At 66.2% G+C, this 54632-nt stretch carries 57 protein-coding genes and 1 pseudogene (1 of these 58 only partly in view); 22 read left to right on the top strand and 36 right to left on the bottom strand.

Annotation, left to right across the window (positions count from 1 at the left end; all coding sequences use genetic code 11):
• The first annotated feature begins 257 nt into the window (after window positions 1–257).
• Window positions 258–683 carry a hypothetical protein gene (locus tag N0A20_RS13005; protein ID WP_260580782.1) on the top strand — a complete coding sequence of 142 codons (426 nt, stop codon included), beginning with the start codon at window positions 258–260 and terminating at the stop codon, window positions 681–683.
• A gap of 76 nt (window positions 684–759) precedes the next feature.
• A complete protein-coding gene (locus tag N0A20_RS13000; protein WP_260580781.1) occupies window positions 760–885 on the top strand; it encodes a hypothetical protein in 126 nt (41 codons plus the stop codon).
• A gap of 105 nt (window positions 886–990) precedes the next feature.
• Here the strand turns inward: N0A20_RS13000 and N0A20_RS12995 are convergent, their stop codons facing one another.
• Window positions 991–1233 (bottom strand): hypothetical protein, encoded by a 243-nt coding sequence (locus N0A20_RS12995; RefSeq protein ID WP_260580780.1) that lies wholly within the window; start codon window positions 1231–1233, stop codon window positions 991–993.
• A gap of 257 nt (window positions 1234–1490) precedes the next feature.
• Here N0A20_RS12995 and N0A20_RS12990 point away from each other — a divergent pair, with 257 nt between their 5' ends.
• The 3 genes from N0A20_RS12990 (at window position 1491) to N0A20_RS12980 (ending at window position 3427) form a co-directional block, all read left to right on the top strand.
• A complete protein-coding gene (locus tag N0A20_RS12990; protein ID WP_260580779.1) occupies window positions 1491–2183 on the top strand; it encodes a DsbA family oxidoreductase in 693 nt (230 codons plus the stop codon).
• 327 nt (window positions 2184–2510) lie between these two features.
• Window positions 2511–3050 (top strand): thermonuclease family protein, encoded by a 540-nt coding sequence (locus tag N0A20_RS12985; RefSeq protein ID WP_260580778.1) that lies wholly within the window; start codon window positions 2511–2513, stop codon window positions 3048–3050.
• Between the two features lie 119 nt (window positions 3051–3169).
• Window positions 3170–3427 carry a DUF2171 domain-containing protein gene (locus N0A20_RS12980; RefSeq protein ID WP_260580777.1) on the top strand — a complete coding sequence of 86 codons (258 nt, stop codon included), beginning with the start codon at window positions 3170–3172 and terminating at the stop codon, window positions 3425–3427.
• 16 nt (window positions 3428–3443) lie between these two features.
• On the opposite strand, the gene N0A20_RS12975 is transcribed toward N0A20_RS12980, so the two are convergent.
• Window positions 3444–3593, bottom strand: a complete 150-nt coding sequence (locus N0A20_RS12975; RefSeq protein ID WP_260580776.1) for a hypothetical protein — start codon at window positions 3591–3593, stop codon at window positions 3444–3446.
• 149 nt (window positions 3594–3742) lie between these two features.
• On the opposite strand from N0A20_RS12975, the gene N0A20_RS12970 reads away from it, so the two are divergent.
• Window positions 3743–4276, top strand: coding sequence for a hypothetical protein (locus N0A20_RS12970; RefSeq protein ID WP_260580775.1), 534 nt, complete (start codon window positions 3743–3745; stop codon window positions 4274–4276).
• Window positions 4277–4546: 270 nt separating this feature from the next.
• Here the strand turns inward: N0A20_RS12970 and N0A20_RS12965 are convergent, their stop codons facing one another.
• The 11 genes from N0A20_RS12965 to N0A20_RS12915 form a co-directional block, all read right to left on the bottom strand.
• Window positions 4547–5257 (bottom strand): hypothetical protein, encoded by a 711-nt coding sequence (locus tag N0A20_RS12965; protein ID WP_260580774.1) that lies wholly within the window; start codon window positions 5255–5257, stop codon window positions 4547–4549.
• A gap of 145 nt (window positions 5258–5402) precedes the next feature.
• Window positions 5403–5750, bottom strand: coding sequence for a very short patch repair endonuclease (locus tag N0A20_RS12960; RefSeq protein ID WP_409574794.1), 348 nt, complete (start codon window positions 5748–5750; stop codon window positions 5403–5405).
• A gap of 69 nt (window positions 5751–5819) precedes the next feature.
• Window positions 5820–6713, bottom strand: a complete 894-nt coding sequence (locus N0A20_RS12955; RefSeq protein WP_260580772.1) for a NaeI family type II restriction endonuclease — start codon at window positions 6711–6713, stop codon at window positions 5820–5822.
• Window positions 6710–7666 carry a DNA cytosine methyltransferase gene (locus tag N0A20_RS12950; protein ID WP_260580771.1) on the bottom strand — a complete coding sequence of 319 codons (957 nt, stop codon included), beginning with the start codon at window positions 7664–7666 and terminating at the stop codon, window positions 6710–6712. The genes N0A20_RS12955 and N0A20_RS12950 overlap by 4 nt, the downstream gene beginning before the upstream one ends.
• A gap of 130 nt (window positions 7667–7796) precedes the next feature.
• Window positions 7797–8108 (bottom strand): hypothetical protein, encoded by a 312-nt coding sequence (locus N0A20_RS12945; RefSeq protein WP_260580769.1) that lies wholly within the window; start codon window positions 8106–8108, stop codon window positions 7797–7799.
• 318 nt (window positions 8109–8426) lie between these two features.
• Entirely contained in the window at window positions 8427–9485 is a 1059-nt protein-coding gene (locus N0A20_RS12940; RefSeq protein WP_260580768.1) for a ribonucleotide-diphosphate reductase subunit beta, read from the bottom strand.
• Window positions 9486–9547: 62 nt separating this feature from the next.
• A complete protein-coding gene (locus tag N0A20_RS12935; protein WP_260580767.1) occupies window positions 9548–9985 on the bottom strand; it encodes an endonuclease domain-containing protein in 438 nt (145 codons plus the stop codon).
• Between the two features lie 65 nt (window positions 9986–10050).
• A complete protein-coding gene (locus N0A20_RS12930) occupies window positions 10051–11988 on the bottom strand; it encodes a ribonucleoside-diphosphate reductase subunit alpha (protein ID WP_260580766.1) in 1938 nt (645 codons plus the stop codon).
• Between the two features lie 1136 nt (window positions 11989–13124).
• Window positions 13125–14093 carry an EAL domain-containing protein gene (locus tag N0A20_RS12925; RefSeq protein ID WP_260580765.1) on the bottom strand — a complete coding sequence of 323 codons (969 nt, stop codon included), beginning with the start codon at window positions 14091–14093 and terminating at the stop codon, window positions 13125–13127.
• Window positions 14017–15417: a CHASE2 domain-containing protein gene (locus N0A20_RS12920; protein WP_260580764.1), complete on the bottom strand. Its 1401-nt coding sequence runs from the start codon at window positions 15415–15417 to the stop codon at window positions 14017–14019. Before N0A20_RS12920 ends, N0A20_RS12925 begins: the two co-directional genes overlap by 77 nt.
• A 32-nt stretch (window positions 15418–15449) precedes the next feature.
• Window positions 15450–17267: an acyl-CoA dehydrogenase gene (locus tag N0A20_RS12915; RefSeq protein ID WP_260580763.1), complete on the bottom strand. Its 1818-nt coding sequence runs from the start codon at window positions 17265–17267 to the stop codon at window positions 15450–15452.
• A gap of 74 nt (window positions 17268–17341) precedes the next feature.
• Here N0A20_RS12915 and N0A20_RS12910 point away from each other — a divergent pair, with 74 nt between their 5' ends.
• A complete protein-coding gene (locus N0A20_RS12910) occupies window positions 17342–18274 on the top strand; it encodes an L-threonylcarbamoyladenylate synthase (RefSeq protein WP_260580762.1) in 933 nt (310 codons plus the stop codon).
• A gap of 156 nt (window positions 18275–18430) precedes the next feature.
• Here N0A20_RS12910 and N0A20_RS12905 read toward each other — a convergent pair whose 3' ends face one another.
• The 4 genes from N0A20_RS12905 to N0A20_RS12890 all read right to left on the bottom strand — a co-directional run bounded on the left by N0A20_RS12905 (window position 18431) and on the right by N0A20_RS12890 (window position 21544).
• The gene (locus tag N0A20_RS12905) at window positions 18431–19264 is read right to left on the bottom strand and encodes a DMT family transporter (protein ID WP_312846541.1); all 834 of its coding nucleotides are present in this window, start codon (window positions 19262–19264) and stop codon (window positions 18431–18433) included.
• Between the two features lie 216 nt (window positions 19265–19480).
• Window positions 19481–20185, bottom strand: a complete 705-nt coding sequence (locus N0A20_RS12900) for a hypothetical protein (RefSeq protein WP_260580761.1) — start codon at window positions 20183–20185, stop codon at window positions 19481–19483.
• Window positions 20186–20209: 24 nt separating this feature from the next.
• Window positions 20210–20989, bottom strand: coding sequence for an SDR family NAD(P)-dependent oxidoreductase (locus N0A20_RS12895; RefSeq protein ID WP_260580760.1), 780 nt, complete (start codon window positions 20987–20989; stop codon window positions 20210–20212).
• 12 nt (window positions 20990–21001) lie between these two features.
• Entirely contained in the window at window positions 21002–21544 is a 543-nt protein-coding gene (locus N0A20_RS12890) for a thioredoxin family protein (RefSeq protein WP_260580759.1), read from the bottom strand.
• A gap of 20 nt (window positions 21545–21564) precedes the next feature.
• Here N0A20_RS12890 and N0A20_RS12885 point away from each other — a divergent pair, with 20 nt between their 5' ends.
• The 5 genes from N0A20_RS12885 (at window position 21565) to N0A20_RS12865 (ending at window position 26744) form a co-directional block, all read left to right on the top strand.
• Entirely contained in the window at window positions 21565–23082 is a 1518-nt protein-coding gene (locus tag N0A20_RS12885) for an acyl-CoA carboxylase subunit beta (protein WP_260580758.1), read from the top strand.
• Window positions 23083–23272: 190 nt separating this feature from the next.
• Entirely contained in the window at window positions 23273–24406 is a 1134-nt protein-coding gene (locus N0A20_RS12880) for an acyltransferase family protein (protein WP_260580757.1), read from the top strand.
• Between the two features lie 11 nt (window positions 24407–24417).
• On the top strand, window positions 24418–24618 hold the full coding sequence (locus N0A20_RS12875; protein WP_260580756.1) for a hypothetical protein: 201 nt from the start codon (window positions 24418–24420) through the stop codon (window positions 24616–24618).
• A gap of 80 nt (window positions 24619–24698) precedes the next feature.
• Window positions 24699–25832 carry a S41 family peptidase gene (locus N0A20_RS12870; RefSeq protein ID WP_260580755.1) on the top strand — a complete coding sequence of 378 codons (1134 nt, stop codon included), beginning with the start codon at window positions 24699–24701 and terminating at the stop codon, window positions 25830–25832.
• Between the two features lie 159 nt (window positions 25833–25991).
• A complete protein-coding gene (locus N0A20_RS12865) occupies window positions 25992–26744 on the top strand; it encodes a class I SAM-dependent methyltransferase (protein WP_260580754.1) in 753 nt (250 codons plus the stop codon).
• An 81-nt stretch (window positions 26745–26825) separates the two neighbouring features.
• Here the strand turns inward: N0A20_RS12865 and N0A20_RS12860 are convergent, their stop codons facing one another.
• The 4 genes from N0A20_RS12860 to N0A20_RS12845 form a co-directional block, all read right to left on the bottom strand.
• Window positions 26826–27545, bottom strand: a complete 720-nt coding sequence (locus tag N0A20_RS12860; RefSeq protein WP_260580753.1) for an esterase/lipase family protein — start codon at window positions 27543–27545, stop codon at window positions 26826–26828.
• Between the two features lie 127 nt (window positions 27546–27672).
• Window positions 27673–28839: a PQQ-dependent sugar dehydrogenase gene (locus tag N0A20_RS12855; RefSeq protein ID WP_260580752.1), complete on the bottom strand. Its 1167-nt coding sequence runs from the start codon at window positions 28837–28839 to the stop codon at window positions 27673–27675.
• A 70-nt stretch (window positions 28840–28909) separates the two neighbouring features.
• Window positions 28910–29545 (bottom strand): sigma-70 family RNA polymerase sigma factor, encoded by a 636-nt coding sequence (locus N0A20_RS12850; protein ID WP_260580751.1) that lies wholly within the window; start codon window positions 29543–29545, stop codon window positions 28910–28912.
• Window positions 29542–29775, bottom strand: a complete 234-nt coding sequence (locus N0A20_RS12845) for a NepR family anti-sigma factor (protein ID WP_260580750.1) — start codon at window positions 29773–29775, stop codon at window positions 29542–29544. Before N0A20_RS12845 ends, N0A20_RS12850 begins: the two co-directional genes overlap by 4 nt.
• 199 nt (window positions 29776–29974) lie before the next feature.
• Here N0A20_RS12845 and N0A20_RS12840 point away from each other — a divergent pair, with 199 nt between their 5' ends.
• Both N0A20_RS12840 and N0A20_RS12835 read left to right on the top strand, forming a co-directional pair.
• Window positions 29975–30379: a BLUF domain-containing protein gene (locus tag N0A20_RS12840; RefSeq protein WP_260580749.1), complete on the top strand. Its 405-nt coding sequence runs from the start codon at window positions 29975–29977 to the stop codon at window positions 30377–30379.
• 179 nt (window positions 30380–30558) lie between these two features.
• Window positions 30559–31113 (top strand): sigma-70 family RNA polymerase sigma factor, encoded by a 555-nt coding sequence (locus N0A20_RS12835; RefSeq protein ID WP_409574793.1) that lies wholly within the window; start codon window positions 30559–30561, stop codon window positions 31111–31113.
• Between the two features lie 125 nt (window positions 31114–31238).
• On the opposite strand, the gene N0A20_RS12830 is transcribed toward N0A20_RS12835, so the two are convergent.
• The 7 genes from N0A20_RS12830 to ispG all read right to left on the bottom strand — a co-directional run bounded on the left by N0A20_RS12830 (window position 31239) and on the right by ispG (window position 35052).
• The gene (locus N0A20_RS12830; RefSeq protein WP_260580747.1) at window positions 31239–31718 is read right to left on the bottom strand and encodes a GNAT family N-acetyltransferase; all 480 of its coding nucleotides are present in this window, start codon (window positions 31716–31718) and stop codon (window positions 31239–31241) included.
• A 31-nt stretch (window positions 31719–31749) separates the two neighbouring features.
• Window positions 31750–32169, bottom strand: a complete 420-nt coding sequence (locus tag N0A20_RS12825) for a hypothetical protein (RefSeq protein WP_260580746.1) — start codon at window positions 32167–32169, stop codon at window positions 31750–31752.
• The gene (locus N0A20_RS12820) at window positions 32150–32932 is read right to left on the bottom strand and encodes a hypothetical protein (RefSeq protein WP_260580745.1); all 783 of its coding nucleotides are present in this window, start codon (window positions 32930–32932) and stop codon (window positions 32150–32152) included. The genes N0A20_RS12825 and N0A20_RS12820 overlap by 20 nt, the downstream gene beginning before the upstream one ends.
• A 2-nt stretch (window positions 32933–32934) precedes the next feature.
• Complete coding sequence (locus N0A20_RS12815; protein WP_260580744.1) at window positions 32935–33321, bottom strand: type II toxin-antitoxin system VapC family toxin; 387 nt, start codon at window positions 33319–33321, stop codon at window positions 32935–32937.
• On the bottom strand, window positions 33318–33578 hold the full coding sequence (locus N0A20_RS12810) for an AbrB/MazE/SpoVT family DNA-binding domain-containing protein (protein WP_260580743.1): 261 nt from the start codon (window positions 33576–33578) through the stop codon (window positions 33318–33320). The genes N0A20_RS12815 and N0A20_RS12810 overlap by 4 nt, the downstream gene beginning before the upstream one ends.
• A gap of 65 nt (window positions 33579–33643) precedes the next feature.
• Window positions 33644–33904 (bottom strand): hypothetical protein, encoded by a 261-nt coding sequence (locus N0A20_RS12805; RefSeq protein ID WP_260580742.1) that lies wholly within the window; start codon window positions 33902–33904, stop codon window positions 33644–33646.
• Window positions 33901–35052 carry a flavodoxin-dependent (E)-4-hydroxy-3-methylbut-2-enyl-diphosphate synthase gene (gene ispG / locus N0A20_RS12800; RefSeq protein WP_260580741.1) on the bottom strand — a complete coding sequence of 384 codons (1152 nt, stop codon included), beginning with the start codon at window positions 35050–35052 and terminating at the stop codon, window positions 33901–33903. The genes N0A20_RS12805 and ispG overlap by 4 nt, the downstream gene beginning before the upstream one ends.
• A 175-nt stretch (window positions 35053–35227) precedes the next feature.
• Here ispG and N0A20_RS12795 point away from each other — a divergent pair, with 175 nt between their 5' ends.
• Window positions 35228–35956 (top strand): TorF family putative porin, encoded by a 729-nt coding sequence (locus tag N0A20_RS12795; RefSeq protein ID WP_260580740.1) that lies wholly within the window; start codon window positions 35228–35230, stop codon window positions 35954–35956.
• A gap of 219 nt (window positions 35957–36175) precedes the next feature.
• Window positions 36176–36907 (top strand): TorF family putative porin, encoded by a 732-nt coding sequence (locus tag N0A20_RS12790; RefSeq protein WP_260580739.1) that lies wholly within the window; start codon window positions 36176–36178, stop codon window positions 36905–36907.
• Window positions 36908–37306: 399 nt separating this feature from the next.
• On the opposite strand, the gene N0A20_RS12785 is transcribed toward N0A20_RS12790, so the two are convergent.
• Window positions 37307–38878: a toll/interleukin-1 receptor domain-containing protein gene (locus N0A20_RS12785; protein ID WP_260580738.1), complete on the bottom strand. Its 1572-nt coding sequence runs from the start codon at window positions 38876–38878 to the stop codon at window positions 37307–37309.
• 135 nt (window positions 38879–39013) lie between these two features.
• Here N0A20_RS12785 and creD point away from each other — a divergent pair, with 135 nt between their 5' ends.
• A complete protein-coding gene (gene creD / locus N0A20_RS12780; RefSeq protein ID WP_260580737.1) occupies window positions 39014–40495 on the top strand; it encodes a cell envelope integrity protein CreD in 1482 nt (493 codons plus the stop codon).
• Between the two features lie 100 nt (window positions 40496–40595).
• On the opposite strand, the gene N0A20_RS12775 is transcribed toward creD, so the two are convergent.
• From N0A20_RS12775 to N0A20_RS12760, 4 genes are all read right to left on the bottom strand, one after another.
• On the bottom strand, window positions 40596–41744 hold the full coding sequence (locus N0A20_RS12775) for an alpha-hydroxy acid oxidase (RefSeq protein ID WP_260580736.1): 1149 nt from the start codon (window positions 41742–41744) through the stop codon (window positions 40596–40598).
• Between the two features lie 116 nt (window positions 41745–41860).
• Window positions 41861–43933 (bottom strand): FAD-dependent oxidoreductase, encoded by a 2073-nt coding sequence (locus tag N0A20_RS12770; protein ID WP_260580735.1) that lies wholly within the window; start codon window positions 43931–43933, stop codon window positions 41861–41863.
• Window positions 43934–43937: 4 nt separating this feature from the next.
• Entirely contained in the window at window positions 43938–45617 is a 1680-nt protein-coding gene (locus N0A20_RS12765; RefSeq protein ID WP_260580734.1) for an amidohydrolase, read from the bottom strand.
• A gap of 104 nt (window positions 45618–45721) precedes the next feature.
• Window positions 45722–46600, bottom strand: coding sequence for an NAD(P)-dependent oxidoreductase (locus tag N0A20_RS12760; RefSeq protein ID WP_260580733.1), 879 nt, complete (start codon window positions 46598–46600; stop codon window positions 45722–45724).
• 227 nt (window positions 46601–46827) lie between these two features.
• On the opposite strand from N0A20_RS12760, the gene N0A20_RS12755 reads away from it, so the two are divergent.
• Window positions 46828–48078 carry a threonine ammonia-lyase gene (locus N0A20_RS12755; protein ID WP_260580732.1) on the top strand — a complete coding sequence of 417 codons (1251 nt, stop codon included), beginning with the start codon at window positions 46828–46830 and terminating at the stop codon, window positions 48076–48078.
• 137 nt (window positions 48079–48215) lie between these two features.
• Window positions 48216–48563 (top strand): acyl-CoA thioesterase, encoded by a 348-nt coding sequence (locus N0A20_RS12750; protein ID WP_260580731.1) that lies wholly within the window; start codon window positions 48216–48218, stop codon window positions 48561–48563.
• Window positions 48564–48968: 405 nt separating this feature from the next.
• On the opposite strand, the gene N0A20_RS12745 is transcribed toward N0A20_RS12750, so the two are convergent.
• Window positions 48969–50138 carry an N-acetyltransferase gene (locus tag N0A20_RS12745; RefSeq protein ID WP_260580730.1) on the bottom strand — a complete coding sequence of 390 codons (1170 nt, stop codon included), beginning with the start codon at window positions 50136–50138 and terminating at the stop codon, window positions 48969–48971.
• A gap of 118 nt (window positions 50139–50256) precedes the next feature.
• Between N0A20_RS12745 and N0A20_RS12740 the strand changes: the two genes are divergently transcribed.
• The gene (locus N0A20_RS12740) at window positions 50257–51420 is read left to right on the top strand and encodes a fatty acid desaturase family protein (RefSeq protein ID WP_260580729.1); all 1164 of its coding nucleotides are present in this window, start codon (window positions 50257–50259) and stop codon (window positions 51418–51420) included.
• 124 nt (window positions 51421–51544) lie between these two features.
• Here N0A20_RS12740 and lptG read toward each other — a convergent pair.
• A pseudogene (gene lptG, locus N0A20_RS12735) lies at window positions 51545–52642 on the bottom strand (LPS export ABC transporter permease LptG).
• Complete coding sequence (gene lptF, locus N0A20_RS12730; RefSeq protein WP_409574792.1) at window positions 52642–53811, bottom strand: LPS export ABC transporter permease LptF; 1170 nt, start codon at window positions 53809–53811, stop codon at window positions 52642–52644. The pseudogene lptG and the gene lptF overlap by 1 nt, the downstream one beginning before the upstream one ends.
• A gap of 226 nt (window positions 53812–54037) precedes the next feature.
• Between lptF and N0A20_RS12725 the strand changes: the two genes are divergently transcribed.
• Together N0A20_RS12725 and N0A20_RS12720 are read left to right on the top strand one after the other, a co-directional pair.
• Complete coding sequence (locus N0A20_RS12725; RefSeq protein ID WP_260580727.1) at window positions 54038–54460, top strand: DUF2141 domain-containing protein; 423 nt, start codon at window positions 54038–54040, stop codon at window positions 54458–54460.
• 4 nt (window positions 54461–54464) lie between these two features.
• Window positions 54465–54632: the 5' end (the start) of a diacylglycerol/lipid kinase family protein gene (locus N0A20_RS12720; protein WP_260580726.1), read on the top strand. It continues 807 nt past the right edge of the window; 168 of the gene's 975 nt are visible here — the first part of the coding sequence; its start codon is at window positions 54465–54467; its stop codon lies beyond the right edge, outside the window.

Here is a 54632-nt window from a genome sequence, read left to right as displayed (position 1 = left end):
GTCGAGACACCCGTCGGGCTGGGCGCGATGCCGATGGGTGTCTCGACTTCGCTCGACACGAACGGGATTTATAAGGCGGTTTAACCCAATAGCCTGATTTCGGTGCTTCCCGGTCCCCGGCGAAAGCCGGGGCTCGATGCCAGACACAGCCCGCTCCTCATGCACCCCGGGAACGGCAGGTACCGCCCGATTCGGTCGTCGATATTGCCTTTTCCTCCCCGATGCCGCAGCCTGAGGCGCAAACAGGGGAGACGATCATGGTCAATTGGGTCTTGCGCGGCGCCGTCCTGCTGTGGGCGCTGTTCTTCTTCCTGATCGGCGCGCGCGGGGTGATCGACCCGGCCAGCTATACCGATACTTTCGGCTTCACGATCAGCGGCGTCGCGATCAATACGCTGCGCGCCGATCTGTCGTCCTTCTTCCTCGTGTCGGCGGGCGCCGCGGCGCTCGGCGCGCTCGTACCTTCCTGGGTGCGCGCCCTGCTCGTGCCCGCGGCACTGTACGGCACCGCGCTCGCCGGGCGGCTGATCGGGGTGGCGATGGGCGATCCGACCAATTTCGGGATCGTGCAGGGGATGATCGTCGAGGCGCTGTCGGTCCTGTTGATGATCGGCAGCTGGTGGGTGCTGTCGCGGCCTGGGCCGGTCGCCGATGCACCTGCGCCGGAAGGCTCGGCTGGCTAATCGCTCGTTAACGCTTTCGCATTGCCCTCGTGCGATAAGTGTCCTTCCGCCGGTGGGGCGGGGCAGGAGAGATGGGATGAAACCCGAGAAAGACCAGCGCGACGACGCAGGCCGCCGAAGCGAAGATCGTCGCAAGACGGACAATCCGAATTACAAGGGGCCCGAACGCCGCTCGGGGACCGACCGCCGTATCGCGACGTGAACCCCGGCGTTTCGAGAGCCGGAGGTCGGGCTGCTTGCGGCCGGTTTACTGTCCAGAAAAGGCCCCGCATGAGCGGGGCCAGTTCAGTGGATGGGAATTTCGCGTTTACGGGCTGGTCGGCCCGTCGTCGTCGTCGAGGATGAAATAGAGGCCAACCCCGGCGGCGATCGCCAGCAGGATGAAGATCCAGCTCCGGCCTTCCAGTTCGCTCTGGCCTTCGACGGTCGAGACGGCGGCGACGTCGTCGAAGGACACCGCCGCGATAGCTGGCGCGGCCGAAGCCGCTACGGGAGCCACGACCATGGACGTGGCCGTGAGAGAGAGCGCAATCTTCTTGAACAGGTTCATCTTCTGTCCCCTTTTTTTCAATGGTGCAACGCAGCATAACATGAAATTCTTTTTTTTGCAAAGGTCTAGGATATTCGCCCTATCGGACGGCTGGCTCGGTCTGGCGTGCTTTCGTACGCAGGGGTGCGGGGCCGGCATGAATCGCGTGCCGCGCGTTGCAGGGGCAGCGAGCGACGATGCCGGGTGGCGCGGCGGGCGCTTCCGGGTTAGGATCGCAGTGGCGGCCAGGACCGGGCTGCTCCGGAAAAGGCGGTGCCATGTCCCGATCGAACCTTCCGCGCCTCGGTGTCGATATCGTTTCCGACGTGATGTGCCCTTGGTGCATCATCGGCTGGAAGAAGTTCGAGCAGGTGATGCTGCATTTCGCCGGGCGGCTCGATTTCCGGGTGCAATGGCATCCCTTCGAACTCAACCCCGATATGCCGCCTGGCGGCGAGGATGCCGCCGCGCATGTGATGCGCAAATATGGCATCAGCGCCGAACAGAGCCGCGCCAACAGCGGCAAGATGGCGGGGATCGCCGCCGATCTGGGCTTCACGTTCAACCGCGGGCCGGGGTTCCGGATGCGCAACAGTTTCGACGCGCACCGGCTGCTGAGTTGGGCCGGAGCGCTGGAGGAGCCCGACCAAACGGCGGCGACCGGCGTGCAGACAGCGCTGAAACTCGCGCTGTTCCGGGCGCATTTCACCGACAATCGCGACGTCGGCGATCCCGACATACTCGCCGACGTCGCGGCGTCGGTGGGACTCGACCGCGCCCGCGCCGCCGCGATCCTCGCCTCCGGCGAGTTCGGCGAGATGGTGCGGACCGAGGAGGCTTATTGGGCCGACCAGAATATCACCGGCGTTCCCGCCTTCATCCTTGGCGGGCGGATGCTGGTGCCCGGCGCGCAAGAGGCCGAGGTGTTCATCCGGGTGATCGAACGCAAGATACTGGCCGACGCGGCCTGAAGAACGCCGGCGCCTCGGCGCCCTGACCATCCGTCCTTGCGAATCAGCGCCGCCGCGAGCGGATCAGGTCGGCGGCGGCGATCGGGCCGAGCGTGAACATGAACGCCCCCATCATGAAGACGAAGACGAGGACGGGGGTCTGAAGAAGGGCGTCGGTCATGAGAGGGGCTCCATGGCTTGGTGATGTCCCCTTGTCGGTCGCCCCGCGCCGCGCTGCATTGACATCGGTCAAACCGGCGCCGCGGCGGAGGCATTTCCTCGTCGACCGCTGCCGTACCGGACCGGTACGTTAGGATTTTGCCAAGCCTGCGATGGCAGGATCGGGACATGGCCGGTCCCGATCTTCTGTCCACGCATCGCCGTCAGCGGCGGCATCGCAGACCCCTGCGGCCGCGGCGCGGCGTCGGTCCGATCCGCTTCGTCACGCCGGTGATGGCGCTGGGGTTTCTCGCGACATTGGCGGCGCTGCAAGGGTCGCCGGCACCTCCCGCCGATGGCCCGGCCCCCTCCGCCGACCGCCTGTCGGCGCGCTTCGGCTTTTGCCCCAGCGGCGGCGGGCGCGATTGTGTGGTCGACGGCGACACCTTCCGGTTCGCGGGCGAGAAATACCGCATCGCCGATATCGACACGCCCGAGACGCACCCGGCGCGCTGTGCCGAGGAAGCGGCGCTGGGCGCGGCCGCGGCGCGGCGCTTGCAGGCGTGGATGAACGCAGGGCCGTTCAGCCTCGGAGGAGCCGGGCGCGACACCGACCGTTACGGCCGCAAGCTGCGCATCGTGACCCGCGGCGGGGCCAGCGTCGGCGCGATGCTGGTCGGCGAAGGACTGGCGCGGCCGTGGGAAGGGCGGCGGCGACCCTGGTGCTGAGCGGCTCGACCGTCGCGGCGGCGGCGGTCCGCCGATGGCCGTGGATCGAATGGCGCCGCCGGGCGTATGAAGCGCGGAACTCGCCGGCGACGGTCCGGCGAGCGGCAAGGAGCATCCCCATGGCAGAGCATGACCACAGCGCGATCAAGGAAAATATGCAGGTCGTCGGCGCCGACGGCGTCCATATCGGCACGGTCGACCATCTCGACGGCGAGCGGATCAAGCTGACCAGAGCCGACAGCCCGCAGACCGGGGACGGCCAGGGCGGCAAGCATCATTATCTGCCCGCCGGGCTGGTCGCCGCGGTCGAGGGCGACACGGTGCGGCTATCGGCGACCGCCGCCAACGCGGCCGACCTGTTCGAGGAAGCCGAATAACGGCGGACAGGCCGGGTCAGCGTCCCCTGGCGGCCACGGCGACGAGCCTGGTCAGCGTCGCGAGGCGGCGGCGCGCGGCGCTCCAGTCGCGTTCGGGGTGGGTCTGAATCCGGTGCAGCAGCACGCGGATTTCCTTGCGGCGGTTGCCCTCTGTCACGGCTTGCATCGTTCGTCTCCTTTCGCGTCCTCTTATAGCAGCCTTTGCGGCGGCGTGGGGACGGCTGGTCGCGTTTAACCCATAAATCGGCTGTTTGTTTTGGGGGGCTAGGCTTCGCAGCGGGCGGATGGGCGGCGCCCCGATTTCGCCCGCCACGGGTGGCATCGCGGCGCGGGCGTGCCTATCTGGGCGCGATGAGCAACGGGGACCGCAGGACCATCACCATCGCGCGGCTGAAGCCGAAGCCGCTGGCGGCGGGGCAAATGCTGTGCCTGTTGGCGTTCGGCGTGCTGGTGGCGATGCAGGCGCGCGGCGACACGGCGGGCGAGGTAGTGCGGCACATCCTGTTCGGCGACGTGGTGATGACCGCGCTGATGGCGGCCGCGGTGCTGGGCTTCGTCTGGTTCCGGCGGCTGTGGCGCTGGCGCGCCGCCTATGTGCGGCATGACGGCGTGACGCTCTACCGCGGCGGCAGCGCGCGCTGGCCGCTGGCGCTGGTCCGCGACGTGGTGCTGGCGAAGAACGGCATGGGCATCCAGACGCTGCGGCTGGTGGTCGACGACGACAGCGAAGTGACGCGCGAGCTGGTGAAGCTGGCGATGCTGGACGGCTCGGCGGAGGCGGTGAAGGGCGGCGTGATGTTCGCGGCCGCGGGCATGCGCGGGGTGCCGAGCGGGGTGACGGTGAATTAGATCAAATTGCGTGAAATCTGAGTCCCTCCGTATCCCCGAGCCCTTCGACTGCCTTGCAGGCGCTCAGGATAAACTTCGGCCTTCGGACCGAAGACGAGGGGCTCGTTCGAGCGAAGCGAGAAGCTTCGACGTTGCTGCCTCGACTTCGCTCGGCATAGCCCCTCGTCTTCGCTCGGGGAGGCGGTTCAGGTTTAACGCACCATCGCCCGTCCCGCTGCGGGCCAAAGTTCAGTGAAGTTCAGCCCATTGGCACGGCCGTTCGGTCAAAGTTCAGGAAAGTTCAGCCTCGTCGCGGTCCCAGGGGGCCGACGGGCCTGCGGGCACGGGCTCGCCTTCGGCCGGAGGGTCGCGATACCAATGCGGCAATTCCCCGTCGCCAAGATCGGCAACCTCCAGCGCCACCGCGAGATCGTCGGGGGCCATCAACGCCTCGGGCGCGGCGGGCGGTGCGGGGTGCAGATGGACCAGGGCCTCGGCCACCGGGGTGGCGGGCGCCGACGCGGGGGCGCGGTCGCTTCGGCGGGCGGCGGCGTCGCGGAAACAGTCGGGGCCATAAGCGCGCAGCAGGAACATCAGCAAGCGGTCGCTCTGGCGCAGGCGGCGGCCGACGCGGTTGCCCTCGCGGTCGAACACCGGCTCGTCGGTGCCGACCAGCGCGCGTTCGAAGGCGGCGTCGAGCAATTTCTTCGACGCCGTGTCGATCGCCGCCGACCAGGCGCGGTCGAACGCTTCGGCGCCGGGGGAGCGGCGCAGGCGATAGGCGGAGGATTCGGACATGCCGACATGTTGCGCCGCGGTGACGACCGATCCGCTGTCGGCCAGCGCCTCGATAAAGGCGCGCTGCTTGTCGGGCGACCAGCCGTCCTTGCGCCGCTTTTTCAGCACCGGCACCCAGTCATAGGCGGCGGGGTCGTGGCCGTGCGCGTCGAGCGCGGTTCCGGCGGCGGGATCGGGCGAGGGGATCGAGGCGATGTGGCTCATCTGCCAGTTTGGAGCATGGCGAAATAATTTAGGAAAGCGTTTTTTTGCGTGGGATGTGCGAAATAGGATTTGGTGGGGCGTGGGGCGGGGTGGGACTCGGGCTAATTAGGGGTTGTTGCACCTGTCACCGTAATCACCACCGTAATCACGTGTTCAGGAAAGATGTTATACGTCTGACTAGGTCCTCGTGACGCTCGGTTTCACATTCCCATATGGTGAGGACAGTCCAACCCAACTCCCTTAGGCGACGGACATTTTCAGCATCGCGTTCGATGTTTCGAGCCAGTTTAGGCCCCCAATAGCCGCTGTTTGATTTTGGCGGCCGTCCTTCGCGACAGTCAGGATGTTGATGCCAAAAACATCCGTGGACAAAAATGACCTTTCTGCGGCCGATGAAGGCCAAGTCAGGCTTTCCAGGCAGGTCTTTGCGGTGAAGCCGATATCTATAGCCTAAGGCGTAGACGACCCGTCTGACCACCATCTCCGGCTTCATACCGGCGCTTCGAATTGCTCGCATGTTAGCGCTGCGCCGCTCGGGAGTAAGCTTGTCCATGACGTGCGGCTAGTCGATTTTGCCCGCCTCACGAAGCCAGCCTTCTTGTTCCTCCGTTTTTGGACGGTAGGAGACAAATTCTCGATGACCTACTTTCAGGCCCAGCCGCTGCATGAGTTCTCGGTCATAACCCGAATAAAGAATGGCGATCCCCATTTTTGCCAGAGAATCTCGCGCTCCGCCGTTTCTGCGAAGCCGTTTCATATAGTCATCTTGTGCCGCAATTGCTGCGACCTGCACACGGGAAACCGGCATGCCCAGACAGGTTTGGAAAAGGGTCGCTAAGCGCTTCGTCCCCTTGCCGCTACTCATTATCTTTTTCCGGTGCTCTTCGTCTATCAGCGACCAAAAGTTTGGTGTGTAGTCGAAGTTTGAAACCAGCCACCAGATATGCTCGGTCCCGGCGGCAGAGAACGATGTTTTCGCATCTCTGTTCTTCCCTTGACGCAGATATGCAGGACGAGCACGAACCAGCCCAACAGCGCATTTCGCCAATGTTTCGTTTACGCGCAGCAATATGCAGTATTGATCGATAGCTTCTGGCGGAATCATCCAACCTGAACCGCCGCCTGTCGTCGATTTAACGTCTACCTCTCGGTCCCCGATAAGCAGGTCCAGAAGGACGCCTCGAGGCACTTGCAGCCAATCACGAAGCAGTATCTCGAATTTCGTACCTAGATAGGTCTTTTCTGTTTTTTCTAGCTCCGAGAGAAAAAATCGACCAGTTCTAGCCGTATCAATTACTTCATCGATAGCGGAGCGAAAGAAAGACCGTAGCTTCTCTTCAAAAACTTCCTTTCCGCCAATCGCGGTAAGCAGTTCAGATTCGAGAGCCGCAAGGTCTTCACAGTCAGGATGGCTAGCGGGAAGCGATCGGTATCCTGAATTGGGAAATAGGTTCACCCAACGGCATGTACCAAAAAGTTCTGCTGTACGGCAAGCGCGATACGCAGATTATTAGCTACGGCCTTCGCGACCGGCGGAGGAAACGCGTTGCCAACCTGCCGATAAGCCATAGTTTTTCGGCCATAAAATTGCCAATGATCGGGGAAGCCCTGAAGTCGCGCCACCATGCGGGTGGTAAGGCGGGGCATTCCGACAAAATCTTTGTCAGGCGCACTATCAGCGATAGTTCGTCCCTCGACCCCGAGCGAAGCCCACGCCCTTTTTGCGCGCGTCGGTCCGAGGTCGGGGCCGCCGTGCTTCTTCGAGCCTCCAACAATGGTCGGCGCGATATCGTTTGCCCGTGATGCCCATGTATCCGCGCCGTGCCAGCCGTTGGCTGCCATAAGGTCACGCAGCGTTTCCCCCACCGTTGGAGGGTTGTGTGGGCTGACGCTTGGCCAGTCGAATGCGTCGGTGAGGTCCTGTCTTATCGCCACGATTACAACGCGAGGCCTTAGTTGGGGCACGCCGAAATCGGATGCGTTAAGTAAGCGCCAATCCGTCTCATATCCCAGATTGGAAAGTTGTTTTTTAAGATGGGTCCGATAGTCATCGAATACGGCTGATAGAAAGCCACGCACGTTTTCGATCATGACGGCTTTGGGCTTGATCTCGTCAATCAAGCGCAAAGCGGCGGGGAATAGATTGCGTTCGTCCTTGTCGCCGAGTTGTTTGCCGGCGACCGAAAATGGCGGGCACGGCAAGCCAGCCGTGAGCAAATCCACCCCGCGATACGGCGTTCCGTCGAACGTATTCATGTCCTGCGAAATGACGTTCCAAGTCGGCCGATTCAGTTCAAGTGTTTTGGCGAAATCTCGCTCTATTTCGACGAGCGCCGCATGACGAAAACCGGCTTGTTCTAAACCGAGCGCCTGTCCTCCGGCTCCCGCGCAAAATTCAATCGATTGCATGTGACCTCCCGGGAGCAGTATCTGCGTTCTTTATATGTTCCATCAGGCTTGGCAAGGCCTATACCCTCAAAATTTAAGCAGTCGCATCCGTAATGGACCTGTCAGAATCGACTTTGTCGGGCTCTCAAAGCTAAACGGAAAACCCGCCCGCGTTCCGCCGATTCGACCCCGCCGCGAGCACCTTCTTGCCCGTCGGGGTCAGCGTCCACTTCGCGCCTTGCTGCGCGACGAGGCCGAGGGCGGCGAGTTCGTCGCGGATCGGGTCGCTGGGGAGCTGGGGGCGGCGGTTCGATATGCCTTCGAGGGTCGCGCGCTGGGGCTGGCTGAGGGCCAGCAGTTTGAGCTTGGGTTTCTTGTCGGTCATGCCCGCAGGATAGTCGAGATCGGCGGCGGGGTGAAGGGCGAAGGATGGGGGCGGCCCGACACGCGATAAGGTCTCCAACTTCGTCATCCCCGCGAAGGCGGGGATCCAGTTTACTTCTTTTGTCCTTTTCTTCGTGCCTTTGCGCCTTTGCGTGAAACCAGAAAAATCTCACGCAAAGGCGCAAAGGCACGAAGAAGGAAAAAGCTGGATTGTGCCTGGAGTCACGTGCCTCCCGTCACCCTTCACGGGGATGACGGCGGGTTTTGGGCGTTGTCGGCGTGACGCCTCGCGATGCGGACTTCCGGCGCGGCGAAGCCTGCCCACCCCGCTGCAACTAGCCAGCAAGCTGGCAAGTTTCGCTGCCCCTCCCGCTTGCGGGAGGGGTTTTGAAGGGGCTTATTCGGCGGCGATGCCCGCCTTGGCGAACATGTCCTCGCCGTCGGTTTCGGGCGCGGGGGCGCTGTCGTCGTTCGCCTTGGCCTTCTTGCGGTTGTCGAAGCTCGACCATACCGTGTTCCAGTCGCCGCGGGTCGCGCCCTTGCTGTATTCGGTCGCGCGGGTTTCGAAGAAGTTGGCGTGCTCGACGCCGTTGAGCAGCGGGGCGAGCCAGGGCAGCGGGTGTTCGTCGATCATGTAGATCGGCTGGAAGCCGAGCTGGCCCAGGCGCCAGTCGGCGATGTAGCGGATGTAGCGCTTGATCTCCTTGGGCGTCATGCCGGGGACCTGGCCCTGTTCGAAGGCGAGGTCGATGAAGGCATCCTCCAGCCGCACGGTCTTCTGGCAGGTGTCGATGATGTCTTCCTTCACCGCCTTGGTCAGGCAGCCGCGTTCCTTGGTGAAGGTGTGGAACAGCTTGATGATGCCTTCGCAGTGGAGGCTTTCGTCGCGGATCGACCAGCTGACGATCTGGCCCATGCCCTTCATCTTGTTGAAGCGCGGGAAGTTCATCAGCATCGCGAAGCTGGCGAAGAGCTGCAAGCCTTCGGTAAAGCCGCCGAACATCGCGAGGGTGCGCGCGATATCCTCGTCGCTGTCGACGCCGAACTGCTGCATATAGTCGTGCTTGGCGCGCATCTCGTCATATTCGAGGAACATGCCGTACTCGCTCTCGGGCATGCCGATGGTGTCGAGCAGGTGGCTGTACGCCGCGATGTGGACGGTTTCCATGTTGCTGAACGCGGTCAGCATCATCTTGATCTCGGTCGGCTTGAACACGCGGCCGTATTTTTCGTGGTAGCAATCCTGCACCTCGATGTCGGCCTGGGTGAAGAAGCGGAAGATCTGGGTGAGCAGGTTGCGCTCGTGGTCCGAGATCTTCTGCGCCCAGTCGCGGCAATCCTCGCCCAGCGGCACTTCCTCGGGCACCCAGTGGATCTGCTGCTGGCGCTTCCAGAAATCGAACGCCCACGGATATTCGAAGGGCTTGTAGGTCTTGCGGGCTTCTAGAAGGGGCATTGCGGACTCCAGACTGGTATTTCTTACTCCTCTCCCGCCGGGAGAGGAAGGGGCCCAAGGCGTCAGCCTTGGGAAGGTGAGGGTGTTCGGCGGTCGGGTGGCGGCGGTTCGTCGCCCTCACCCTTCCGCCGCTTCGCGGCTCCCTCCCTCTCCCGGAGGGAGAGGGAGATTGTTTCCATGACGCCCTGCGTGTTGGCGAGCACGTCGGTGTTCCAGAAGCGGAGGACGGTGAGGCCTTGCGCTTCGAGAAATTCGGTGCGGCGGGCGTCGTAAGACGCCGCCTCGCTATGCTGTCCGCCATCGACCTCGATCACCAGCTTCGCGGCGAAGCTGAAGAAGTCGGCGAAATAGGGGCCGATCGGAACCTGCCGCCGCCATTTGATGGCGGGGAAGGTTTCGCGCAGCGCGCGCCACATGCGCTTTTCGGCTTCGGTGGCGGATTTGCGCAAGGTGCGGGCGCGGGTGACGGTGCCGGAGGGTTGATGGCGATAGGTGCGCATATTCGTCGCCCTCACCCTTCCGGCGCTTTGCGCCTCCCTCCCTCTCCCGGTGGGAGAGGGATTCGTTACTGGCACGCGAGGCACTCGTCGTAATCGGTGGTTTGCAGCTCGTATTTCGGCGCCTCGGGCGTGTTGTCGGCCTCGACCCCGCCCGCGAAGCCGGCGCGCTGGACCGACTTGGACCGCAGATAATAGAGCGATTTGATGCCGAGCTCCCACGCGCGGTAGTGGAGCATGAGCAGGTCCCATTTCTCGACGTCCGCCGGAATGAACAGGTTCAGCGACGCGGCCTGGTCGATGTACGGCGTGCGGTCGGCGGCGAGTTCGAGCAGCCAGCGCTGGTCGATCTCGAAGCTGGTCTTGAACACATCCTTTTCGTCCTGGGTCAGGAAGTCGAGGTGCTGGACGCTGCCGCCCTTTTCGAGGATCGAGTTCCAGATCGCGTCGCTGTTCTTCGCCTTGTCGACGAGCAGCGCTTCGAGGTGCGGATTGCGGATCGAGAAGCTGCCCGAGAGCGTCTTGTGCGTGTAGATGTTCGCGGGGATCGGCTCGATGCACGCGCTGGTGCCGCCGCAGATGATCGAAATCGACGCCGTGGGCGCGATCGCCATCTTGCAGCTGAAGCGCTCCATCACGCCCTGATCGGCGGCGTCGGGGCAGGGGCCGCGCTCGTTGGCGAGCAGCATCGACGCGGCATCGACCTGCGCGCGGATATGCTTGAAGACGCGCAGGTTCGACGACTTCGCCATCGCGCCCTCGAACGGCAGGCCGCGCGCCTGGAGGAAGCTGTGGAAGCCCATCACGCCGAGGCCGACCGAGCGTTCGCGGCTCGCGCTATATTTGGCGCGCGCCATTTCGGGCGGGGCACGGTCGATATAGTCCTGAAGGACGTTGTCGAGCATGCGCATGACATCCTCGATGAAGCGCTTGTCGCCGTTCCACTCGTCCCAGGTTTCGAGGTTCAAGGACGAGAGGCAGCAGACCGCGGTGCGATCGTTGCCGAGATGGTCGCGGCCGGTGGGCAGCGTGATCTCGCTGCACAGATTCGATGTCGTGACCTTCAGCCCCAGGTCGCGGTGATGCTTGGGCATCATGCGGTTCACCTGGTCGATGAAGATGATGTAGGGTTCGCCGGTCGCGAGGCGCGTCTCGACGAGCTTCTGGAACAGGCCGCGCGCGTCGACGGTGCCGCGGACGCTCTGGTCCTTCGGCGAGCGGAGGTCGAATTCCTTGCCGTCGCGCACCGCCTCCATGAACTCGTCGGTGATGAGCACGCCGTGGTGGAGGTTCAGCGCCTTGCGGTTGAAGTCGCCCGACGGCTTGCGGACCTCGAGGAACTCCTCGATCTCGGGGTGCGAGATGTCGAGATAGCAGGCGGCCGAACCGCGGCGCAAGCTGCCCTGCGAGATGGCGAGGGTCAGGCTGTCCATCACGCGGACGAAGGGAATGATGCCGCTGGTCTTGCCGTTGAGGCCGACGGGTTCGCCGATGCCGCGGACATTGCCCCAATAGGTGCCGATGCCGCCGCCGCGGCTCGCGAGCCAGACATTCTCGTTCCACGTGCCGACGATGCCTTCGAGGCTGTCGTCGACCGAGTTGAGGTAGCAGGAGATGGGCAGGCCGCGGCCGGTGCCGCCGTTCGAGAGGACGGGGGTGGCGGGCATGAACCACAGCTTCGAGATATAGTCGTAGAGGCGCTGCGCGTGGTCCTGATCGTCGGCATAGGCGTCGGCGACGCGCGCGAACAGGTCCTGATAGGATTCGCCGGGGAGGAGGTAGCGGTCTTCGAGCGTTTCCTTGCCGAAGTCGGTGAGCAGCGCGTCGCGGCTCTTGTCGGTTTCGATCGCGAAGCGGCGGGCGTGGACCTTGGGTTCGCTCGAATCGTCGCGTTTCGCGGGCGGCGATTCGCTCTTCGATTCGCTCGCGAGCGGCGCTTCATTCTTTGTCAGTTCCACCGTCGCCACGTCGCTCGTCTCCACCCGTTCCATCTCGCGAAAATCCATGCTCATACGCCCCCGATTCGAACGCGCGTCCTGCGCGTTTGTTCCTGTCTTGTTCGACTCGGGACGAAGCCCCGGTCTTAGCATTTTCTCGGTCCCGGTTGGCACTTATTTTCGGGCGCAAAGAGGGTTTTTCCGCCTCCATATAGGAAGGCGACGGAAATCCGCCACTTTCGGCCTGATACTATTTGTTGGGGTGCCCCCGGCGGTTGACCCACAACCCATAGTGCCACGTCGGCGCGGCGATGCAAGACGGTAAATGACAGATTAGCGACTCGGTTCGTCGCTCTTCTGATCTCGCTTCGTCGCTGACCGGGCACGGCTCACGGTGCCAAATGGCGGCTTTCCGCGATGTTGGAGGGCGACGCGAAGCGCCGCGGCGCGGCACAAAAAAATCCGGCCGGCACAAGATATGGGGGAGGGATGCCGGACAGGCTTTGCGGTGCGCGGGGTCGGTGGCGAAATCCCGGTCGTCGCCCAGCCTGTCCGGCGCGGGCCGGGGACCTTATGCAACGCTTCGTCCAATTTTCCTTCGCCGCGGCGGCGAGGCGGATGTTCGTCGCGCTCATAGTCGACAATCGGGCGGGAGCGGACGCAGGCTTATCGGCGGCACCGAAGGCGCAGTGCGCCGACGTGAGTGAGATTGATTTCGCACAAAGGCACAAAGGCACGAAGATGTCGTGCTTGCCGCGAAGCGGCTTTACCTCTTGGGCCTCGTCAAAACATCGACGTCGATGAGAAGGCGGCCTTTCGGCCGCGAACGGCTTCTTCGTGCCTTTGTGCCTTTGTGCGAAACAAAATATCCGCCCCATCAGCCTCGAACAACGCTTGCTGAGCGCGTCGCCAAACGTCCGCCTCCCACCCCGATCCCGACAGGCCGCCTGGGTTTGCAAAAGACATCATCGCCAAATGAAAAAAGGCCCCGGCGATGCCGAGGCCCTTTCTCTATTCATTTGGATCAGGCCTGGCCGCCACCGCTACCGGTGCCGCCGCCGCCCAACCACCTGTAGAACCAACCCATGGGATGTCTCCTAGTGATGCACGTCTGCACTGCCCACGCAGAGCAGTTAACGCAGCATATACCCTAAAAGACATGGTAAATCGAGTCTTAACCAAGAATGTTACCAAAGTGGTAACGATTATGCCGTGCGGCTGTGGTGGGTGGGGGCGAGCGTGGCGGTGAGTTCGGAGAATAGCTGCGGTTTTCCAAGGTGATAACCTTGGCCGACGTCGCAACCGAGCTGTTCGAGCAGGGCCATTGTCGGGGCATCCTCGATCCCTTCGGCGACCGCGACCGCGCCCAGGCGGTGGGCGAGGTCGATGGTCGATTTGACGACTTCGAAGTTGCGTTGCGAATCGCGCATGGTCATCACGAATCGCTTGTCGATCTTGATCTCGTCGGCCTCGATTTCGGTCAGATATTCGAGGTTCGACTGGCCGGTGCCATAGTCGTCGATCGACAGGCGGATGCCCGCGCGGCGGAGTTGCGCGAGCGTCTGGCGCGCCTGGCGGCTGTTTTCGATCTGCGCCGTTTCGGTGATCTCGATCGTCAGCATTTCGGGCGGCAGATGGTGCGCGGTCAGCATGACGCGGATCGTGCCGACCAGATCGGCATGGTCGAGCAAGGTCGCCGACAGGTTGACCGACATATGGATGTCGAGCCCGCGCTCGCGCAGCTGCGTCGCGGACCGGATCGCATGATCCATCACGAACAGGGTGAGACGATAGATATCCTGGCTCTTTTCCGCCTGGACGATGAATTCGTCGGGCGGGATCGGCCCGCGCGTCGGATGCGTCCAGCGCGCCAGCGCCTCGACCCCGACGAGCGCGTGGGTCCGGATGTCGTACTGCGGCTGGAAGGCGACCCAGATGTCGCCGCTGGTGAGCGCGTCCTCGAGCTGCGAGTGGAAGGAAAGCTGCCAGCCGGCGTCCTCCTTTTGCCGCGGCGAATATTTGGTCCACAGCGCGCGGGTGCGGATCGCGCGTTCGGCGGCGACGAGCGCCGCGGCGAGGCGCTGGGCGTTCGATCCTTCAAACTCGTCGTTGACCCCGAAGGCGATCGCGACGTCGACGCGCAGTTCGCCGATCGTCAGCGGGGCGTTGAACAAGGCGGCGAGGCCGGCGAGATGGCCTTCGATCTGGCTGTGCTGATAATAGGGGACGAGCCAGGCGAAGGTGCCGTCGAGATCGTGGTGGAGCTGGGTGCCGTGGCAGGCGAGGGTCAGGCGGCGCGCGACCTGGTCGACGAGCTGCTGGCTGCCCTCGCCGGGCAGGAAGGCGGCGAGATCCTCGAAATTGACGAGCTTGGCGGCGATGACGGTCGCGCTGCCGAACGCGGGCTGCGAGCGCAGGGCTTCGAAATTGGGCAGGCCCGACACCGGATTTTCGCGCTGGGCGGAGAAGCGGCGGCGCTTGCGGCTGACATTGGCGCTGATCGCGGCGATCAGGAACAGCGCGGCACCGATCGACACGGTGACGAGCAGGGTGGCGAGCAGCACCTTGACGATCACCAGAACCGCGACCGCGGCGAGCGCCGCGCGGCGCGTACCAGCGCTGGAAACGCGGCAGCAGCGCGGCGAAGAGCGCGATCATCGTCGCGACCAGCGCCGGCAGCCAGCCGATGTCGACCGGATTGCCCCGCTTCAGCGTCTCGCCGCCGATCAGGTGGATATAGGCGCCGGGAACGAGGTCGTGGCCGGGGAGATAATGGGCATCCTGAAAGGTCGATGCGGTGGGCGCGAAGATGACGTCCTTGCCCTTGAGCTGCGCCGCTCCGACGCGCCCGGCGAGCAGGTCGGCGGCGCCGTAAATGGGGATGCTGTTGGTGTTGTACGAAAAATCGAGCCGGAAGCTCCTGGGCTCCGCCGACGTCTTGCCGCCGAGCAGCGAGGCAAAGCTCGGCAGCTTGCGGCCGTCGGCGACATAGGTGATCGGCACGTTCCACACCTGCCAGAATTCGAAATCCCAGGCGATGCTGGCGAGCTGCGCCTTGTCGCCGAACGCCGGATTGGGGAAGATCGAGCGGCTGCGGTCGGTGCCGGGCATCGACTTGGTCGCGACCGCGAGCACCGCCCGGTTGCCCATCTTGCGCACCGCCTGGGTCAGGCGCGAGAAATCGGGGTCCGATTCGCGGCGGTCGAAATAGAAATCGAGGAACAGGCGCTTGGCGCCGACCTTGTCGATCGCGCTGACGACCTCGGCATATTGGGTCATCGAAAAACTGCCGCCGGGGGTCTGGCCGAGGGTGCGGTCGTCGAGCGCGACGATGACGATATCGCCCGACACCGGCCGGTCGCCGAGCCGGCTCGTCGCGGAGCCGATGAGCCGGTCGGGCAGGTCGCCCGCGCCCGAAACGCCGACGAGGATGCTGAGCAGCAGGGCGAGCCCGAGGGTGCGCCAGCTGACGATCATCCTGTTCACTACGGGTGGCACGCGCGCACGTCTCCAGCGGTTACCCCCCATGCCTAAGGTCCGATGGTTATCATCGCGTTAATCACGCGGGATATCGGGCGCGCGAAAACGGCCCGAAACGCCGCGGAAACCGGGGTCAGCCGAACGCCGGAAGCGCCGCGTCGCTCGGCCAGCGCCGACGGCGCCAGCCCCGTCGCCGCAGGGACGATCTGCTGCAGGTAGAAACGCGTCGAGGCGATCTTCGCTTCGAGGAAGGCGGCATCGCCCTGGCTTTCGTCGAGCGCCGCGCGCGCGGCCCGGTGCTGGAGCGCCATCAGCCAGCCGCAGGTCGCGGTCGACAGCATCGTCAGATAGGGATAGCTGCCCGCGAGGCGTTCGCCGATGGGAGCGTTCGCCATCCAGTCGGTGACCGCGCGGCACGCATCGGCGAGTTGCCGCAATTCGGGGAAATCGGCGGCGCCGTGCGCGATATCGTCGATGAGGCCGCGAACCAGGTCGCCGCCGGCCATGCCGAGCTTGCGCCCGACGAGGTCGGCCGCCTGGATGCCGTTGGTGCCTTCGTAGATCGGCGCGATGCGCGCGTCGCGATAATGCTGCGCGGCGCCGGTTTCCTCGATGAAGCCCATGCCGCCATGCACCTGCACGCCGAGGCTGGCGACCTCGCAGCCGATGTCGGTCGCGTGCGCCTTCGCCAGCGGGATCAGGATTTCGGCGCGCATCGCGGCGGCCTCGTCGCCCAATTTGCCGAAATCGGTCTGGGCGGCGGCGTAATAGATGAGCGCGCGCGCCGCCTCGGTCTGCGCGCGCATCCGCCACAGCATGCGGCGCACGTCGGGGTGCTGGTCGATGGTCACGGGCGTGCGGTCGGGCGAGCCCGCGAGCGATGACTGGATACGCTCGGCGGCGTAGGCTTGCGCCTGCTGCGTCGCGCGTTCGGCGATCTGGACGCCCTGGCAGCCGACCATCAGGCGCGCGTTGTTCATCATCACGAACATCGCGCGCATCCCGCCCATCTCGTCGCCGACGATCTCGCCGAGGCAATCCTCGCCCTCGCCATAGACCATCACCGCGGTCGGCGAGCCGTGGATGCCGAGCTTATGTTCTATGGACGCGCAATGGACGCCGTTCGAAATCGTCGGATTGCCGGCGGCGTCGAGGCGGTATTTGGGGACGAGAAAGAGCGAGATGCCGCGCGTCCCCTCGGGCGCGCCCGGCGTGCGGGCGAGGACGAGATGAACGATATTGTCGGTGAGGTCGTGCTCGCCGAAGGTGATGAAGATCTTCTGTCCCCTGATCCTGTAGAGGCCCGCGTTCGGGCCGTCGGTGACCTTTTCGGCGGTCGAGCGGAGCGCGCCGACGTCGCTGCCCGCGCCCGGCTCGGTCAGGTTCATCGTGCCGTTCCATTCGCCCGAAACGAGCTTGGGAAGCCAGGTCTGCCGCTGCTCCTCGGTGCCATAGGCCATCAGCGCGTGGATCGCGCCGGGGGTGAGGATGTTGCAGAGGGTGAAACCCATGTCGGCGCTGCCCAGCGCCTCGATCACCACGGTCGCGAGGGTGAAGGGCAGGCCTTGGCCGCCGTATTCGACGGGGCCGTCGATGCTGCCCCAGCCCGCCTCGACGAACTGCCGATACGCTTCCCTGAACCCCGGGGGCATGGTGACCTTGCCGTCCTGCCACTTCGGGTTGTTCGTGTCGCCGACGCGGTTGAGCGGAGCATAGACCTCCGCCGCGAACTCGCCGATGCCGGTGACGATCGCCTCGACCATGTCGGGGGTCGCGTCGGCGAAGCGGTCGTGCTGCGCCATCGCGTCGACCCGCGCGATGTGGTTGAGGACGAACAATTGCTCGGTGGTCGGCGGCGTATAGGTCATCTTCGGCTCCCCTTTTAGGGATGATTCCACAGGTGGCGGCGCTATAGCGCGGCATGGCCGAGGGTCAAACGCGCATGACGACCGATATCCGCCCATTTGGCGCGGAGGCAATCGCGCGCGCCGGGGGGCTGGTCGGGGAGGGGCTGCCGGTCGCGGTGCCGACCGAGACGGTCTATGGCCTTGCGGCCGACGCGCGTAACGCGGCGGCGGTCGCGCGAATCTACGCCGCGAAGGGGCGGCCCGATTTCAACCCGCTGATCGTGCATGTGCCCGATCTGGCCGCGGCGGAGATGCTGGGGGTGTTCGGCACGGTCGAGCGTCTGTTGGCGGCGCGGTTCTGGCCGGGGCCGCTGACTCTGGTGGTACCGCGTACCGGTGACTGCCCTGTGGCGAGCGTCGCGACGGCGGGACTCGATACGATCGCGCTTCGGGTGCCGGGGCATCGCGCGATGCAGGCGCTGCTCGCCGAAACCGGCGCCCCGCTCGCGGCGCCGAGCGCCAATGCCAGCGGCGGGGTGAGCCCGACGAAGGCGGAGCATGTGCTTGCGACGCTGGACGGCCGGATCGCGCTGGTGATCGACGACGGGCCGACGGCGGCGGGGGTCGAATCGACGATCGCGCGGGTCAGGGACGGCGCGGTCGAGGTGCTGCGGCCGGGGCCGGTGACGGCGGCGATGCTGGGCGAGGCGTCGGGGCTGCCCGTGTCCGGGGTTGCAGGGGCGGAGATCGTCGCGCCGGGGATGCTGGCGAGCCATTATGCGCCGGGCAAGCCGGTGCGGCTGAGGGCGAAGGATTTTGGGGATGACGAGTTCGGCATCGGCTTCGGCAAGGTCGCGGGCGATTATCAGTTGAGCGCGGCGGGCGACCTGACCGAGGCGGCGGCGCGGCTGTTCGACGCGCTGCATGCGGGGGCGGCGAGCGCGAAGGCACGGATTGCGGTGGCGGCGATCCCGGACGAGGGGTTGGGCGCGGCCATCAACGACCGGCTTTCGCGGGCGGCTGTGTGAATATTTGACTCGCACAAAGGCACGAAGGCACAAAGGGGTTTGGGCCGACAGGCCCCATTTTCCTTAAGCCAAGTTTTCGGGCGCGAGGTGGCGGGAGGAAGCCGCTTCGCGGCGGACGCCCTCTTTGTGCCTTCGTGCCTTTGTGCGAGACTATTTTTAAGCTGCCGCCGGCTCCACCGGATCGTCGTGCGGGACCTTGCGCGCGACGATCAGGCAGGCGGCGACGATGAGGACCGCGCCGGCGATCGTCGGCAGCGCCACCGGCTCGCCGAAGAAGAGCCAGCCGAACAGCATCGCCCACAGGAAGCCGGTATATTCGGTGGTCGCGAGGATCTGCGTCTCGGCGCGGGCATAGGCCCAGCTCAGCAGCAGCAGCGAGGTGGTCGCGAGGATTGCGGCGCCGAGGATGTGCGGGGCATGGCCGCCGTCCGGCACCGTCGCAAACCATGGCGCACCGAGCGCGAGGATCGCGGCGACGAAGAAATTCTGGAAAAAGGCGATTTCGAGCGGCTCCGCCATCTTCGCCTGCCGCCGCGCGAGGATGAGGTTGTAGGCGTAGAAGACCGCCGACAGGAACACCGCGCCGACCGCCCACAGCGCATCGGGCCGGTAGCCGCTGGCGCCGAGCTTGCCCGCGACGATGATGATCACGCCGGCGAGGCCGAGCAGCGAGGCGGCGACCGAGCGCGGGCCGATCTTCTCGCCGAGGAAGGTCGCCGCCATGTAGAGCGCCATCAGCGGCGCGACAAAGGCGAGGGCGATCGCCTCCGCCATCGGCAGCCGCGCGAGCGCCCAGAAGAAGCACAGCGCCATCGCCGCGACGAACAGCGAGCGCCAGGCGTGAATGGTCATCGTCGCGCGGTCGGGCCAGGCTGCACGGAGCGAGAAATAGACGGCGCCGCTGACGAGCGTGCCGACCCCGGTGCGCCAGAGGACGGCGTTATACGCGCCGAGTTCGATCGACAGCCCCTTCATCAGCACGTCCATCATCGAAAAGGTCGCGATGCTCGGCGCAGGCGATCAGGAAGGGGATGGTCGGCGAGGGCGAATCGGGGCGCATAGCGGCGGCTGTAGCGGATAAATGGAACGCGCGACTATGGCCTCCCTGCGATGACCCATGTCCGCAGTTCGAACACATCGAAAGGGAGCAGCCGGTTCTCGCTTCGGTGAGCGCGGCGATGGCATGTTGGGCATAATATCAGGAGGTCATCGAGATTGGATCGTCGCTCGCTCGGCCATCAGGGGGCTGATATGATGGGCGTCGAACATCGACGGGTCGGGATGTTTGAACTGACATGCGTCGCAGCATAGGTGGCCGCCGTTTAATTCAGCATTTTTCAGCTTTGCCCGTTTCCCGATCGTTCCGGAGCGTTCTATTGCGAGTTGAGTGCGCCATACTCGCCGTCCTTCCTCCGATGTCGGTTCAGGTACGTCTAGCGACACTCCCATTGCGCCAAGCTCGACGATTTTCTCGTTTTTATGCGCATATTGAACCCACGACCGCTCGCTTTCGGACCAACGGATTTGGAGTTTGGCTATCAAGCGAGACAACTCCTCCCGCTTGTCCAACAAATAGAAATCATATGGTTTGTTCTTATCTTGCCCGGGTTTCAATCCGCTGAGAGGACAGTCCCAGTCGACGTCACTCGCGTCGCCAAGCGATGCCCCGTACAAGCTGACGAAGATTGTCGTGTTTTCCGGACCTGAAACAAAGCTGGCCCAATATTTCGCTTTTCGAAATATGGGCCGCCCTGCCTCCTGGGTCGACTGGTAGCGATCAAAACGATCGCTACGCTCAAGCCATAGATCATATGGCTTGAGGCCCGTTGCACCGGTGCCGCTGTGTCGAACAAGAATGACCTCTTTTGGATTGAGTCCGGCCTTGCGTATCAAATCGTTGAAGGTCGTCACCTCGCCCTCCTGCTCTGATCCAATCTACCGAAACGTCGCCATACCGGCGCCGTCGATGTTGAGCTTCTGCCCCGAGCAATAGGGATTCGCGTCGCTGACGAACCACAGCACCGCCGCCGCGACATCCTCGGGCAGCGCGACGCGGCCGAAGGGGAATTTGGCGTCGAGGTGGTGGATATCCTCCTCGCCGGTCACCGCGCGCGACAGTTTCGATCCCATGTCGCTGACGGTCAGCGAGGGGGAGACGATATTGACGCGCACGCCGTTCCGCATTTCTTCCTTGGCGAGGGTCAGCGCGAGCGCCTCGCCCGCGGCCTTGCCCATATTGTAGGGCGCGCCATTGGCATTGTTGCCGAGCGTCGCGACGCTGGAAATCACGATGATGTCGCTGCGCTTGTGCTGGCGCAACTGCGGCAGCGCGAGGCGGCTCATGCGGTGCGGGCCGAGCGCATGGACCCCGATGACGCGTTCGAGTTCGGCGGGATCGGTGTCGGCGACGCTCCGCCCGCGGCTGGCGATGCCGGCGTTGTTGACCAGGATCGACAGCGGGCCGAGATCGGCCTCGATCGCGGCGACCATCGCGGCGCAGGCTTCCTCGTCGGTGACCGAGGCCCGATAGGCTTTCGCCTTGCGGCCGAGCGCCTCGATCGCCGCGACGGTTTCGGCGGCGGCGGCCTCGTCGCGGGTGTAGTTGACCGCGATGTCGGCGCCCGCCTTGGCCAGCGCCAGCGCGATCCCGCGCCCGATCCCGCGCGAGGCGCCGGTGACGAGCGCGACGCGCCCGGTCAGGTTCATCTCGGCCATGTATCTCTCTCCCTATTGCATCAGTTCGGCTTGGATTTCGTCAGGGCTCCGGCTTGCCGCATTACGCCATTTGGGGGCGGCCTTGCGGTTGAGGACATGGCCCCGGGCGTCGAGAATCGCGACGGTCGGCGTGCCCCTGATGTTCTTGAAGCCGAAGCGCCGGGCAACTTCGAGGTTCCGGCCCTGGCCGACCCGCGGCGCGCCGATATCGACGAAGATGATATGGTAGCGCGTCATCAGCGCGCCCGCGATGTCGATGCCGGCGATGGCGTTGGCGAACCAGGCGCTGTCGTGGCAGTCGTTCGACCCCATCACGAGCAGCACCCGCTTGCCCGACTGGCGCGCCGCGGCAAGCGCGGTGTCGACCAGCGCCATCGCGTCGGCGGCGGGATCGAAGGCGGTGGTTTCATAGGGCTTTTCGACGCCGGGGATCGAGCGGAGCGGCGCGTCCTCGCCGGCCGCGGCGGGCGCGAGCGGCAGGGCGAGGAGCGCGAAGGCGAGGGCGATGATGCGGATCATGCGCCGACGATAGGTTTTGCATGACGTTTCCGTCAACGTAAGATAGCCTTGGCGCCATGAGCTGGAAAAAAGAAGTCGAGGAGCTCGGTGCGCGCCGCGCGATGGCCGAGAAGATGGGCGGGGAAGAAAAGGTCGCGCGCCAGCACGGGCGCGGCAAGATGGACGCACGGGCGCGGCTCGCGGCGATCGTCGACCCCGGCAGCTTTCGCGAAATCGGCAAGATCGCGGGGCGCGGCAAATATGGTGCCGATGGCGAACTCGAAGACCTCGCCGCGAGCAATTTCATCTTCGGGCGCGCGAATATCGACGGGCGGCCGGTGGTCGCCAGCGCCGACGATTTCACCGTGCGCGGCGGCGCGGCCGATGCGGCGCTGCACCGCAAATTCGTCCAGTGCGAGGCGATGGCGCATGAATATCGCCTGCCGCTGATCCGCATGATCGACGGCACCGGCGGCGGCGGGTCGGTCAGGACGCTGGAGGATATGGGCTATACCTATATCCCGCATGTGCCCGGCTGGGACCAGATCATCGCCAATCTCGACACCGTGCCGGTGGTGGCGCTGGCGCTGGGGCCGACCGCGGGGCTGGGGGCGGCGCGCGTCGTCGCGAGCCATTACAGCGTGATGGTGCGCGGCCTGTCGCAACTGTTCGCGGCGGGACCTGCGGTCGCGGCGGCGATCGGCGATACGCTCGACCGCGAGGAACTGGGCGGCAGCGACGTGCACACGCGCAACGGCGTCGTCGATGACGAGGTGGCGAGCGAAGCCGAGGCGTTCGCGGCGGCGCGGCGCTTTCTGTCCTACCTCCCCTCGTCGATCCACGAGCGAGCCGCGCGCACGCCGTGCAGCGATCCGGTGGACCGCCGTGATGAGACCTTGCTGTCGGTCGTCCCGCGCGAGGCGAAGCAGGTTTATTCGATGCGGCGCATCGCCAATGCCGTGTTCGACGCGGGCAGCTTTTTCGAGATGGGTGCGCGCTGGGGGCGGGCGGCGATCACGGCGTTCGCGCGGCTCGACGGCTGGCCGGTCGCGGTGCTGGCAAGCGACCCCAGCTTCCTCGGCGGGTCGTGGGACGCCAAGACGAGCGAGAAGGCCGAACGCTTCGTCAAGCTCGCCGACCAGTTCCGCCTGCCGATCGTGCATCTGGTCGACAATCCCGGATTCATGATCGGCGGCGAGGCCGAGCGGACGGGGACGATCCGCTACGGCGTGCAGGCGATGAACGCCATCTATCGCGCCACCGTGCCGCTGGCGTCGGTGGTGGTGCGGCGGGCTTACGGGATCGCGGGGAGCGCGATGTCGAACGCCGAGCGCTTCCAGTACCGCTTTGCCTGGCCGTCGGGCGACTGGGGCAGCCTGCCGATCGAGGGCGGGGTCGAGGTCGCGTACAAGAGCGAGCTGGAGGCGGCCGAGGATCCGGCCGCGCATCTGGAGGCGATCAGGGAGCGGCTCAATCGCGTGCGCTCGCCCTTCCGTACGGCGGAGAAATTCGGCGTCGAGGACATTGTCGATCCAAGGGACACGCGGCCGCTGCTCTGCGAGTTTGCCGAACTGGCGTGGCGGGTGCTGAAGTAGGCAAGGACTCCCTTACCCCCTCCCGCAGGCGGGAGGGGAGCGAGACTTACGAACTTGTTCGTTAGTCGCAGCGGGGTGGGCCTTTGACGCGCCGTTGCCAGCCCACCCCACTGCGGCTAGCCAGCAAGCTGGCAAGCCTCGTTGCCCCTCCCGCCTGCGGGAGGGGAGGAGGACGGGTAAGGGGACCGGCATGACCGCGCAACGCCACTACGGCATGGACTGGCTCCGCATCGGGGCGTTCGCGTTGCTGATCCTCTATCATATCGGCATGTATTTCGTGCCGTGGGGCTGGCATGTGAAGATCGCGCAGCCGATCGACTGGGTGACGATCCCGATGCTGGCGACGAACAGCTGGCGGCTGGCGCTGCTGTTTCTCGTGTCGGGCTATGCCAGTGCCGCGCTGTTCGCGAAGCTCGGCGGGGCGGGCGGGTTCGCGCGGTCGCGCAGCGCGCGGCTGCTGATCCCCCTGCTGTTCGGCATGATCGTCATCATCCCGCCGCAGCCGTGGATCGACCTCATGGGCCAGCATGGTTATGCCCATGGTTTCCTGCATTTCTGGCTCCACGATTATTTCGGCTTCCAGTTCATCGACGGCATCGCGTTGCCGACGTGGCAGCATCTGTGGTTCGTCGTCTATCTGTGGGTCTATACGATGCTCGCGGCGGCGCTGCTGGCGCTGATCCCCGCGGGTGCGCGGGCACGGATCGCCGACGGTGCGGCGCGGCTGCTCGGCGGGTGGCGGTTGCTGGTCGTGCCCGCCTTGTGGTGGATCGCCATCTATCTCGCCTTCCCCGACCATGACGAGACGCATGCGCTGTTCGACGACGGGCCGTCGCATCTTCATTATCTGGCGGCGTTCGGCGTCGGCTGGCTGCTGCGCGTGCGGCCGGTGCTGTTCGAGACGGTGGCGCGCTGGTGGAAGGTCGCGCTGGTGCTGGGCGTGCTGGCCTTTATCCCCGTTGCCTGGATCGAGTGGACATGGCCGGGCGATACGGTCGCGCCGCCCGAAGTGTTCCTGCCCTATCACCTCGCGCGCAACATCAACGGCTGGCTGGTGATCGTCGCGCTGGTCGGCATCGCCGACCGCTACTGGAACCGCGACCATCCCCGGCGCGCGATGCTCGCCGAGGCGGTGTTTCCCTTCTACATCGTCCACCAGACGATCATCGTCGTCGCCGGCTGGTATCTGCTCCGGGCGCATGTCGCGGCGCTGCCCTCCTTCCTCGTCCTGCTCGCCGCGACCGTCATCGGATGCTGGCTTTTCTATGCGATCGGGCGCAGCATCGGCTGGCTGCGGCCGCTGATCGGACTGCAGCGCCGATAGGGAGAGCGAAGATGGGCGCATTGAAAGGCCTGATGGCGGTCGTCGGGGTCGCGGCGGTGCTGATGGGCGGCCTCTGGATATTGCAGGGACTCGACATCGTGCGCTGGCCGTCGAGCAGCTTCATGCTCGGCGATCCGGCCTGGACGCGCAACGGCACGGTGCTGGCGGTGGTCGGGCTCGTGCTGATCTGGTTCGCGCGCAGACAGCCCTGACCGGCCACCGACTACAAATGTAGTTGATCCGTATTGCCGTTCTGATACACCTCGCTCACCGGGGTGGATTGGAGACGAGGATGATTCGCCGTTCGCGCTTTTTGCCGCTGTTGCTGCTGGCCGCCGCGCCGCTGCCCCTGACCCCCGCTCTTGCCGCCGAAGAGGCCGCCGCGCCCGCGCCGGTCGGCGCCGATGCGGTGGCCGAAGCCTATGCCGCGCTGCTCGCGCGCGACTATGTCTATCCCGAAACCGGCGCGCGCTATGCCGCCGCGATCCGCGCCGCGATCGCTGCGGGGCGCTACAGGGCGCTGTCGGGCGACGCGCTGGCAAAGGCGATTGACGAGGATGTGAACGCGGTGGCGCCCGACGGCCATTTGCGGGTGCGCCCGCCGGCGGGCAGCGCGCCCGCCGCGCCACCGCCGGGCGGCGGACCGGTCCGCGTCCGCACGCCGAACCTGCCGCCGATCGAACAGCCGGGCTGGATCGCGCCGGGGATCGCCTATATCCGTTTCAACCTGTTCCCCGACGACGCGGCGGTGACCGCCGCGACGGCGAAGTTCATGGCCGACCATGCCGATGCCAGGGCGATCATCTTCGACATCCGCACCCATCGCGGCGGCGGGCTGGACCAGATGGACGTCATCTTTCCCTGGCTGTTTGCTCAGCCGACGCGGCTGGTGACGATGGCGACGCGCGAATCGGTCGACGCACGGGGCGGGTCGCCGATCGACGGGATCGCGTCGATGCGCCCGGTGAAGGGCGACGCCGGCATGGTGGCGCGCGAGCATTGGGCGACGCCGAACGGCGACACGCGGCTGCGCGACGCCAAAATCTATGTGCTGACCTCGGGCGCGAGCGGATCGGCGGCCGAGCATTTCGCGCTGGCGATGAAGCATACGCGGCGCGGCACCTTGGTCGGCGACGCGACCGGCGGCGCCAATCATTTCGGCTATGGCGAGGAATTGGGCGACGGTTTCCAGGCCTTCATCCCGGTCGGCCGGACCTATGATCCGGTGACCGGCAAGGATTGGGAAGGCGACGGCGTCGCCCCCGACGTGGCGGTTCCGGCGGCCGAGGCGCTGGTGCGCGTGCTCACCGACCTGGGCATCGGCGCCGACGAGGCGAAGCGCCTGTCCGACGCGCACGTCCCCGGCGCGCCGATGGAGCGGCGGCGGCCGCGGCCCGCGGCGGCGCCCGCCACGCCCGGCGGCTGACGCAGCGGACGGCGCGCCGCCGTTCGTCCGTTCGTCGCCTCACAACGTGTATTGGTGGAATAATACGCCTCGCGCGACCGCGCGTCCTTTATCCTGCATCCGATTGGCCGGTTGCCGCCGTCTAGCCGGCGTCGTCACCACCAAAAAGGGAGGAACATCATGTCGCATCTGACCCAGCTTCGGAATACCAGCTTTCTGTTCGCCGCGTTCGGTCTCGCCGTCGCCGGTCTCGCCGCCGCGATGCCGGTCCAGCCGGCGCAGGCCCAGGTCGCCGCGGTCGCCCCCGGCCGTCCCGCCGCCGACAAGGCGCAGGACGCCGACCGCAAACCCGGCATGATGGTCAAGTTCGCGCGCATCAAGCGCGGCGACACGGTCGTCGAGATCCTGCCCGGCGAGGGCTATTTCACGCGCATCTTCTCGAACGCGGTGGGGCCCAAGGGCAAGGTCTATGCGACCGAGCTGCGCGACCCGGCGGGGGCGCAGGCGATCGCCGCCGAACCGGGGCGCGGCAATGTCGAGGCCTATGCCGGCAAGCCCGGCGACATCGCCCCGGCGGGCGTCGCCGACGTCGTGTGGACGTCGCGCAACTATCACGACCTGAAAGGTCCGAAGGCGCCCGCCGACGCGGCGGAGCAGGTCAACAAGGCGGCGTTCGCAGCTCTCAAGCCCGGCGGCTATTATATCGTGCTCGACCATAGCGCCGCGGCGGGATCGGGGCTGCGCGACGTCGACACGCTGCACCGCATCGACGTCGAGGCGGTGAAGGCCGAAGTGCTGGCGGCGGGCTTCGTGCTCGAGGGCGAAAGCCCGCTGCTGGTCAACAAGGCCGATGCGCGCACGCTGCCGGTGTTCGACGACGCGATCAAGGGCAAAACCGACCAGTTCGTGCTGCGGTTCCGGAAACCGGGCTGACATCCTGCGGTCCATGTCGGGGTAAACCCAGCACCAGCGCGGCTTTCCACCAGCGTGCCACCGCCTCGAACAGGGCAGGCTCTAGTCGGCCGCCGTAACCTCTTCCTGCAGCGCCTTGACGATCGCCGCGACCGAAGTCGGGGCATAGGCGAAGCCCATATGGCCGCAGTCGACCTCGATCTGGCGGTCGCTTTCGTGCGGGGCGCCGCGGGCGCTGTTGATCGCGACGACCCCGTCGTGCTTCGACCACAGCGCGAAGGTCGGCATTTCGGGGCGCGGGGCGGGATGGAAGTCGATCGGCGGATTGTCGACCGGGTGGCGCGCGATCAGGTGATAGAGGCGCCAGGCGCGGTTGGCGCGGCGGCTGCCCGAAAAGGGCGAGCCCAGGGTGACGACGCGCGCGACCTTGCCGGGATGATGCTTGGCATATTCGCGGGCATAGATGCCGCCGAGGCTCCAGCCGACCAGCGCGGGCGCATGGCCGGTGCGGTCGATGATCCATTGCACGCGCCCGTCGATCCGCTCGATGATGTCGGGGGTCGCGCCGCGGTTGAAACCGAGGCCCCAGGCATAGCAGCGGAAACCCGCGCGGCGCAGGTCGGCGCGCAGCGCCTTGGTCGCCCAGTCGCCCGACAGGAAACCGGGCAGCACCATCACCGGCGGATGCTCGCTGTCGGGATTGGGCTCGGGCGGCAGGGGGCGGACGCGGCCCCACAAGGCGCGCGCGAGCAACCCGATCTCGCGCCACAGCAGGCCCAGCGGCGGTGGCGCGTCGGGGTCGGGAATGCGCGCGCTAGCCATTCGGCGCGGCGGGTGAGAAAGCCGCGGATCATCCGCGGCGATATAGTCATTGTTGTTTCCCGGCGAAAGCCGGGGGCCAGCAGGATCGCGTAAACTTTCCTGGACCCCGGCTTTCGCCGGGGAACGTTCATCCTTTCGGAACCAGTTTCAGCAGCTTGCCGTCGCTGCCGTCGGTCAGCAGCCAGACGGTGCCGTCGTCGCGCACCTCGACCTCGCGGATGCGCTTGCCGAAGTCCCAGCGGCCGGATTTGTGCAGCCTGTCGCCGTCGATCGCCATCCGGATCAGCCCTTCGCCCGACAGCGCGCCCATCAGCAGGCTGTTCTTCCAGCCGGGATAGAGGTCGCCATCGTACCAGGCGAGACCGGCGGGCGAGACCGAGGGGTTCCACCAGAGCGCCGGGGCCGCGAATTCGGGTCGGGTCGGGTGGTCGGGAATGTCCCGCCCGTCATAATGGTCGCCGTTCGACACGATCGGATAGCCGTAATTGGATTTCGCCGCGACGAGGTTGACCTCGTCGCCGCCCCTCGGGCCCATTTCCTGGTTCCAGAGTTTGCCCGAGCCGTCGAAGGCGAGGCCGAGGATGTTGCGATGGCCGAGCGACCAGATCTGTGCGGTGACGCCGCCCTCGCCGGCGAAAGGATTGTCGGCGGGGATGCTGCCGTCGGGGTTGAGGCGCAGGATCTTGCCGAGATTGGCCTTCATGTCCTGCGCGGGGTCGAATTTCTGCCGCTCGCCCGAGCCGATGAACAGATATCGGCCGTCGGGCGAGAAAGCGAGGCGGTGCGAGAAATGGCCGCGGCCGCCGACCTTGGGCGACTGGGTCCAGATCGTCTGCAGTCCCTCGAGCCGCGGCGCGGCGCCCTGCACCAGCTTCGCCTTGCTTACCACCGCGCCGAAGGTGCCGTTATCGCCGGCTTCGACCCAGCTCAGATAGACCGTGCCGCTCGTGGCGAAATCGGGCGCGAGGATCACGTCGCCGAAACCGCCCTGCCCGCCATAGGCGACCGCGGGCACTCCGGCGACGTCGAGTGTCGGGCCGCCCTCCTGCCAGAGTTTGAGCCTGCCCGATTTTTCGGTGACCAGCGCCTGGCGCCCGCCGGGCAGGAAGGTCATCGCCCAGGGCTCGTCGAAGCTCGCGACCTCCTGCACCGTGAAGGGGGCGTCGGCGAGCGGCGCCGCGGGCTGCGCGCCGTTGGCGTCGATCGCGGCGGCGGCCTCGCTGCGCGTCGCGCCCGACGAACAGGCGCCGACCAGCATCGCCGCGGCGAGGGTAAGATGGGGGAGGGTTTTCATGGATCTCGCTCGCTTTGCTGGGGGAGGAAGCGCGGCCAGTCTGCCCTCTGCGACCCGCGGAGTCGAGGGGTCAGCGCCCCTGCGTCTCGTGCCGCGCGGCGATGGTTTCGACGCTGTCCATGATCGCGTCGATCGCCTCGCTGGCGGGCGCGGCCTCGGCGCGTCTCTGCGAGAACTGGCCCTGCGCCATGATGTCTTCGAGCGCGGTGCGGGCGCGCGACACGCGGCTCTTCATCGTGCCGAGCGCGCAGCCGCAGATGCTCGCGGCCTCCTCATAGGACATGCCGCCGGCACCGACGAGGATCAGCGCCTCGCGCTGGTCCTGCGGCAATTCCATCAGGCCGCGCTGCAGGTCGGCCATTTCGCCCGATTCCTCCTGGCTCGCGGGCGTCGACAGCGTGCGTTCGACCGCCGTCTCGTCATAATCGCCGACGAACTTGTTGCGCCGCATCTGCGACAGGAAGGTGTTGCGCAGGATGACGAAGGTCCATGCCTTGATCGAGGTTCCCGGCTCGAAGCGGTCGCGCGAGGCCCAGGCCTTGACCATCGTGTCCTGGGTCAGATCGTCGGCGAGGTCGGGATTGCCCGACAGGCTGCGGCCATAGGCGCGCAGATGCGGGATGACCCCGGCGAGCAGAGTCTTGAATTCGCGGTCGGGCAGGCTGTTCCTCCCCTCCCGCTGAGAAACGGCACTTGCCTCGGTCATTCGCGGTGGGGGGCTTTCCGTTCGAGCTGCGAGAGGAGATCGAGCATGTCGTCGGGCAGGGCCTCGGCCACGATATTGCCATAGATCGTGCGCAGCCTGGCGCTGACCGGCTCGGGGGCCTGCCGCCCAGTGAGGGCGCGGTGCCACTCGTCGCCGCCGGTGCCGGTGAAACTGCCCACCGGCGGGCGACGCTCCGCGGCCACCCGCAGGGAGGCGCCATTGCCCTTCATCCTATGATCCCCGTGCGTTGCCATGTCCGAGGAACGAAAAAGGAGGCGGCAAGTTCCCGCGCCCGTTGTTTTTTGCGACGGATCGCGCGGCGCGACAAAAGATCGGCGCGGCTAACCTGGATTAGCGCGTCGCGCCCCGCGCCCATGTAGTCCCGGCGGGGGCGGGGCACATCGGCTGCCTGGGCGGGAGGGTCGTGCCATGCTTTCGGTCATCTATGTCAGCGTCGCCGACCCCGATCTCGGGCCCGCCGATATCGCGTCGATGGTCGCGGGCGCCCAGGCCAACAACGCGCGCGACGGGCTGACCGGCGCGCTGATCTACAACGGCCAGAATTTCATGCAATTGCTCGAAGGGCCGGTGGCCGGGGTCGAGGCGTGCCTGGCGCGCATCCGCGCCGACCTGCGGCACCACGGGATGATCGAGGTTCGCCGCCGGCTGGTCGACGTCCGCGAGTTCGCGGACTTTTCGATGCTCTACAGCCCGCTGTTCCGGGCGCATGACGAGGATCTGTCGCGGCTCGCCGCGCGCAGGGCGCTCGACCCGCAGGACGAGCGGCTGATGTCCAATTTCCTCGGGCTCGGCCGGCCCGGCGGAGCGGGGTGAGCCATCTCTCTGCCGCGCCGCCGCCATATGGGTTTGCATCGCGCCGCGAACGGGCTAAGCCATGCCAAGATGATGTCTGACTTCAAGGCTCTGCCAGCGGGACCGGACGGGTGCCCGTGACAACCAGCGACACCGCACAGCCGCTCGACGACGCGGCGTTCAAGAAGGAACTCGCCGCGATGCTGCCGCATCTGCGCGCCTTTGGCCGCAGCCTGTGCGGCAATGCCGACCTGGCCGACGACCTGGTGCAGGAAACGATGCTGAAGGCGTGGAAGGCGCGGACGCAATATATTCCCGGGCCGTCGAGCATGAAGAGCTGGGCCTTCGTCATCCTGCGCAACTGTTTCCTGTCGCAGATGCGGCGCCGGAAATTCACCGCCGATTATGACGAAATCGCCGCCGAACGGCTGCTCGTCGCGCCCGACGATCAGGACGACAGCCTGCATCTGGGCGATGTCCAGCGCGGGTTGATGATGCTGCCGGTCGATCAGCGCGAGGCGCTGGTGCTGATCGGGGCCGGGCAATTATCCTATGAGGAAGCGGCGGCGATCTGCGGCTGCGCGGTGGGGACGATGAAAAGCCGCGTGTCGCGCGCGCGGACGGCGCTGCAGGACATATTGGACGGCGGACAGATGCCGCTGCGCAGCAGCGATCCCCTGCCCGCGAGCGAGGCGTTCCGCAGCATCATGGACGACGTCGACGACCTGACCGCGAACGGGCCGAGCGGAAGGTAGCCCACCGGCCCTATCCCTCTTCTGTGGTGACGGTTTTCGGGCGAGGGCGGTCACAAGCGATCATCCCGCGCCGGGGAGCATCGGCGGCCAGCCACTCTTTGGCCGAACGCCTGTCGCCGCTTTGACTATTGCCCCGCCAGCGCGGTCAGCGCATCGCCATCGACGCGCATAACGGTCCATTCGTCCATCGGTCTGGCGCCAAGGCTCCGGTAGAAGCCGATCGACGGGGTGTTCCAGTCGAGCACCCACCATTCGAGCCGCGCGCAGTCGCGCTCCTTGCAGAGCTTCGCGAGATGGGTCAGCAGCGCCTTGCCCAGCCCCGACCCGCGCGCTTCGGGCCGCACGAACAGGTCTTCGAGATAGAGGCCCGGCTTGCCCTCGAAGGTCGAGAAATTGTGGAAGAAGAGCGCGAAGCCCTGCGGGCTGCCGTCGATCTCGCCGATCACCACCTCGGCATAGGGCCGCGCGCCGAACAGCCGGTCGCCGAGCGCGGCTTCGTCGAAACGTACCTCGTGCGCCAGTTTCTCATAATCGGCGAGGTCGCGGATGAACCGCGCGATCAGCGGCAGGTCGGCGGGCGTGGCGGGACGGATGGTGAGGGTCATGCCCGGCGTCTGTCGCGCGCCGCCGCCGCTGTCAAATCCGCTTTCGCGCCGCGAGGATCGCGAGCGCGGCGATGACCAGCGCGGGCTGGCCGATCACCGCGGGCGCGTCGGCCCAGAAGGTCGCGGGACCGCAGATGCCGGCCGCGACCTCATAGATATGGAGCGCACCGTGGAGCGCGAGCCACAGCCCGCCGACAGCCGCCGCGCGCCACCGCCGAACGGGGTCGAGCGCGGCGTAGAGCAGGATCAGCCCGCTGCCGGCATAGGCGAGGCCGATGTCGCGGATGAAATGCTGGTTGGGCGGGCCGGTCGTGACGACGGTGGGCACGAAGACATACCAGTCGAGCGGCTTCGCCAGCATGAAAAGGCCGTTGGCGATGGTGGTGACCGCCGCGACCAGCAGGAGCAGCTGGACCACGCGGTCGAGCAGGTCATATTTTGCCGCCGCCATCGCCCGTCTCCTGCCTGGCCGTTCCGATGCTCTTATAGAAGCGATCATAGGCGACGAACAGCGCCGCACCGACCGACGAGGCCATCAGCCCGACGACAAGGCTGTCGAAGACCATCAGCGCCCAGACCAAGGCGTCGGGAGCGCCGAGCGCCCATTTATGGTTCAGGCTGTGGATCAGCATCAGCGGCGCGTAGGCGAGCGGAAGCAGCAGCGCGAGCAGCAGGATCCAAGGCCAGCTGCGGGTCAGGATCGTGCGCAACGGCGTCGCGCGGTCGCCGAAAAGGCCGGCGAGCATCACGAACAGGAAGGGGAAGGACAGCAGGCTGAAGAGGATCGAGACGATGATCGGCGGCTCGCGGTCCGCGAGCAGCGGGAAAAGCTCGCCGGTCGACCCGATCAGGAAGAAGGCGGCAAAGCCGAGCAGCAGCTGGCCCAAGCCGAGGCGGCGGATATCATACCAGCGCCCGCCATGGGCGCGGCACCACCAGAAGCGCGCCGAAGCGAAGAAGGTGAGCGCGAGGCCGGTGAGCTTCGCATAGCCGAAGGCCCAGCGCAGCGGGTCGTTGGCAAGGCTGCGCCCGATCGCCAGGCTGTCGAACATGCCGAGCCGGATTTCGGCGACATGCTGCGCGAATTCGGGGACGACGACGAGCGCGACGACAACGGAGCCGACCCAGAACAGGCTGACCGTGCGGGTCAGATAGTCGCCGATGGCGGAAAGAATGGTGCGGAAAAATGCCGCTATCTGGCTCTGGGTGGTCATTGTCAGCGGATCAGCCTTATGTCGATTTCGAGCAAGGATTTTGCCTCTGCCATTCGGCGGTCGGCAGTCAGGATCGGCAGACCGAGTTGCTGACCCAATGCGAGACATGCCCGGTCGCCGAGTGAAAGGCCGAGGTGTCTGGTGGGTTGTCGCAGCAGGGCGCTACGCTCGGCTTGGTCGGAATCGAAATCATGGATTCCCAGTTCCAAGCGCACGATCTGCCGCCGCGCATCGCGCATCGACAGGCCATATTCCATCAATTTGGCCAATATTTCGCTCATATTGACCGATCCCAAGCGGGCAGCGGACAAATGCTCGGCCACGACGTCCGCCCCATTCTCGGCCAACAGGACGGAAAGGACGGCCGACGCATCCAGTACGACCGTCACGGTTTGCGATCTTCGGCGGCCGCCTCCGCACGGCGTTCGGCGATGAGTTCGTCCACCAAGGACCCCTTGTAGGGACCGATCAGTTTTCGGACCTCTGCTTGGATTTCGCGCAGGACCTGTTGAGAGGTTTTAAGAACAAGACTGTTTCCGTCGCGTTCGATGACCAACTGGTCGCCGTCCTTGAACCCCAGTTCACGGCGCAATTCGGCCGGGATGACAATCTTGCCCCCTTTGATCAGCTTGGCGTGGTAGGTCATGACGAACTCCTCAGGTCCCATTTCATATCATAGGACCTAAAGATCGACAATGTACCGGAGCCGTGTCAGCGCCGATTCTCCCCGACCCGGACAATTTTCCCCACCTCCAGCTCGTCGATGCGCAGCTTGCGGATACGCGCCCTTCCGATGCGGAGGCGGCCGATGGCGAGCGCGCCGACCGCGAAGGCGCCCAGCGCGAAGGCGCCGATCGCGAGCGCCGCGACATGGCCCGCGCCGAGCGCCGCGGCGCCGGTAGCCGAAGCTCCGGTCGCGGCCGCCTTGCGCGCGACCGGCGGTTCGATGACGATGTCGGTCTTGCCCTTCACGCCGCCTTGCCGTGCAGCGTGTCCATGCTCACCGCGCTGCCCGCCTCGATCTCGGCTGCCTTGGCTTCGACGAGCCTGACGACATGCGCGATCATGTCGGCGTCCTGGACATGATGGTCGGTGACGCCCGAGAGGTACACCATGTGCCGGCCGTTGCCGCCGCCGGTGATGCCGATGTCGGTCTCGCGCGCCTCGCCGGGGCCGTTGACGACGCAGCCGAGCACCGACAGCGACATCGGGGTCTTGATATGGCTCAGCGCCTCCTCGAGCGCCTGGACGGTGCGGATGACGTCGAAGCCCTGGCGCGCGCAGCTGGGGCACGAGACGACGCGGACGCCGCGGGTTCTGAGGCCCAGCGACTTCAGAATCTCGTAGCCGACGCGGACTTCTTCCTCGGGCTCGGCCGACAGGCTGACGCGGATCGTGTCGCCGATGCCCGCCCAGAGCAAATTGCCGATGCCGAGCGCCGACTTGACGGTGCCGCCGATCAGTCCGCCGGCTTCGGTGATGCCGAGGTGCAAGGGACAGTCGACCGCTTCGGCGAGCTGCATATAGGCGGCGACGGCGAGGAAGACGTCGCTCGCCTTCACCGCGACCTTATAGTCGTGGAAATCATGGTCTTGCAGCAGCTTGATATGGTCGAGCGCGCTTTCGGTCAGCGCTTCGGGACAGGGCTCGCCATATTTTTCGAGCAGATCCTTCTCCAGGCTGCCGGCGTTGACGCCGATGCGGATCGCGCAGCCGTTCGCCTTGGCGGCGCGGACGACCTCGCCGACACGCTCGCCGCTGCCGATGTTGCCCGGATTGATGCGCAGGCACGCGGCCCCGGCATCGGCGGCTTCCAAGGCACGCTTGTAGTGGAAATGGATGTCGGCGATGATCGGCACGCGCGCGGCGCGGACGATCTTGCCGAGCGCGGCGGTCGAATCGGTGTCGGGGCACGAGACGCGGATCAGGTCGGCGCCCGCTTCCTCGCAGCGGCGGATCTGGTCGATTGTCGCGACCGCGTCGCTGGTCAGTGTGTTGGTCATCGTCTGCACCGTGATCGGTGCGTCGCCGCCGACGGGGACGGTGCCGACCATGATCCGGCGGCACTGGCGCCGCGCGATGTCGCGCCAGGGGCGCAGGCCGGGGTTGTGATCGCTCATCGGTTCGTCCTTGGGAGAGGTTTGTCGCTCTTTAGAGCAGGATTGGCTTTGGATGAAGCGTTTTACCCTCACGTCCGTCATCCCGGTCTTCGCCGGGACGACGATAGGGGCGATGGTTGCTCTTGCGGCGCGGTGCGGCCAGAGTCGCGGTCCCCCGAACCTCCAAGGATGTTTCATGCTTCGTCTGCTTGCCGTCCCCGCGCTCCTGATCGCCGCGCCCGCCGCCGCGCAGGACGTCACCGATCCACCTTCGGGTTCGCTGACCGTGTCGGGCGGGATCGACCTGGTGTCGGATTATCGCTTTCGCGGCCTCTCGCTGTCGGACAAGGATGTCGCGGTGCAGCCGGCGATCACGGTCAGCCACGACAGCGGCTTCTACCTCGGCGCCTGGGGTTCGAATATCGACGCGGGCGCGGCCGCCGACGATGTCGAGGTCGACCTTTATGGCGGATACGAGACCGGGATCGCGCCGGGGGTGCGGCTCGACGCCGGGCTGACCTATTATTGGTATCCCGATGGCGACGGCGCATTCGGGCCGAGCGATTATGGCGAGGGAACGCTGCGCCTGTCCTATATGCTGGGGCCGGTCGAGGCGACGGGCACGGTCGCCTATGCATGGAACCAGGCGGCGCTCGGCGATTCCGACAATCTCTATCTCAGGCTCGGCTTGTCGTCGGGAATCCCGAACACCCCGGTGACGCTGAATGCGAGCATCGGACACAGCGACGGCGCGCTGGCGCCGGGGGGCGATTATCGCGACTGGTCGCTGGGGGCGACCGCGACCTTCGACCGGTTCACGCTGGGGCTGAAATATGTCGATACCGGTGTGCGCAAGACCGGCGTGAAGGCGATCGACCGGCGCTATGACGCGACCGTCGTCGCGTCGCTGGGATTTGCCTTCTGACCGCGCAATTTTGTTTCATCTGAAACCGCTATAGCGTAAGGTAATTGTTGCAAAATTGTCACAGCGGCCCTTTTTAAGACAGGCGCCGCAACTTTTTCGATTGTGCGGCGCAGCAACTTCGCCAAAAGAGACGCACGCATGACCGGACTGGCCCGACATAGAGGCTGGCTGTCACGCAGCAGGCAGGGACGATCCGTTTTTCCATTTGGGGATCTGTCCATGAAGAAACTCTCCCGCGCATGCCTGGGCATGCTTCTCGCCGCCGTTGCGGTTCCCTCGACTGCCTATGCCGAGGAAGAAGAAGACAGCGACGGCATCACCATTTCGGGTAGCGCCACCGTCGTCAGCGACTATCGTTTCCGCGGCTTCAGCCAGTCGAACGAGGAGGCCGCGATCCAGGGCGGCATCACGCTGTCGCACGACGTCGGCTTCTACATCGGCACCTGGGGTTCGAGCATCGGCTTCGCCAACGGCACCGAGATCGACGTTTTCGCCGGCTATTCCACCGAAGTCACCTCGGGGCTGACCGCCGATATCGGCGCGACCCTCTATCTCTATCCCGGCACGTCGAACAGCTCGGTCATCGAACCCTATTTCTCGCTGTCGGGGGATGTCGGTCCGGCCTCGATCAAGGGCCTCGTCGCCTGGGCGCCGGGCGGACAGGATTCGCTCGGCGACGCGAGCGGTGTCTATCTCGCCGGCGATATCGGGGTCGCGATTCCCGACACGCCGGTCACGCTGAAGGGCCATGTCGGCTATGCCAAGAGCGACAGCTTCCTCGGCGGTCTCGACGGCGAAGTGTTCGACTATTCGGTCGGCGTCGACTTCAGCTACAAGATGCTGACGCTCGGCGTCGCCTACGTCAACACCGACGCGCCCAAGTTCGGCGGCTTCAAGGAAGCCGTGGGCGCCGACGGTGCGGTGATCTTCTCGCTCGGCGCGTCTTTCTGACGCCGGGCCCGGAGGCGGCCTCTGGGGGGAGGCCGCCTCCCTTTATCTTCACTCGCGACGGAAAGGGCTAGGCCTTTGCCAGCCTTTTCTTTTTGGCGATTATGTCTTTTGCAAACCCAAGCGGCCTGTCGGGATCGGGGTGGAAGGCGGACATGAAGCCCCTCCCCTTCAGGGGAGGGGTTGGGGTGGGGTCCATCGGCCTTGCGCGAGGCCGATGGACCCCACCCGCTGCGACTAACGAACAAGTTCGTAAGTCTCGCTGCCCTCCCCTGAAGGGGAGGGCCTGATCTATTCCAATGTCCGCTCCCGCCCAATACCGCCTGTTCACCGGGCGTGTTTGCAAAGGACATAATCGCCTTCTTTTTGCGGCGGGATTCGGGCGGACCTTCGCCTCATTCGTCACGAGGCTATCGCTTCGCCGCCATCAGCGCATCGCGCGCGCCGCGCAGGCCGAGGAATTGTTCGGCCAGCATCCAGTCCTGCCGCGCGAGCTTGGGGTCGGACAGGCTGACGGTCCGGGCCTGGTTCAGCAGACCCGCGGCCTTTGCCGGCCGGCTCGCCGCCGAGCAGCGGCCAGGCCTTGCCCAGCGCATAGACCTCCCAGCCGAAGGGGACGTGGCGATAGGTGTCGACATAGGTGTCGCCGCCGGCACGGATAACGTTGACGTCGTTCGAGATATTCTGATCGACCGGCGACAGCCTGTCGATGCCCGCGACATAGATTTCGGCGATCTCCTTCGCCTCGGCCTCGCCGACCTCGGGCAGCAGCGCGACCGTCGCCATCGCCGATACCGACGGCGCTTCGGTGCGCAGGCTGTTGTCGGGATAGTCCGACCAGTTGACCCCGGGGCGCGGGCGCCGTTTCTTGAGCCATCCGACCGCGCGGGCGCGCGCCGCCCTGACCTTCGCCTGCAACGCCGGGTCGCCCTTCAGCACCGGGTCGATGTCGCGCAGCGCGATGACCGACAGCGCGGTGATATAGGTCGCGGCATTGTCGGGGCGGTCGGCGGCGTCCATCGCGCTCGACCACCAGCCTTCGCGATTCTGCGCGGCAAGCAGCGCCTCGACCACCGGCGCCGGGGGCGTGCGGTCCATCACGCCATAGGCGGTGAGCGTCCAGGTCGAGACGATGGTGAAGGGCGCGCCCTCGACGACGACGCAATGGCAGGGGCTGCCGAGAAATTTCGCGACCGCGGCCTCGAAGCGCTGCAGTTCTTCGGCGTTCGGCGACTTTTCGACCGCGATCAGCTGCGCCAGCGCCCAGAAGATCTTGCCGTTGTTCGTGGTCTCGGCGTCGTTCAGGGCGCTGACGAGCGCGTTGGCCATCACCGGTTCGGTGGTCCTGACCGTCTTGTCGAAGCCGGCGGCGACCGCGGCCTCGTCGAAGGCGGGGGCGCTGTTCGCATAATACCAGCCGCCGCCGCCGATCGCCGCGACCGCGAGCGCCGCCGCGCCGCCGAGCGCGAGCGGCGAGAGGCGGCGCTTCTGCGGACCGGCGGGGCGGATGTCGTCCGCGGTGGCCGCGGCGCCGGTCTTCCTGAGACGGCGGTCGATCGCGGCGAGGACGCGCTGCCACGCCGCATTCTCCGCGCCGCCGTCGAACCCCGACATGTCGAGGACGTTGACGTTGTAGAATTCGGCGGGCAGCGCCTCGAGGTCCATCTTTTCGAGCGCGATGGCGACGAGCGAGCCGCGGTCGAGCCCGATGCGGCTTTCGATGCGGACCCAGCGGCGCTGGATCGCGGCGGGGGTCCAGCATCCGAGCACGACCTTGGCGCCCTTGACCGCGTGGTCGATGACGTCGGGAAATTCGGCGCCCGCATCGATGCCCTCGGCATCGAAGAACACATGATGGCCGCGCGCGAGCAGCAGGTCGCGCAGCTGCATCGCCTTGTCGGCATCGACGCGGCTGTAGCTGATGAAGATGTCGTAGGGACGCTCGGCCGATGCGTCCGTCCGCTGCGCCGTCATGGCTGTCGCAACCTTCTGCCCCCTGCGCTGCGATCCTACCACAGCACCGATAGCATCCCTGCGACACATCGCAAGTCGCTTGACGGCATCGACGAACCGTTTATTTCTATCGACGAATTGAGCGAGGAGTCCCCCATGAGCGATGCTGCGTCCGTTCCTCCCACCCCGTCGCCCCGTCCGGCCCCGTCCCGCGAGAAAGGCGAACGCTCGCCGGGGGTGAAGCTGATCATCGCGGTGTTCATTGCCGTCGCGCTGATGGTGCCGCTGCTGATGGTCTATGGCCTGCTCTGGGACCGGCAGCAGCAGGCGGAGACCGCGCAGGCGTCGATCGGGCAGGGCTGGGGTGGGCAACAGACGATCGCCGGGCCGGTGATCGTCATCCCCTATCGCGCGACCGAGCAGCAGACGGTGACCGAGAATGGCCGCGACGTCACGCGGACGGTCGAGACCATCCGCAACCTCTATCTCTCGCCGCAGGCGAACAAGGCCGATGTCGTCATCAAGCCCGAAAAGCGCAAGAAGGCGATTTACGAGACCGTCGTCTATGAAAGCCAGATCGCGGGAAGCGCCGAATTCGTGCTGCCCGCCGACATCGCGCGCTATGGTGTCGCGCGCGAGGCCTTGCTGCTCGACCGCGCCGAGGTGCGGCTGGGGATCAGCGACGCGCGCGGGCTCATCGACGGCAACAGCCTGGCGGTGAACGGGACCGCGGTGCCGCTGCAGCCGGGCAAGGGACTGCTCTCGACCGGCAATTCGGGGACCTTCGCCTTCGTCGACTGGACCGGCGGCGCGCCGATGAAGGTCGATTACCGGATCGGCGTGCGCGGACTCGGCGATTTCAAGCTGGTCCCGCGCGGCGTCGATACGCGCTGGACGGTCAAATCGAGCTGGCCGAACCCCAGCTTCGGCGGCGATTTCCTGCCCGCGACGCGCAGCGTGACGGGAAGCGGTTTCACCGCGACCTATGCCATCCCCAATCTGGCGCTGGGGCAGGCGCAGGTACTGACCGGTGACCTGTCGCCGCCGCAGGTCAGGTACGGCGGCGGGCGCGACTATCTGGAACCCGTCGCCGTCGAGGCGGCGGCCGCGGCCGACGGTACGGGCGAGGCGGCGGGCGGCGTCGCGAAAGCGATCGCGATCAGCCTGATCGAACCGGTCGACCTTTACAGCCAGGTCGACCGCAGCATCAAATATGGCTTCCTGTTCATCGCCTTCACCTTCGTCGCCTTCCTGATGTTCGACATCATCGCGGGCGCGCGGGTCGCGGCGGCGGAATATCTGCTGACCGGGGTGGCGCTGGTCCTGTTCTTCGTGCTGCTGCTCGCCTTTGCCGAGGTGATCGGTTTCTTCTTTGCCTATCTGCTGGCGGCGGGCGCGATCATCGGGCTGCTCGCGGCGTACAGCGCGGCGGTGCTCAAGAGCTGGAAGCGCGCGCGTTTCCTCGCGGCGATGCTCGTCGGGCTTTACGCGCTGCTCTATGTGCTGCTCAACCTGGAGGCCTATTCGCTGCTGATCGGGTCGGTGCTGATGTTCTTCGCGCTCGCGGGCGTGATGTACATGACGCGCAATGTCGATTGGGGCGGCGTGGGCAAGAAGGCGGAGGGGACGGCGGTATAAAAGCGAGCGTGTCCCCGCGAAGGCGGGGACCCATCTCCTGCGGGTTCACCCTGGCACCGTCCGGAGATGGGCCCCTGCCTTCGCAGGGGCACGTCGATTTTTAACGCCAGCGCAGATTGCCGGGGCCGAGGTCGGCTAGGCTCCTCGCCCCCATCAGCTTCATCCCGCGCTCGATTTCGGTGCGGAGCAGCGCAATCGCGCGGGTGACGCCGTCCTCGCCCGCCGCGGCGAGGGCGTAGAGGTAGAGGCGGCCGCCCGAACAGGCTTTGGCGCCGACCGACAGCGCCTTCAGCACATGGGTGCCGCGGGTAATGCCGCCGTCGCAGATCACCTCCACCTTGTCGCCGACCGCGTCGACGATCTCGGCCAGCGCGTCGAAGGCGGAGCGGCTGCCGTCGAGCTGGCGCCCGCCATGGTTCGACACCATGATCGCAGTCGCGCCGATATCGACCGCGCGGCGGGCATCCTCGACCGCGACGATGCCCTTGAGGCAGAAGGGGCCGTTCCATTGCTTGCGGATCGCCTCGGCGCGTTTCCAGTCGAGGCTCTGGTCGAGCATCGAGGTGAAATATTCGGCGACCGATTTGGGCACGCTCGACCCTTCGGAGACATGCGTCGCGAGGTTGGGCAGGCTGAATTTCTCGCGCAGAACATAGTTCAGCCCCCAGCCGGGCTTGATCGCATAGCTCAGCATGTTGCCCGGTGCGAAGCGCGGCGGCGAGGTGAAGCCCGAGCGCAGGCAGCGTTCGCGATTTCCCCCGACGATCGTGTCGACGGTGAGCGCGACCGCGTCGAATTTCGCGGCGCGCGCGGCCTCTAGCATCGCCTGGTTGAGACCTTCGTCATGGTGGACATAGAGCTGGAACAGCTTGGGGCCGTCGGTAAGCGCGCCCGCCTCGGCAAGACCGACCGTCGCGAGGCTCGATATGCCCGCGACGGTGCCGGCCTTCGCCGCGGCGCGCAGCACGGCGCGTTCGCCCTGCCAGTGGAACAGGCGCTGGAGCGCGGTCGGCGAGAGGAACAGCGGCATCGCGATCTCGCGCCCGAACAGGGTGGTGCGCATGTCGACGGTCTGGACCCCGGCAAGCACGCGCGGGACGAGGTCGCAATCGTCGAAGGCTTCGCGGTTGCGGCGGCGCGTGACCTCGTCGTCGGCGGCGCCGTCGATATAGTCGAATACGGGCCAGGGCAGGCGCCGCTTCGCCAGCGCGCGGAAATCGTCGATATTGTGGCAGTCGGTCAGGCGCACGCTCTACTACCCCCGTTTGTCCTGAGCTTGTCGAAGGACTGTTCTTCTTTTCGACCTATGAAGGAAAGAACGGCCCTTCGACAAGCTCAGGGCGAACGGAAGAGGGCGTGACGAAATCAGAAGACGGTCCGCGCCGCCATGGTGCCCTTGGTCGCGAAGCTGAAGCGCGGTTCGACGGGCAGATTCTCGTCGAGGATATGCGCGGCGACGCGCTTGCCGACCGCGGGGCCGTTCTTGAAGCCATGGCCCGATCCGCCGCCGATCAGCCAGACACGCGCCTGCCCCGGCAGGCGGTCGATCAGATAGTCGCCGTTCGAACTGTTCTCATATTGGCAGACGCGCCCGCCGATCAGCGGCGCGCCGGCAAGGCCGGGGAAGCGGCGCTCGACATAGGCGCGCGCTTCCGCGATGCCCGCGGGCGAGAGCGCGCGGTCCTGTGTGTCGGGGTCGACGACGGGGCCATGGACGTCGCTCGCGATCTTGAATCCGGCGCCCTCGAGGTCGGGGATGCCATAGACGATGCGGCCGTTGTTGAAATCGGCCCAGGCCGGCAGGTTCGGCGGCGCGAAGCGCGTGTCGCCCTGCGGCGCGCCGAAATGATAGACCTCCTGCCGCGTCGCGACGATCCGGCCCATCAACTGCTGCGGGAAGAGTTCGGCGAGCCAGGGGCCGCAGCAATAGACGAGATGATCGGCGGTACCGCCGTCGGGCAAAGTGTGGCGCTGGATCTTCTTCGACAGCAGGGGCGCGGGCATGACCACGGGCTCGACCGCGATCTGCGCGTCGGCGATCACTTCCTGCACGCCGCGCGCCGCGATCAGCGCGCCGGTCTCGGTTTCGAGAATGCCCGTTTCGCCCTGATAGAATTGGATCTGCCGATATTTGTTCGAGAGCCAGGCGACGTCGCCATGTTCGTGGCCGATCCGGTTCGCCTGAAGCCAGGCGAGCGACTGCGCGGTATAGGCGTCGCCCTGCGGCGCGAACCACAGCACGCCGGTATTGTGGAAGATCGGCGCGCTGGCGCTGTCGGACAGATCCTTCCAATATTTCAGCGATTCGCGCGCCATGTCCGAATAGAGGGTGTCGGCGCCATAGCCCATGCGGATGACCCGGCTCTCGCCGCCCGAGGAGGAACGGACGTGGCCCGCGCCATAGGCGTCGAACAGCCGCACCGACTTGCCTGCGCGCAGCAGGTGCCAGGCGGTCCAGGCGCCGAACACGCCGGCGCCGATCACCGCAACGTCGACGTGCTGGACGGTCGGCTTCGCGGGCTTGCGCTTCTTCGGCTTGCGCTCCTTGCGCTCGGCCGCCGCGGCAGCGGTGGCGACCGGGAGGGCGGCGAGGCCGGTGAGCAGCGCGCGGCGTGTCGTCATGCGGTGGCCCAGGCGATCAGCGCGCGGCCGCTGCCGCCGAGGCCGGCAAGATCGGCGGCGTCGCCGAGCAGCCAGCATTCGCCGGGCTGCCAGGGCTAGGCCGCCCGCGGTTCCGTGTCCCGCGACCGGGATAAACCAGACGGGGCCATGGGCGCCGAGGTCGGGGAGAGCGGCGAAATCGTCGCAATGCGCGTCGATCAGGGCGAATTTCGGGCCGTTGACCAGCCGGTCGATACCCACCGCGATCGGCGCGCGCAGATTGGCGGTCAGATAGGGGCCCGTTTCGGCGCAGCCCATCGCCTCGTCCAGGTGCAGTTCGCGCGGGCGCCCATAGTCGTAGAGGCGATAGGTGATGTCGGCATATTGCTGCACCTCGATCAGCGACAGGCCGCCGCCGATCGCGTGGATCGTGCCGGGCGTGACGTGGAAATGGTCGCCGGGCGCGACGGGTTTCCAGTCGATCAGCTGCTCGATGCTGCCGTCGAGCGCGGCCTCGCGCAGCCGTTCCGGCGATACGCGCTGTTCGAGGCCGAGGCCGATCACGGCGTCGTCGTCGGCATCGAGGATGACCCACGCCTCCTCCTTGCCCTGCCGCGCGCCGATGGCTTGCGCCTGCGCATCGTCGGGGTGGACCTGCACCGACAGGGCTTCGGAGGTGAAGAGATATTTGACGAGCAGCGCGGGCTCGGGCGACCCGGCGGGCAGTTCGAACCAGATTTCGCCGATCCGCTCGCCCCCGGCGTCGAAAAGCGCACCGATGTCGGTGCGGCCCCAGGGCTTGGCGACGCGGCGCGGGATGAGGCGAATGGCGGTCATGATACTACTCCTTGCGCTTGTAGTACCGATAACCCCCGACCCAGGTTTCGAGCGGCGTCATGCGGCGGATTTCGTCGGGGCTGGCGAGCAGGGGATCGCTGTCGAGATAGACGAAGTCGGCGCGCATGCCCGGCATCAGCGTGCCGATGCGGTCCTCGGCGAAACCCGCGAAGGCAGCGGTGCGGGTGAAGCCGTCGAGCGCGGTTTCGCGGTTCACCGTCTCCTCGGGCCGCCAGCCGCCGAGCGGCTGGCCGTTCGCGTCGGTGCGCGAGATGGCGGCGGCCAGCCCCGCGAAGGGGTTGGCGCTTTCGACCGGCACGTCGGACCCGAAGGCGAGCCGCGCGCCCGACGCCGACAGGCTGCGCCAGGCATAGGCGCCCTTCAGCCGGTCGGGGCCGAGCCGGGCTTCGGCCATCAGCCGGTCCGACGTCTGGTGGACCGGCTGCATCGAGGCGATGACCTTCATGCTCGCGAAGCGCGGGATGTCGGCGGGGTCGACGATCTGCGCATGTTCGATGCGCCAGCGGCGTGTCCCGGGCAGGTCGGCGTCGAGGTCGGCGATGGCGTCGAGCGCCTCGGCATTGGCGGCGTCGCCGATTGCGTGGATCGCGACCTGGAACTTGTCCATCGACGCGCGCACCATCTTGTTGCGCAGCTGTGCGGGGGTGAGCAGCGGCAGGCCCCTCTGCCCCGGCGCGTCGCTGTAGGGCGCCTTCAGCCACGCCCCGCGCGAGCCGAGCGCGCCGTCGAGATAGAGCTTCACCCCGACCATGCGCAGCCGGTCGTCGTAGAGCCAGGGCGTCGGCTCCGACCCCGCGATCAGCGCCATATTGTCGATGTCGGCGCCATAGCCGATGATCCGCACCGCAAGCTGTTTCCGGTCGCCGGCGCGGCGGAAGGCCTGCCAATCCTCGATCGTCGTGCCCATGTCGGCGATCGCGGTGATCCCCTGTTCGAGCAGCTTCTGCTGCGCGAGGAAAAGCGCGCGGTCGCGGTCGCGCGCGAGGGGCCGGGGCTTGGCATTGTCGATCAGGCTCATCGCGGCATCGACAAAGACGCCGCTGGGTTTGCCGCCCGCCATTTCGATACGCCCGCCTTCGGGCGACTTGCTGGCCGCGCTGATCTTCGCGGCGTTCATCGCGGCCGTATTCGCCCAGCCGGCATGGCCGTCGACGCGTTCGAGCCACACCGCGCGGTCGGGAACCACCGCGTCGAGATCGGCGGCGGTCGGGAAGCGGCCGAGCCCCCATTTCTCCTGGTTCCAGCCGCGGCCGATGATCCACGGCATTTCGGGATTGTCGGCGGCATATTTGCGGATCGCCGCCTGCGCCTGCTCCAGCGACGTCGTTTCGCTGAGGTCGAGCAGCATCAGCGAAAAGCCGAGGCCCATGACATGGCCGTGCGCGTCGATGAGGCCGGGAATCAGGGTGCGGCCCTTGCCGTCCTCCTGGAAGTCGGGGCGTTCGGGGCGCTTGTCCTTGCGGTCGAGCAGCTGCTTCACCTTGCCCTGCGCGTCGATGACGAGGCCGGTGAAGCGGACGAGCTTGCCGTCGGCGTCGAGGGTGATGCCGTTGACATTGTCGACGAGCGTGTCGGCGTGGGCGGGGGTCGAGAGGAATAATGTGGCGAGTGCGGCAAAGATAAAGCCCCTCCCCTTCAGGGGAGGGGTTGGGGTGGGGTCCATCGGCCTTGCGCAAGGCCGATGGACCCCACCCGCTGCGACTAGGCGGCAAGCCGCCAAGTCTCGCTGCCCTCCCCTGAAGGGGAGGGCGTATTTCCAGGGAGCGCTCACTTCGGCAACCTCGTCACGAGCGAACTTGTGTCCTTGCGGCCGCCTCCCGCCCTTTGCACATCGGCGTAGAATTGATCGACGAGGCCCGCCACCGGCAGCGTCGCGCCGTTGACGCGCGCTTCGTCGAGCGCCAGCCCCAGATCCTTGCGCATCCAGTCGACCGCGAAGCCGAAGTCGAACTCGTCCTTTGCCATCGTGTCCCAGCGGTTGAGCATCTGCCAGCTCGCGGCGGCGCCGCCCGACACCGCCTCGAACACCTTGCCGGTGTCGAGCCGCGAGGCCTGCGCGAAACGCAGCGCTTCCGACAGGCCCTGCAGCACCCCGGCGATCGCGATCTGGTTGACCATCTTGGTCGTCTGCCCCGCGCCGGGGCCGCCGATATGCACAATGCGCGACGCATAGGCTTGCATGATCGGCGCGGCGGCCTCGAACGCCGCTTGTCTGCCGCCGCACATGATCGACAGCGTGCCGTTCTGCGCGCCCGCCTCGCCGCCCGACACGGGGGCGTCGACGACGAGCAGGCCGGGCGCTTCGGCCTCGACCGACAATTGGCGGGCGATGCGCGCCGACACGGTGGTGTGGTCGATGAACAGCGCGCCGCGGCGCATCGACCGGAAGGCGCCGTCGCGGCCGAGCGCGACCTGCGCCAGATCGTCGTCGTTGCCGACGCAGGTGATGACGACGTCGGCGCCGTCGGCGGCCTCGGCGGGCGTCGCGACAGCGCGCCCGCCGTGGAGGGCCACCCAGGCGTCGGCCTTGGCGCGCGTGCGGTTGTAGACCGTAAGGCTATGGCCCGCCCCGGCGAGATGACCCGCCATCGGCCCGCCCATGACCCCGATGCCGAGGAAGCTGATGCGCAATTTCTGTTCGCTCATGGCGAGGGGTCATAACCATGGTTTGGGCGGCGCGCTAGGTGGCCTGGACATAGCCCCTCCCCTTCAGGGGAGGGGTTGGGGTGGGGTCCATCGGCCTTGCGCGAGGCCGATGGACCCCACCCGCTGCGACTAACGAACAAGTTCGCAAGTCTCGCTGCCCTCCCCTGAAGGGGAGGGCGCAAGTAGCTCTTCCACTTCGCTTGGCTAGCCGTTAGGGCCGCTCGGCTATGACCGATCAACTCACCCTGACCTCCGCCGCCGACCTTCCGGCGATCACGCTCGACGATGTGCGCGCGGCGGCGGGGCGAATTAACGGCGCGGTCGTGCGCACGCCGACGCTCCATTCGCAGACGCTGTCCGAGCTGGTGGGCGCCGAGGTGTGGCTGAAGTTCGAGAATCTGCAGTTCACCGCGGCCTATAAGGAGCGCGGCGCGCTCAACGCGCTGCTGCTGCTCGACGACGAGGCGAAGGCGCGCGGCGCGATCGCGGCGTCGGCGGGCAATCATGCACAGGGCCTTGCCTATCACGGCAAGCGGCTCGGGGTGCCGGTGACCATCGTGATGCCGAGCACGACGCCGCAGGTGAAGGTGTCGCAGACCGCGAGTCACGGCGCGACGATCGTCCTCCACGGCGAGACCTTCGACGACGCCTATGCCCATGCGCGGGTGCTCGAAAAGGAACGCGGGCTGACCTTCGTCCATCCCTTCGACCATCCGCATGTCGCGGCGGGGCAGGGGACGGTGGCGCTCGAAATGCTCGAGGACGTGCCCGAGCTTGACACTTTGATCGTGCCGATCGGCGGCGGCGGGCTGCTCGCGGGCATGGGCACCGCGGCGCGCGGGATCAAGAATGACATGCGCCTCGTCGGGGTGCAGGCCGAGCTTTATCCGTCGATGTACGCCGAGCTGAACGGCGTCGATATGGCGTGCGAAGGCGACACGCTCGCCGAGGGCATCGCGGTGAAGGAGCCGGGCAGCTACACGCGCAAGCTGGTCGCGGCGCTCAACGACGACATCGTGCTGGTCGCCGAGCGGCATCTGGAGCGGGCGGTGAGCCTGCTGCTCCAGATCGAGAAGACGGTGGTCGAGGGCGCGGGGGCCGCCGGGCTCGCGGCGATGCTCGCGCATCCCGAGGAGTTCGCGGGGCGCAAGGTCGGGCTCGTGCTCACCGGCGGCAATATCGACACGCGGCTGCTCGCCAACGTGCTGCTGCGCGACCTTGCGCGTTCGGGCCGCATCGCGCGGCTGCGCATCCGCCTGCAGGACCGGCCGGGCGCACTGTTCAAGGTGATGAAGCTGTTCGACGAGAAGCAGGTCAACATCATCGAAATCTATCACCAGCGCATCTTCACGACCCTGCCCGCGAAGGGCCTGATCACCGACATCGAATGCGAGGCGCGCGACAAGGAGCATCTCGACAGCCTGGTCTCGGCGCTGCGCGAGGCGGGCTATATGGTGACGACGGTGGAGCTGGCATAGACCTTTAAGCCCCTCCTCTTCAGAGGAGGGGTTTGGGGTGGTGGACGCCGGTGCAGTGACACCACCCCGCTGCGACTAGGGCGCAAGCGCCCAAGTCTCGCTACCCCTCCTCTGAAGAGGAGGGGAGAAGGAATGCAATGAAAGAGTTTACCCTTCAACTCACCGCCACGCCCGACACGATCGACGAGCTCGGCCACGTCAACAACGCCGTCTGGGTGCAGTGGATCCAGCAGGCCGCGACCGGCCATTGGGACGCCGCGGCGCCGCAGGCGCACAAGGACGCCTATATCTGGGTCGTGGTGCGGCACGAGATCGACTATCTGCGCGCGCTCGGCCCCGGCGCGACGGTGACCGCGCGGACCTGGGTCGCCGACAAGCCGCAGGGGGCGAAGTTCGACCGTTTTATGGAGTTCGCCGGTGCCGATGGCCGCGTCCACGTGCGGGCACGCACGGTGTGGGCGCTGCTCGACAAGGCGAGCGGCTAGCCGCTGCGGGTGACGGACGAGGTGGTGGCGCCGTTTCGGGGATAGGTCGTTCGGGGCAGGGAGCGGACATCGGAAATCCGCGCCCCCTTTTTTGGCGATTATGTCTTTTGCAAACCCAAGGGGCCGGTCGGGATCGGGGTGGGAACAAGACGATCCTCCCCACTTGTGGGGAGGTGGCAGCCCGTAGGGCTGACGGAGGGGGTTCTCGTCCTTGGACGGCGCGTCAGGCCGACAGCCCCCTCCACCACCGCCTTCGGCGGCGGTCCCCCTCCCCGTTCCGGGGAGGATTTCTCACGGCCGCCACCGCCCGATACCGCCTGTTCAGCGGGCGTGTTTGCAAAGGACATGATCGCCCTTTTTTGCGGGGAGCAGCGTCCACGTCCGGTTTCGCCCGAAACCCGCCGGTCAGCCGAGGGGCTTGTCGTAGATCTGGTACACGCGATTGACCTTGGCCTCGATCGCCGCGGCGACCGCGTTCATCCCCTGATTGTCATCGAGTACCCAGCCGATGTCGCCATATTTGGTGCCATAGTCGCGCACCGCGTCGCGGCGGATGAATTCGATCATCATGAAGGCGAGGGCGCTCGCCATGCGGCTGTTCTGCAGCTTTTTCGCGACCCCCATCAGCGGCACGCGCAGCGTCACGCTCTTGGGCTTCCTGAGCCACCACAGCAGCCGCGCCCAGTTGAAGGGCCAGAGCGAACCGTCCATGTCGATCAGCAACTCGTTGATATTGGGCAGCACGATCATGAAGGCGACCGGCTCGCCATCGAGTTCGGCGACGCGGATCAGATCCTCGAAGACGATGTCCCTGAGCTTTTTGCCGATGAAGGCGATCTCGTGGTCGGTCAGCGGCACGAAGCCCCAATTGTCCGACCAGGCGTCGTTGAGCAGCCCCATGATGAGTGTCGCCTCGGCGTCGAACTTCTTCTTGTTCACCTTGCGGATGCGGATGCGCTCATTCTTCTCGCCCGCCGCGACGATGCGGTCGATCAGCGGCGGAAAGCCGCCATCGACCCGCACGCCATAGTTGAGCAATTGCTTGACCGGGCGATGGCCGGCCGCCTCGATCCAGCCGCGATAGAGCGGGCTGTTGTGCCCCATCATGATCGTCGGCACATCGTCGAAGCCCTCGATCAGCAGGCCGGGTTCGTCCCAGATCGAGATCGACAGCGGGCCGAGCGACCGCGTCATGCCCTGCCCGCGCAGCCAGTCCTCGGCGGTGACGAGCAGCGCGCGGGCGACCTCTTCATCCTCGGCTTCGAACATCCCCCAATTGCCGGTGCCGGGGCCCATGCCCTGCCCGGCGGGCTGTTCGAGCGCCAGCGTGTCGATATGCGCCGAGATGCGCCCGACCGTCCGCCCGTCGCGCCGCGCGGTGAACAGCTGCGCCTTGCCATGTTCGTACCAGGGATTCTTGCCGGGGGTCAGCAGGTCGAACACCTCGTTCCGCAGCGGCGGCACCCACGCCGGATCGCCGCGGTTGAGGCGATAGGCGAGCTCGACGAATTCGCGCTTGTCGCCCTTGGTTTTCACGGGGTGGATGGTGACGGGGCCTTGATGATGGGCGGCCATGGCTGGTTTCCTGTTTCGGGCGTCCTATATCTGTGACGCGGCATTAGGGCATAGCTGTGGCGGTGGCGACCCGCATTCGGCCATTTTGCTGCCATGAAATCATGGTGAAGACCTGGATATGACGACGATCAACCCCCCTGCCGATCGGATCGCGACCCCCTTCGTGTCCGGAGCGGTCAAGACGCCCCCGTCGGCGGACGCCGACAAGAGTCCGAAGCCGGCGGACGCCGACAAGAGTCGGAAGCCCGCGATTGCGGACGACAAGGCGATGCTGCGCGCCGCGTCGGATCTGACGCGCGACCTGGTGACCCCCAGCGCGCGCATCTACTGGACCGATTTCCTGGGCTCGGCGCTGCTCGGCTATGCCGGCGTCGCGGGGGCGATCCTGGCGCCGTCGACCGGCTGGGCGCTCGCCGCGGCGGTTGTCGCCGTGCTCGCCCTCTACCGCGCGGGCAGCTTCATCCACGAGCTGACGCATATCCGCAAACAGGCGCTGCCGGGTTTCCGGCTCGCGTGGAATGCGCTGATCGGCGTGCCGATGCTGATCCCCTCCTTCCTCTACGAAGGCATCCACAGCCTGCACCACAACCGCACCAAATATGGCACGGTCGAGGACCCCGAATATCTGCCGCTGGCGCTGATGAAGCCGTGGACGGTGCCGCTGTTCGTGGTCGCGGCGGCCTTTGCGCCGTTCGCCCTGCTGTTCCGCTTCGCGGTGCTGACGCCCTTGTCTTTCCTCATCCCGCCGCTGCGCAAGCTGGTGATGGAGCGTTATTCGGGCCTCATCATCAACCCGCTGTTCCGCCGCCGCGCGCCCGAGGGCGAGTTCCGCCGCCAATGGGCGTGGCAGGAGGGCGGCGCCTGGGCGTGGTCGACGCTGCTGATCGTCGCGGGCGCGCTCGGCTGGGTGCCGCTGCGCGCGCTGCTGATCTTCGGCGCGATCGCCTCGGCCAGCCTGGTGTTCAACCAGATCCGCACCCTCGTCGCGCATCTGTGGGAAAATGACGGCGGCGAGCTGACCGTCACCGCGCAGTTCCTCGACAGCGTCAACGTGCCGCCGCCGGGGCTGCTGCCCGAAATCTGGGCGCCGGTGGGCCTGCGTTACCATGCGCTGCACCACCTGCTGCCCGGCGTGCCCTATCACGCGCTGCCCGAAGCGCACCGCCGCCTGAAGGACGCGCTGCCCGCCGATTCGCAATATCATGGCGCGAATTACGACAGCCTGCCCAAGCTGGTGATGAATCTGGTTGCGGGTTCGGCGCGGGGGGGCGCGGCTGCCTGAAAACAGGTTTCGTCATTGCGACCCCGGCGAAAGCCGGGGAAGCAATTCAGAGCGGTTTACGCGGGCTCTGGATTGCCGCGTCCCCCGGCTTCCGCCGGGGTCCTCGTAATGACGAAAGTCGTATCTATTCCTCGGTCCGTATCAGGATCATCTCGCCGATCAGCGCGAAGAGGATGAACGGTCCCCATGCCGCCAGAAACGGCGAGTAGGCGCCGAGATCGCCCATCGCGAGCGCGAAATTGTCGGCAACGAAATAAGCGAAGCCGAGCGCCATGCCGACGATCGCGCGCACGAACAATTTGCCCGAGCGCGCGAGGCCGAAGGCCGCGACCGCACCGAGCAGCGGCATCAATATCGCCGACAGTGGCCCCGAAATCTTGTGCCACAGCACGCCCTTCAGCGCATCGACCGGCTAGCCCGCGGCCTCGAGATCGTCGATCGCGCTCTTGAGCTGGAGAAAGGGCAGCTGGTCGCCCTTGACCTGTGCCAGCGTGAACTGGTCGGGGGTGACGCCCTTCGCCGCGACGATCGTGCCGAGCGGCTGGAGCGTGCCCGAACGGCGGATGAACCGCTTGGCATTGGTCAGCTCCCAGCCGCCCGCCACCGCGCGCGCGCTGTCGGCTGACAGGATCGACGACAGCACGCCGCCGCTGCGTTCATAGATCTTGACCCCGGTCAGCGTGACCAACGGGCCGCCCGTCTGAACCGTGGCCGCGTTGATCAGATTGTCGCCCGCGCGCACCCAGATGTTGCTGCGCACGCCATTGTCGACCGGCACCTTGGCATATTGCACCTTTTGCCAGGCCGCGAGCGCCGCGGTCGAACGCGCGACGATGCGTTCGTTGAAGGCGAAGCTGATCCCGGCGACGAGGAAAGCGGCGAGGAACAGCGGCGCCAGCACCTGATGCGCGGACATGCCGGCGCCCTTCATCGCGATGACCTCGCTGTTCTGGTTCAGCGTCGCGAGCGTCAGGATCGTGCCGAGCAGCACCGAAAAGGGCAGGAAGGTCTCGACGATCTGCGGGATGCGCAGGCCGACATAGCGCCACACTTCGGCATCGCCATTGCCCGCGACCGCCAGGATCTTGCCGCTTTCGCCGAGCAGGTCGAGCGTCTGGAGGATCAGCACCAGCGCGAACAGGATCGCAAAGGTGCGGACGAGGAACAGCCGCCCGACATAGAGCGCCATGGTGCGCGACGGAAAGAAATGCAGCTGGTGCATCATTCGGCCGCCTGCAGCGCGGGGCGCGGCTTGCGCTGGAAGATTTTCACCAGCCCGCGAATCCGCTCGCCCGCCTTGGCGGCGACGCGTTCGAGCGCGCCGATCGGCTGGCCGCCGGGCACATGCGCGGTCTGATAATACATCCAGAAGGCGAGGCCGGCGAAGAGCAGGAAGGGCACCCACAGCGCGATCAGCGGATCGACGGTGCCGCGCGCGCCCATATCCTCGGCATATTCGTTGATCTTGTGCTGGGTCACCAGCAGCACGATCGACAGGAAGACGCCGAGCGACGACGTCGATCTTTTGGGCGGAATGGCGAGCGCGATCGCGATCAGCGGGATCAGGAACATCGACGCGACCTCGACGATGCGGAAATGGAAGTTCGCGCGCGATTCGAGCCGGGTGGCGACCGTCTGTCGGCTGTCCTTGCCGACGACGAACAGTTCGGGAATCGTCAGTTCGCGATCGGCGCCGCCGCGCAATCGGAAGGCGTCGATCTTGGGCAGCGGGATCGGCAGGTCGTGATTGTCGAAGGTCAGCACGCGCGGCACCGGGAATTTGGGCGATTCGTGGATCAGCACGCCCCTGGTCAGCCGCAGGATGATCGTGTCGGGGTCGTCGGTGGCGAGGAACTGGCCCCCGGCGGCGGTCGCCGACACGGCCTGCCCGTCCTTCTGCTCGCCGCGCACGAAGATGCCGCGCAGGGTCCGTCCCTCGTTCGCGCTTTCCTCGATGCGCAGCGTCATGCGGGTGCCGAGGTTGGTGAATTCGCCGACCTTGATCGACGCGCCGAGCGCGCCCGAGCGTAGTTCGAATTGCAGCCCTTCATAGGCGTAGCGGGCATAGGGCTGGATGAAGCCGACGATCGCGAGGTTGAGCAGCGCGAGCGCGAAGGCAAAGGCATAGGGCACGCGCAGCAGCCGCCCGAAGCTCATGCCCACGCCCTTGAGCACGTCGAGTTCGCTCGACGTCGCGAGGCGGCGGAAGGCGAGCAGGATGCCGAGCATCAGGCCGATCGGGATGCCGAGCGAGAGATATTCGGGGATCAGATTGGCGAGCATCCGCCACACGACGCTGACCGGGCCGCCCTCGTTGGCGACGAAATCGAACAGCCGCAGCATCTTTTCGAGCACGAGCAGCATCGCCGACAGAACCAGCGTGCCGAGCATGGGGAAAAAGATGAGCCGCGCGATGTAGCGGTCGATGGCGGGCAATCTATTCAAGCTTTCGTCGCCCCATCACCATGATTTGGCCGCAAATGATTCCGATATGCCGATTCAAGGGCGACAGGGACCCGTGCTGGCCGTGGCTGGCATGGCTATAGCCATTGGGAGCTAATGCGTCATGTCGAAATTTGTATCGGCATCTCTCTGCATCATGTTGCTGGCGGTCTCCATGCCCGTCCAGGCATCGGGGCAGGTCCTGTCGAACGACCTGTCGAAATGCAGGAGCGGGCCGTCCACCCTGGTCCAGATCAGCGGCATCAAGAGCGGCGGCGGCAAGCTGCGCATCCAGAGCTATCGCGCCAATGCGTCCGATTGGCTCGCCAAGGGCCGTTGGATCAACCGCATCGAAGTGCCCGCGCGCGCGGGCTCGATGACCGTGTGCGTGCCGCTTCCCGCGGCCGGCAGCTATGGCATCGCGGTGCGCCACGACATCAACGGCAACGGCAAGACCGACCTGTCGTCGGACGGCGGCGGCATGTCGAACAACCCGAGCATCAACATCTTCAACCTCGGCAAGCCGAGTTACAAGAAGACGGCCTTTGCGGTCGGCGATGCGCCGAAGACGATCTCGATCAGCATGAAATATATGTAGGGAAATGGCCAGCGTCGCGCTCCTTTCCAATCCGCGTTCGACGGGCAACCGGGCCCTGTTGCCGCGCGTGCGGGAATATTGCGCCGCGCATCCCGACATCTTTCATTACGAGGTCGAGGACGTCGACCAGATCGGCGAGGCGATTCGCACCATCGCGATGGTCAACCCGCGC

Source organism: Sphingopyxis sp. PET50 (assembly GCF_025244705.1).
GTDB lineage: Bacteria > Pseudomonadota > Alphaproteobacteria > Sphingomonadales > Sphingomonadaceae > Sphingopyxis.
Note: the sequence above shows the minus strand (reverse complement) of the source record. Positions and strands in the feature narration are given on the sequence as shown.

Excerpts from the sequence above, each read along its gene's own strand:
- N0A20_RS13005 (WP_260580782.1), top strand. The coding sequence starts at position 258 with ATGGTCAATTGGGTCTTGCGCGGCGCCGTCCTGCTGTGGGCGCTGTTC.
- N0A20_RS13000 (WP_260580781.1), top strand. The coding sequence starts at position 760 with ATGAAACCCGAGAAAGACCAGCGCGACGACGCAGGCCGCCGAAGCGAA.
- N0A20_RS12995 (WP_260580780.1), bottom strand. The coding sequence starts at position 1,233 with ATGAACCTGTTCAAGAAGATTGCGCTCTCTCTCACGGCCACGTCCATG.
- N0A20_RS12990 (WP_260580779.1), top strand. The coding sequence starts at position 1,491 with ATGTCCCGATCGAACCTTCCGCGCCTCGGTGTCGATATCGTTTCCGAC.
- N0A20_RS12985 (WP_260580778.1), top strand. The coding sequence starts at position 2,511 with ATGGCCGGTCCCGATCTTCTGTCCACGCATCGCCGTCAGCGGCGGCAT.
- N0A20_RS12980 (WP_260580777.1), top strand. The coding sequence starts at position 3,170 with ATGGCAGAGCATGACCACAGCGCGATCAAGGAAAATATGCAGGTCGTC.
- N0A20_RS12975 (WP_260580776.1), bottom strand. The coding sequence starts at position 3,593 with ATGCAAGCCGTGACAGAGGGCAACCGCCGCAAGGAAATCCGCGTGCTG.
- N0A20_RS12965 (WP_260580774.1), bottom strand. The coding sequence starts at position 5,257 with ATGAGCCACATCGCCTCGATCCCCTCGCCCGATCCCGCCGCCGGAACC.
- N0A20_RS12960 (WP_409574794.1), bottom strand. The coding sequence starts at position 5,750 with ATGAAGCCGGAGATGGTGGTCAGACGGGTCGTCTACGCCTTAGGCTAT.
- N0A20_RS12950 (WP_260580771.1), bottom strand. The coding sequence starts at position 7,666 with ATGCAATCGATTGAATTTTGCGCGGGAGCCGGAGGACAGGCGCTCGGT.
- N0A20_RS12940 (WP_260580768.1), bottom strand. The coding sequence starts at position 9,485 with ATGCCCCTTCTAGAAGCCCGCAAGACCTACAAGCCCTTCGAATATCCG.
- N0A20_RS12935 (WP_260580767.1), bottom strand. The coding sequence starts at position 9,985 with ATGCGCACCTATCGCCATCAACCCTCCGGCACCGTCACCCGCGCCCGC.
- N0A20_RS12930 (WP_260580766.1), bottom strand. The coding sequence starts at position 11,988 with ATGGATTTTCGCGAGATGGAACGGGTGGAGACGAGCGACGTGGCGACG.
- N0A20_RS12915 (WP_260580763.1), bottom strand. The coding sequence starts at position 17,267 with ATGACCTATACGCCGCCGACCACCGAGCAATTGTTCGTCCTCAACCAC.
- N0A20_RS12910 (WP_260580762.1), top strand. The coding sequence starts at position 17,342 with ATGACGACCGATATCCGCCCATTTGGCGCGGAGGCAATCGCGCGCGCC.
- N0A20_RS12905 (WP_312846541.1), bottom strand. The coding sequence starts at position 19,264 with ATGATGGACGTGCTGATGAAGGGGCTGTCGATCGAACTCGGCGCGTAT.
- N0A20_RS12895 (WP_260580760.1), bottom strand. The coding sequence starts at position 20,989 with ATGGCCGAGATGAACCTGACCGGGCGCGTCGCGCTCGTCACCGGCGCC.
- N0A20_RS12885 (WP_260580758.1), top strand. The coding sequence starts at position 21,565 with ATGAGCTGGAAAAAAGAAGTCGAGGAGCTCGGTGCGCGCCGCGCGATG.
- N0A20_RS12880 (WP_260580757.1), top strand. The coding sequence starts at position 23,273 with ATGACCGCGCAACGCCACTACGGCATGGACTGGCTCCGCATCGGGGCG.
- N0A20_RS12875 (WP_260580756.1), top strand. The coding sequence starts at position 24,418 with ATGGGCGCATTGAAAGGCCTGATGGCGGTCGTCGGGGTCGCGGCGGTG.
- N0A20_RS12870 (WP_260580755.1), top strand. The coding sequence starts at position 24,699 with ATGATTCGCCGTTCGCGCTTTTTGCCGCTGTTGCTGCTGGCCGCCGCG.
- N0A20_RS12865 (WP_260580754.1), top strand. The coding sequence starts at position 25,992 with ATGTCGCATCTGACCCAGCTTCGGAATACCAGCTTTCTGTTCGCCGCG.
- N0A20_RS12860 (WP_260580753.1), bottom strand. The coding sequence starts at position 27,545 with ATGGCTAGCGCGCGCATTCCCGACCCCGACGCGCCACCGCCGCTGGGC.
- N0A20_RS12855 (WP_260580752.1), bottom strand. The coding sequence starts at position 28,839 with ATGAAAACCCTCCCCCATCTTACCCTCGCCGCGGCGATGCTGGTCGGC.
- N0A20_RS12850 (WP_260580751.1), bottom strand. The coding sequence starts at position 29,545 with ATGACCGAGGCAAGTGCCGTTTCTCAGCGGGAGGGGAGGAACAGCCTG.
- N0A20_RS12845 (WP_260580750.1), bottom strand. The coding sequence starts at position 29,775 with ATGAAGGGCAATGGCGCCTCCCTGCGGGTGGCCGCGGAGCGTCGCCCG.
- N0A20_RS12840 (WP_260580749.1), top strand. The coding sequence starts at position 29,975 with ATGCTTTCGGTCATCTATGTCAGCGTCGCCGACCCCGATCTCGGGCCC.
- N0A20_RS12835 (WP_409574793.1), top strand. The coding sequence starts at position 30,559 with ATGCTGCCGCATCTGCGCGCCTTTGGCCGCAGCCTGTGCGGCAATGCC.
- N0A20_RS12830 (WP_260580747.1), bottom strand. The coding sequence starts at position 31,718 with ATGACCCTCACCATCCGTCCCGCCACGCCCGCCGACCTGCCGCTGATC.
- N0A20_RS12825 (WP_260580746.1), bottom strand. The coding sequence starts at position 32,169 with ATGGCGGCGGCAAAATATGACCTGCTCGACCGCGTGGTCCAGCTGCTC.
- N0A20_RS12820 (WP_260580745.1), bottom strand. The coding sequence starts at position 32,932 with ATGACCACCCAGAGCCAGATAGCGGCATTTTTCCGCACCATTCTTTCC.
- N0A20_RS12810 (WP_260580743.1), bottom strand. The coding sequence starts at position 33,578 with ATGACCTACCACGCCAAGCTGATCAAAGGGGGCAAGATTGTCATCCCG.
- ispG (WP_260580741.1), bottom strand. The coding sequence starts at position 35,052 with ATGAGCGATCACAACCCCGGCCTGCGCCCCTGGCGCGACATCGCGCGG.
- N0A20_RS12795 (WP_260580740.1), top strand. The coding sequence starts at position 35,228 with ATGCTTCGTCTGCTTGCCGTCCCCGCGCTCCTGATCGCCGCGCCCGCC.
- N0A20_RS12790 (WP_260580739.1), top strand. The coding sequence starts at position 36,176 with ATGAAGAAACTCTCCCGCGCATGCCTGGGCATGCTTCTCGCCGCCGTT.
- N0A20_RS12785 (WP_260580738.1), bottom strand. The coding sequence starts at position 38,878 with ATGACGGCGCAGCGGACGGACGCATCGGCCGAGCGTCCCTACGACATC.
- creD (WP_260580737.1), top strand. The coding sequence starts at position 39,014 with ATGAGCGATGCTGCGTCCGTTCCTCCCACCCCGTCGCCCCGTCCGGCC.
- N0A20_RS12770 (WP_260580735.1), bottom strand. The coding sequence starts at position 43,933 with ATGACCGCCATTCGCCTCATCCCGCGCCGCGTCGCCAAGCCCTGGGGC.
- N0A20_RS12765 (WP_260580734.1), bottom strand. The coding sequence starts at position 45,617 with ATGGACCCCACCCCAACCCCTCCCCTGAAGGGGAGGGGCTTTATCTTT.
- N0A20_RS12760 (WP_260580733.1), bottom strand. The coding sequence starts at position 46,600 with ATGAGCGAACAGAAATTGCGCATCAGCTTCCTCGGCATCGGGGTCATG.
- N0A20_RS12755 (WP_260580732.1), top strand. The coding sequence starts at position 46,828 with ATGACCGATCAACTCACCCTGACCTCCGCCGCCGACCTTCCGGCGATC.
- N0A20_RS12750 (WP_260580731.1), top strand. The coding sequence starts at position 48,216 with ATGAAAGAGTTTACCCTTCAACTCACCGCCACGCCCGACACGATCGAC.
- N0A20_RS12745 (WP_260580730.1), bottom strand. The coding sequence starts at position 50,138 with ATGGCCGCCCATCATCAAGGCCCCGTCACCATCCACCCCGTGAAAACC.
- N0A20_RS12740 (WP_260580729.1), top strand. The coding sequence starts at position 50,257 with ATGACGACGATCAACCCCCCTGCCGATCGGATCGCGACCCCCTTCGTG.
- lptF (WP_409574792.1), bottom strand. The coding sequence starts at position 53,811 with ATGCTCGGCACGCTGGTTCTGTCGGCGATGCTGCTCGTGCTCGAAAAG.
- N0A20_RS12725 (WP_260580727.1), top strand. The coding sequence starts at position 54,038 with ATGCCCGTCCAGGCATCGGGGCAGGTCCTGTCGAACGACCTGTCGAAA.